The sequence below is a fragment of the Rothia nasimurium genome (assembly GCF_049068285.1).
GTDB classification, from domain to species: Bacteria; Actinomycetota; Actinomycetes; order Actinomycetales; family Micrococcaceae; genus Rothia; species Rothia nasimurium_I.
The window spans coordinates 56,681-112,467 of the sequence record NZ_JBLKPV010000002.1; the positions used below are offsets into that span (position 1 = coordinate 56,681).

The 55,787-nt window shown below is 57.1% G+C and carries 59 protein-coding genes (2 of these 59 running past the window's edge); 9 read left to right on the top strand and 50 right to left on the bottom strand.

What is annotated here, in order from left to right; all coding sequences use genetic code 11:
- The 3 genes from ACMXX3_RS02270 to glmS all read right to left on the bottom strand — a co-directional run.
- Positions 1–509: the 5' portion of an ADP-dependent NAD(P)H-hydrate dehydratase gene (locus ACMXX3_RS02270; protein WP_421083187.1), read on the bottom strand. The gene continues 415 nt to the left of window position 1, outside the view; the window shows 509 of its 924 coding nt (coding positions 1–509); the start codon lies at positions 507–509; the stop codon falls past the left edge of the window.
- A gap of 1 nt (position 510) precedes the next feature.
- Entirely contained in the window at positions 511–945 is a 435-nt protein-coding gene (locus ACMXX3_RS02275; RefSeq protein WP_421083188.1) for a holo-ACP synthase, read from the bottom strand.
- A 131-nt stretch (positions 946–1,076) separates the two neighbouring features.
- Entirely contained in the window at positions 1,077–2,960 is a 1,884-nt protein-coding gene (gene glmS / locus ACMXX3_RS02280; RefSeq protein ID WP_421083189.1) for a glutamine--fructose-6-phosphate transaminase (isomerizing), read from the bottom strand.
- 142 nt (positions 2,961–3,102) lie between these two features.
- Between glmS and coaA the strand changes: the two genes are divergently transcribed.
- The 3 genes from coaA to mscL all read left to right on the top strand — a co-directional run bounded on the left by coaA (position 3,103) and on the right by mscL (position 5,438).
- Positions 3,103–4,059, top strand: coding sequence for a type I pantothenate kinase (gene coaA / locus ACMXX3_RS02285; protein ID WP_421083190.1), 957 nt, complete (start codon positions 3,103–3,105; stop codon positions 4,057–4,059).
- Positions 4,060–4,071: 12 nt separating this feature from the next.
- The gene (locus tag ACMXX3_RS02290) at positions 4,072–4,893 is read left to right on the top strand and encodes a M15 family metallopeptidase (RefSeq protein ID WP_421083191.1); all 822 of its coding nucleotides are present in this window, start codon (positions 4,072–4,074) and stop codon (positions 4,891–4,893) included.
- 167 nt (positions 4,894–5,060) lie between these two features.
- Positions 5,061–5,438, top strand: a complete 378-nt coding sequence (gene mscL / locus ACMXX3_RS02295) for a large conductance mechanosensitive channel protein MscL (RefSeq protein WP_421083192.1) — start codon at positions 5,061–5,063, stop codon at positions 5,436–5,438.
- Between the two features lie 419 nt (positions 5,439–5,857).
- On the opposite strand, the gene ACMXX3_RS02300 is transcribed toward mscL, so the two are convergent.
- The 26 genes from ACMXX3_RS02300 to rplN form a co-directional block, all read right to left on the bottom strand.
- Positions 5,858–7,015, bottom strand: a complete 1,158-nt coding sequence (locus ACMXX3_RS02300; RefSeq protein ID WP_421083193.1) for a mannitol-1-phosphate 5-dehydrogenase — start codon at positions 7,013–7,015, stop codon at positions 5,858–5,860.
- A gap of 2 nt (positions 7,016–7,017) precedes the next feature.
- Positions 7,018–8,982 (bottom strand): PTS mannitol transporter subunit IICBA, encoded by a 1,965-nt coding sequence (locus tag ACMXX3_RS02305; protein WP_421083194.1) that lies wholly within the window; start codon positions 8,980–8,982, stop codon positions 7,018–7,020.
- A 247-nt stretch (positions 8,983–9,229) separates the two neighbouring features.
- On the bottom strand, positions 9,230–10,585 hold the full coding sequence (gene glmM, locus ACMXX3_RS02310; RefSeq protein WP_421083195.1) for a phosphoglucosamine mutase: 1,356 nt from the start codon (positions 10,583–10,585) through the stop codon (positions 9,230–9,232).
- 25 nt (positions 10,586–10,610) lie between these two features.
- Complete coding sequence (ppk2, locus tag ACMXX3_RS02315; RefSeq protein ID WP_421083196.1) at positions 10,611–11,711, bottom strand: polyphosphate kinase 2; 1,101 nt, start codon at positions 11,709–11,711, stop codon at positions 10,611–10,613.
- 258 nt (positions 11,712–11,969) lie between these two features.
- On the bottom strand, positions 11,970–12,458 hold the full coding sequence (gene rpsI / locus ACMXX3_RS02320) for a 30S ribosomal protein S9 (RefSeq protein WP_135013062.1): 489 nt from the start codon (positions 12,456–12,458) through the stop codon (positions 11,970–11,972).
- Positions 12,459–12,493: 35 nt separating this feature from the next.
- Positions 12,494–12,937 (bottom strand): 50S ribosomal protein L13, encoded by a 444-nt coding sequence (gene rplM / locus ACMXX3_RS02325; RefSeq protein ID WP_135013063.1) that lies wholly within the window; start codon positions 12,935–12,937, stop codon positions 12,494–12,496.
- A gap of 271 nt (positions 12,938–13,208) precedes the next feature.
- Positions 13,209–14,171 carry a tRNA pseudouridine(38-40) synthase TruA gene (gene truA, locus ACMXX3_RS02330; RefSeq protein ID WP_421083197.1) on the bottom strand — a complete coding sequence of 321 codons (963 nt, stop codon included), beginning with the start codon at positions 14,169–14,171 and terminating at the stop codon, positions 13,209–13,211.
- Between the two features lie 134 nt (positions 14,172–14,305).
- Positions 14,306–14,995, bottom strand: coding sequence for a 50S ribosomal protein L17 (gene rplQ / locus ACMXX3_RS02335; RefSeq protein WP_237188203.1), 690 nt, complete (start codon positions 14,993–14,995; stop codon positions 14,306–14,308).
- A gap of 98 nt (positions 14,996–15,093) precedes the next feature.
- Entirely contained in the window at positions 15,094–16,089 is a 996-nt protein-coding gene (locus ACMXX3_RS02340) for a DNA-directed RNA polymerase subunit alpha (RefSeq protein ID WP_237188202.1), read from the bottom strand.
- A gap of 146 nt (positions 16,090–16,235) precedes the next feature.
- On the bottom strand, positions 16,236–16,640 hold the full coding sequence (gene rpsK, locus ACMXX3_RS02345; protein ID WP_083090739.1) for a 30S ribosomal protein S11: 405 nt from the start codon (positions 16,638–16,640) through the stop codon (positions 16,236–16,238).
- 71 nt (positions 16,641–16,711) lie between these two features.
- Entirely contained in the window at positions 16,712–17,080 is a 369-nt protein-coding gene (gene rpsM / locus ACMXX3_RS02350; protein WP_237202258.1) for a 30S ribosomal protein S13, read from the bottom strand.
- A 163-nt stretch (positions 17,081–17,243) separates the two neighbouring features.
- On the bottom strand, positions 17,244–17,357 hold the full coding sequence (rpmJ, locus tag ACMXX3_RS02355) for a 50S ribosomal protein L36 (RefSeq protein ID WP_004005257.1): 114 nt from the start codon (positions 17,355–17,357) through the stop codon (positions 17,244–17,246).
- Between the two features lie 142 nt (positions 17,358–17,499).
- Entirely contained in the window at positions 17,500–17,721 is a 222-nt protein-coding gene (gene infA / locus ACMXX3_RS02360) for a translation initiation factor IF-1 (protein ID WP_083090737.1), read from the bottom strand.
- Between the two features lie 434 nt (positions 17,722–18,155).
- Complete coding sequence (gene rlmN, locus ACMXX3_RS02365; protein ID WP_421083198.1) at positions 18,156–19,337, bottom strand: 23S rRNA (adenine(2503)-C(2))-methyltransferase RlmN; 1,182 nt, start codon at positions 19,335–19,337, stop codon at positions 18,156–18,158.
- A gap of 54 nt (positions 19,338–19,391) precedes the next feature.
- Complete coding sequence (gene map, locus ACMXX3_RS02370) at positions 19,392–20,225, bottom strand: type I methionyl aminopeptidase (RefSeq protein ID WP_421083199.1); 834 nt, start codon at positions 20,223–20,225, stop codon at positions 19,392–19,394.
- Between the two features lie 103 nt (positions 20,226–20,328).
- A complete protein-coding gene (locus ACMXX3_RS02375; RefSeq protein ID WP_346875842.1) occupies positions 20,329–20,892 on the bottom strand; it encodes an adenylate kinase in 564 nt (187 codons plus the stop codon).
- Positions 20,889–22,199, bottom strand: a complete 1,311-nt coding sequence (gene secY / locus ACMXX3_RS02380; protein WP_421083200.1) for a preprotein translocase subunit SecY — start codon at positions 22,197–22,199, stop codon at positions 20,889–20,891. Before secY ends, ACMXX3_RS02375 begins: the two co-directional genes overlap by 4 nt.
- A 338-nt stretch (positions 22,200–22,537) precedes the next feature.
- Positions 22,538–22,990, bottom strand: coding sequence for a 50S ribosomal protein L15 (gene rplO / locus ACMXX3_RS02385; protein ID WP_237188196.1), 453 nt, complete (start codon positions 22,988–22,990; stop codon positions 22,538–22,540).
- 2 nt (positions 22,991–22,992) lie between these two features.
- Positions 22,993–23,202 (bottom strand): 50S ribosomal protein L30, encoded by a 210-nt coding sequence (gene rpmD / locus ACMXX3_RS02390; RefSeq protein ID WP_237208091.1) that lies wholly within the window; start codon positions 23,200–23,202, stop codon positions 22,993–22,995.
- Entirely contained in the window at positions 23,202–23,885 is a 684-nt protein-coding gene (rpsE, locus tag ACMXX3_RS02395) for a 30S ribosomal protein S5 (protein ID WP_237208092.1), read from the bottom strand. The genes rpmD and rpsE overlap by 1 nt, the downstream gene beginning before the upstream one ends.
- The gene (gene rplR, locus ACMXX3_RS02400; protein ID WP_237208093.1) at positions 23,885–24,244 is read right to left on the bottom strand and encodes a 50S ribosomal protein L18; all 360 of its coding nucleotides are present in this window, start codon (positions 24,242–24,244) and stop codon (positions 23,885–23,887) included. The genes rpsE and rplR overlap by 1 nt, the downstream gene beginning before the upstream one ends.
- Positions 24,245–24,246: 2 nt before the next feature.
- Positions 24,247–24,783: a 50S ribosomal protein L6 gene (rplF, locus tag ACMXX3_RS02405; protein ID WP_237208094.1), complete on the bottom strand. Its 537-nt coding sequence runs from the start codon at positions 24,781–24,783 to the stop codon at positions 24,247–24,249.
- A gap of 25 nt (positions 24,784–24,808) precedes the next feature.
- Positions 24,809–25,207, bottom strand: coding sequence for a 30S ribosomal protein S8 (rpsH, locus tag ACMXX3_RS02410; protein WP_135013745.1), 399 nt, complete (start codon positions 25,205–25,207; stop codon positions 24,809–24,811).
- Between the two features lie 66 nt (positions 25,208–25,273).
- Positions 25,274–25,834 carry a 50S ribosomal protein L5 gene (gene rplE, locus ACMXX3_RS02415; RefSeq protein ID WP_421083201.1) on the bottom strand — a complete coding sequence of 187 codons (561 nt, stop codon included), beginning with the start codon at positions 25,832–25,834 and terminating at the stop codon, positions 25,274–25,276.
- A complete protein-coding gene (rplX, locus tag ACMXX3_RS02420; RefSeq protein ID WP_237188190.1) occupies positions 25,834–26,169 on the bottom strand; it encodes a 50S ribosomal protein L24 in 336 nt (111 codons plus the stop codon). The genes rplE and rplX overlap by 1 nt, the downstream gene beginning before the upstream one ends.
- A 3-nt stretch (positions 26,170–26,172) precedes the next feature.
- Entirely contained in the window at positions 26,173–26,544 is a 372-nt protein-coding gene (rplN, locus tag ACMXX3_RS02425) for a 50S ribosomal protein L14 (protein ID WP_135013742.1), read from the bottom strand.
- Between the two features lie 814 nt (positions 26,545–27,358).
- On the opposite strand from rplN, the gene ACMXX3_RS02430 reads away from it, so the two are divergent.
- Positions 27,359–27,532, top strand: coding sequence for a hypothetical protein (locus tag ACMXX3_RS02430; RefSeq protein WP_421083380.1), 174 nt, complete (start codon positions 27,359–27,361; stop codon positions 27,530–27,532).
- Between the two features lie 1,967 nt (positions 27,533–29,499).
- On the opposite strand, the gene ACMXX3_RS02435 is transcribed toward ACMXX3_RS02430, so the two are convergent.
- Genes ACMXX3_RS02435 through ACMXX3_RS02480 form a run of 10 tightly spaced genes read right to left on the bottom strand, consistent with a single transcriptional unit; the run spans position 29,500 to position 43,844 of the window.
- Positions 29,500–33,495: an amino acid adenylation domain-containing protein gene (locus ACMXX3_RS02435; protein WP_421083202.1), complete on the bottom strand. Its 3,996-nt coding sequence runs from the start codon at positions 33,493–33,495 to the stop codon at positions 29,500–29,502.
- A gap of 1 nt (position 33,496) precedes the next feature.
- On the bottom strand, positions 33,497–33,709 hold the full coding sequence (locus tag ACMXX3_RS02440) for an acyl carrier protein (RefSeq protein ID WP_237185991.1): 213 nt from the start codon (positions 33,707–33,709) through the stop codon (positions 33,497–33,499).
- Positions 33,710–33,719: 10 nt separating this feature from the next.
- Positions 33,720–35,429 (bottom strand): (2,3-dihydroxybenzoyl)adenylate synthase, encoded by a 1,710-nt coding sequence (locus tag ACMXX3_RS02445; protein ID WP_421083203.1) that lies wholly within the window; start codon positions 35,427–35,429, stop codon positions 33,720–33,722.
- A gap of 6 nt (positions 35,430–35,435) precedes the next feature.
- Positions 35,436–36,719: an enterochelin esterase domain-containing protein gene (locus tag ACMXX3_RS02450; protein ID WP_421083204.1), complete on the bottom strand. Its 1,284-nt coding sequence runs from the start codon at positions 36,717–36,719 to the stop codon at positions 35,436–35,438.
- A 6-nt stretch (positions 36,720–36,725) separates the two neighbouring features.
- The gene (locus tag ACMXX3_RS02455) at positions 36,726–37,526 is read right to left on the bottom strand and encodes an ABC transporter ATP-binding protein (protein ID WP_421083205.1); all 801 of its coding nucleotides are present in this window, start codon (positions 37,524–37,526) and stop codon (positions 36,726–36,728) included.
- Positions 37,519–38,508 (bottom strand): FecCD family ABC transporter permease, encoded by a 990-nt coding sequence (locus ACMXX3_RS02460; RefSeq protein ID WP_421083206.1) that lies wholly within the window; start codon positions 38,506–38,508, stop codon positions 37,519–37,521. The genes ACMXX3_RS02455 and ACMXX3_RS02460 overlap by 8 nt, the downstream gene beginning before the upstream one ends.
- Complete coding sequence (locus tag ACMXX3_RS02465) at positions 38,505–39,536, bottom strand: FecCD family ABC transporter permease (RefSeq protein ID WP_421083207.1); 1,032 nt, start codon at positions 39,534–39,536, stop codon at positions 38,505–38,507. Before ACMXX3_RS02465 ends, ACMXX3_RS02460 begins: the two co-directional genes overlap by 4 nt.
- A 19-nt stretch (positions 39,537–39,555) precedes the next feature.
- Positions 39,556–40,551 carry a plasmid partitioning protein gene (locus ACMXX3_RS02470; protein ID WP_421083208.1) on the bottom strand — a complete coding sequence of 332 codons (996 nt, stop codon included), beginning with the start codon at positions 40,549–40,551 and terminating at the stop codon, positions 39,556–39,558.
- A 9-nt stretch (positions 40,552–40,560) separates the two neighbouring features.
- A complete protein-coding gene (locus tag ACMXX3_RS02475; RefSeq protein WP_421083209.1) occupies positions 40,561–42,819 on the bottom strand; it encodes a hypothetical protein in 2,259 nt (752 codons plus the stop codon).
- 20 nt (positions 42,820–42,839) lie between these two features.
- Positions 42,840–43,844: an ABC transporter substrate-binding protein gene (locus ACMXX3_RS02480; RefSeq protein WP_421083210.1), complete on the bottom strand. Its 1,005-nt coding sequence runs from the start codon at positions 43,842–43,844 to the stop codon at positions 42,840–42,842.
- Positions 43,845–44,016: 172 nt separating this feature from the next.
- Between ACMXX3_RS02480 and ACMXX3_RS02485 the strand changes: the two genes are divergently transcribed.
- The 4 genes from ACMXX3_RS02485 (at position 44,017) to ACMXX3_RS02500 (ending at position 47,286) form a co-directional block, all read left to right on the top strand.
- Positions 44,017–44,643, top strand: coding sequence for an isochorismatase family protein (locus ACMXX3_RS02485; RefSeq protein WP_421083211.1), 627 nt, complete (start codon positions 44,017–44,019; stop codon positions 44,641–44,643).
- Complete coding sequence (locus ACMXX3_RS02490; RefSeq protein ID WP_421083212.1) at positions 44,640–45,434, top strand: SDR family NAD(P)-dependent oxidoreductase; 795 nt, start codon at positions 44,640–44,642, stop codon at positions 45,432–45,434. Before ACMXX3_RS02485 ends, ACMXX3_RS02490 begins: the two co-directional genes overlap by 4 nt.
- Positions 45,431–46,612, top strand: coding sequence for an isochorismate synthase (locus tag ACMXX3_RS02495; protein WP_421083213.1), 1,182 nt, complete (start codon positions 45,431–45,433; stop codon positions 46,610–46,612). Before ACMXX3_RS02490 ends, ACMXX3_RS02495 begins: the two co-directional genes overlap by 4 nt.
- Positions 46,613–46,674: 62 nt before the next feature.
- Positions 46,675–47,286: a 4'-phosphopantetheinyl transferase family protein gene (locus ACMXX3_RS02500; RefSeq protein ID WP_421083381.1), complete on the top strand. Its 612-nt coding sequence runs from the start codon at positions 46,675–46,677 to the stop codon at positions 47,284–47,286.
- Between the two features lie 93 nt (positions 47,287–47,379).
- Here the strand turns inward: ACMXX3_RS02500 and rpsQ are convergent, their stop codons facing one another.
- From rpsQ to rpsJ, 11 genes are all read right to left on the bottom strand, one after another.
- Positions 47,380–47,652, bottom strand: coding sequence for a 30S ribosomal protein S17 (rpsQ, locus tag ACMXX3_RS02505; protein WP_237188171.1), 273 nt, complete (start codon positions 47,650–47,652; stop codon positions 47,380–47,382).
- Between the two features lie 5 nt (positions 47,653–47,657).
- Positions 47,658–47,891 (bottom strand): 50S ribosomal protein L29, encoded by a 234-nt coding sequence (gene rpmC / locus ACMXX3_RS02510; RefSeq protein ID WP_083090723.1) that lies wholly within the window; start codon positions 47,889–47,891, stop codon positions 47,658–47,660.
- 2 nt (positions 47,892–47,893) lie between these two features.
- Complete coding sequence (gene rplP / locus ACMXX3_RS02515) at positions 47,894–48,310, bottom strand: 50S ribosomal protein L16 (RefSeq protein ID WP_237188170.1); 417 nt, start codon at positions 48,308–48,310, stop codon at positions 47,894–47,896.
- Positions 48,311–49,108, bottom strand: a complete 798-nt coding sequence (rpsC, locus tag ACMXX3_RS02520) for a 30S ribosomal protein S3 (RefSeq protein WP_237188169.1) — start codon at positions 49,106–49,108, stop codon at positions 48,311–48,313. It lies immediately after the preceding gene.
- The gene (gene rplV / locus ACMXX3_RS02525) at positions 49,109–49,474 is read right to left on the bottom strand and encodes a 50S ribosomal protein L22 (protein ID WP_237188168.1); all 366 of its coding nucleotides are present in this window, start codon (positions 49,472–49,474) and stop codon (positions 49,109–49,111) included.
- 64 nt (positions 49,475–49,538) lie between these two features.
- Entirely contained in the window at positions 49,539–49,820 is a 282-nt protein-coding gene (gene rpsS / locus ACMXX3_RS02530) for a 30S ribosomal protein S19 (protein ID WP_083090719.1), read from the bottom strand.
- A gap of 12 nt (positions 49,821–49,832) precedes the next feature.
- A complete protein-coding gene (gene rplB / locus ACMXX3_RS02535; protein ID WP_237188167.1) occupies positions 49,833–50,669 on the bottom strand; it encodes a 50S ribosomal protein L2 in 837 nt (278 codons plus the stop codon).
- Positions 50,670–50,708: 39 nt separating this feature from the next.
- Positions 50,709–51,020 carry a 50S ribosomal protein L23 gene (gene rplW / locus ACMXX3_RS02540; RefSeq protein WP_237188165.1) on the bottom strand — a complete coding sequence of 104 codons (312 nt, stop codon included), beginning with the start codon at positions 51,018–51,020 and terminating at the stop codon, positions 50,709–50,711.
- Positions 51,020–51,643, bottom strand: a complete 624-nt coding sequence (rplD, locus tag ACMXX3_RS02545; protein ID WP_237188163.1) for a 50S ribosomal protein L4 — start codon at positions 51,641–51,643, stop codon at positions 51,020–51,022. Before rplD ends, rplW begins: the two co-directional genes overlap by 1 nt.
- 6 nt (positions 51,644–51,649) lie before the next feature.
- Entirely contained in the window at positions 51,650–52,306 is a 657-nt protein-coding gene (rplC, locus tag ACMXX3_RS02550) for a 50S ribosomal protein L3 (protein ID WP_237188161.1), read from the bottom strand.
- A 14-nt stretch (positions 52,307–52,320) separates the two neighbouring features.
- Positions 52,321–52,629, bottom strand: a complete 309-nt coding sequence (gene rpsJ / locus ACMXX3_RS02555) for a 30S ribosomal protein S10 (RefSeq protein WP_068169589.1) — start codon at positions 52,627–52,629, stop codon at positions 52,321–52,323.
- 481 nt (positions 52,630–53,110) lie between these two features.
- On the opposite strand from rpsJ, the gene ACMXX3_RS02560 reads away from it, so the two are divergent.
- Positions 53,111–55,787, top strand: partial view of a hypothetical protein gene (locus tag ACMXX3_RS02560; protein ID WP_421083214.1) — the 5' portion only. The gene runs 536 nt beyond the window's last position; the window shows 2,677 of its 3,213 coding nt (coding positions 1–2,677); its start codon is at positions 53,111–53,113; its stop codon lies beyond the right edge, outside the window.

Consider the following 55,787-nt stretch of genomic DNA (forward strand, 5'->3'; position numbering starts at 1 on the left):
GGGCCTTCAGCCACTAAGGACGGGGCCAGCGCAGCTAGCCAGGTCAGGGCATCGACCGTTTCCCCAGCATGCGGGGTCAGGATATGGTGGGCCTGGAGCCTGAACCCATCGGCAACCAGGCGGGCCGTCAGGGTCACGGCTGTAGCATCCAGCACTGCCGGCAGGCCCGTGCCGATGACAGTGATAGCCTCGGCCTCCCGGGCCTCGCCCACCAGCCCTGACCCAAGAGCCCAGGCGTCCACGCGCAGGTTCTCCGGCTCCCCCACCGTGCAGACTGCCTCAGGCACGCTCAGCTGGACCTGAAAATTGAGGGAGGGGGCTCCGGCAAACCGCACCATGCCGACTCCGGTATTGACAGCTGCCCGGGCAGACATCAGGGCCGCTCCGGGGTAGGTATCGCTACCGGTGAGCAGGCCCAGCACCCCGCGGGTGTACTTATGGGAGGCAGCGGTGGGGGCGGTGACATAGCGCTGAAAATCCCAGTAGATTAGTTCTTTCGGAGTGTCCATCTTATTTTTCCTCCTCCTCACAGGGTTCCAGCAGTCCCCGGCCCAGGGGATCGATCTGCATAAGCCTGATGACTTCGTCTTTACTGAGGTGTTCAGCCAGCACGGTTGCGGTGGCAAGAGGCTCATCGTGGCTCATGGTCAGGTGAAGACGGTTGATTCCTAGTTCTGTTGCCCGGGCAGCAACGGTCCCCCGCACGACCAGGTAGGGGGCCCCGTCCTGATCTTTTTCAACCCAGCAATCGTGCCAGGACATACCTGCCGGAGCCCGCAGGGCCTTAGCCAGAGCCTCTTTCGCAGCAAAACGGGCAGCTAGGGAGCGGACGGGCAGCCCCCGCTCCCCCGGCACAAAAAGCCGCTCCAGCAGGGCCGGGGTGCGCTCAAGCAGGGCTGCGAATCGCTCTATATTGACGACGTCCGTGCCGGTACCAATAATCACGGCGGCTTCTCCTTTATCCCGGTGCCTGTTGGAAGAGGTCTTCGGCTCATTCTACGCCCCTGTTGAGGGAGACAAAAAGGACCCCGTACCTTGATAGGGCACGGGGTCCTCCTGTCTTTACGACAAGCGCTTTACTCGACGGTTACTGACTTAGCCAGGTTACGGGGCTGGTCAACGTCGTAGCCCTTGGCATGAGCCACTGAGCAGGCAAAAATCTGCAGGGGCACAGTGGAGAGCAGGGGCTGGAGCAGGCTGGGTGAGGAAGGAATGCGGATGATGTGATCTGCGTGTTCCTCAACAGCGGTGTCGCCCTCTTCAGCAATCACGATGGTCACTGCACCGCGAGCGCGGACTTCCTGGATGTTAGATACAACCTTGGAGTGCAGGGAATCGCGGCCGTTGGGTGAGGGGACGATGACGAAGATGGGCTGGCCTTCTTCCACCAGGGCGATGGGGCCGTGCTTGAGCTCGCCAGCTGCGAAACCTTCGGCGTGCAGGTAGGCGATTTCCTTGAGCTTGAGGGCGCCTTCCATGGCTACGGGGAAGCCAACGTGGCGGCCCAGGAAGAGCACGGACTTGGCGTCCTTCATGGAGGTGCCGAGGTCCTTGACCTGCTGCTCGTTGTCAATGACGGCCTGGATCTTCTCGGGCATCTTCTGCAGTTCTTCAAGGATGGAACGGATTTCGTCCTTGAACATGTTGCCGCGCAGCTGGGCCAGGTAGAGGCCGAGCAGGTAGGCGGCAGCGATCTGGGAGAGGAAGGCCTTGGTGGAGGCAACAGCGATTTCGGGGCCCGCGTGGGTGTAGAGCGCTGCGTCTGCTTCGCGGGGCAGGGTAGAGCCGTTGGTGTTACAGATAGAAACAACCTTGGCGCCCTGTTCCTGGGCGTGGCGGACGGCCATGAGGGTATCCATGGTTTCGCCGGACTGGGAGAGGGCTACTACCAGGGTCTTCTCATCGACGATGGGATCGCGGTAGCGGAACTCGTGGGCCAGTTCGACCTCGGTGGGAATACGGCACCAGTGTTCGATGGCGTAGCGGGCGACCTGGCCTGCGTAGGCTGCAGTACCACAGGCTACGACGATGATCTTGTTGACAGAACGCAGGATAGAGTCGTCAATCTTGAGCTCGTCCAGGGTCAGGTTGCCCTTTTCGTCCAGGCGGCCGAGCAGGGTGTCACGGACGGCGGCGGGCTGTTCGTGGATTTCCTTTTCCATGAAGGAATCAAAGCCACCCTTTTCGACGGCTGCGGCGTCCCATTCGATGGTGAATTCCTTGCCGTGGGCGGGGAAGCCCTCGAAGTCGATGATGGAGTAGTCGCTGCCGGTGATGGTTACGATCTGATCCTGGCCCATTTCGACTGCCTTCTTGGTGTAGTCGATGAAGCCGGAGACGTCTGAACCCAGGAAGTTTTCGTTCTCGCCCAGGCCGATGACCAGGGGTGAGTTGCGGCGGGTTGCTACGACGCGGTCGGGGCAGTCTACGTGGGTGGCCAGGATGGTGAAGGCACCTTCGAGGCGGTTTGAAGCCTGACGGACGGCCTCGGTGAGGTCCTTCTTCTCCAGCTTGTTGTAGATGGAGGCGATCAGGTTGGCTGCGATTTCAGTGTCGGTTTGGGACTTGAATTCGACGCCTTCTTCAACCAGTTCTGCACGCAGTTCTGCGAAGTTTTCGATAATGCCGTTGTGGACGACGGCCAGGCGGCCGTTGTCGACGACGTGGGGGTGAGCGTTGTTGTCGGTGGGGCCACCGTGGGTAGCCCAGCGAGTGTGACCAATGCCGATAGTGGTTTCAGGAAGGGGGTTAGCTGCTACTTCTGCTTCGAGGTTGGCTAGCTTGCCTGACTTCTTTCGGAATTCGATGCCATTGTCACCGATGAGGGCGACGCCAGCTGAGTCATAGCCGCGGTATTCCTGGCGGCGCAAACCTTCGAGAACCACATCATATGCGGTATGGTCAAATTTCTTACCGTCTGCGGCAGTGCCGAGACTTACGTATCCTACGATTCCACACATAAATGTCATATTACAGGCATAGACAGGTAGAGGGCTGAGGTGAACTTGACGCGTTGGCCACAGTGTCGCGATTGAGGGTTTTTTTCTAGACAGCACTTTGTCACAATAGACCCGCTACTTGGTGCCCCGTAGACTGGGGTGAATGAGTACCACCCCGCCTCAACCGAAGCTTTCCCCCTTTCGGGAGCTTGATCGAGAAACCTGGTCCCGCCTGGCCCAGGAGATTTCTGTACCCTTGACCGAGGATGAGGTCGCCCAGCTGCGCGGTTTGGGTGACACAATTGACCTGGATGAGGTCAGCCAGGTCTACCTCCCGATTTCTCGCCTCTTGAATCTGTATGTTGATGCAGCAACCCATACCAACCGGGTCACGGACGATTTTTTGGGTATGAGCGGCCAGCGGGTTCCTTTCATCATTGGGGTGGCTGGCTCGGTGGCAGTGGGCAAGTCGACAACAGCCCGTGTCCTGCAGGAGCTGCTTCGCCGCTGGCCCTCGACCCCCAACGTCCAGCTGGTGACAACCGATGGCTTCCTCTACCCCAACCGCGTCTTGGAAGAGAGGGGGCTTATGGGCCGGAAGGGCTTTCCTGAGTCATACGACCGCCGGGCCCTGCTCCGCTTTGTTTCTGAGGTAAAGTCTGGTGCCCCGCTTGTTACCGCCCCTAAGTATTCCCATCTGTACTACGACATCATTGAGGGTGAGCGTATCGAGGTGACCAGCCCTGATGTCTTGATTGTTGAGGGTTTGAATGTTCTTGCTCCGGCCAAGTTAGGGGCTGATGACAATTCAGCGTTGAGCCTGGCTGATTTTTTTGATTTCTCTATCTATGTCGATGCCTCTACCCGGGATATTGAGTCCTGGTATGTGCAGCGGTTTTTGAAGTTGCAACAATCGGCTTTCACCAATCCCCATTCCTACTTCCGCCGGTACGCCGACCTTTCCCAGGAGGCTGCGGTGGAACTGGCCTTGAGCATTTGGCGGTCCATTAACGAACCTAACCTGCGGGAGAACGTCCGCCCCACCCGGAGCCGGGCCCAGCTGATTCTGCAAAAATCCCATGACCATAAGATCCGTAAAGTCTTGCTCCGCAAGCATTAGGTAAAGACTCCCATGACTTTTTCTACCCGTACCCGCCTTCTAGCTCCGCTCTGCGCCCTCACCGTGGGCCTGGTAGCCTGTGGCCAGGCTGAGGACGGCACCTCCCCCGCCCCATCGCCCCCGCCAGCTTCTGCGGGGGCGGCCTCCCCATCAGACCAGGCCACCCCGATCGATGAGGCCGCCGGTTCCAGCCAGGCCCCTACCAGCCAGGCGCCCACGGCAAGCCCTCTACCTTCTGCTGGAAGCGGGGCTACCCGGCGTCCTGCAGATATCAGCTCACCTGACTCACTGACGGTTTTGGTCAATAAACAAAACCCCCTCAATCCGATTACTTATGCCCCAGCCGACCTGGTGCCGGTGGGGTCCGTACAGTTACGGGCTGAGGCTGCAGAAGCAGCTGAGCGCATGATGGCAGCAGCTGCTGCTGACGGTGCCCCCATGTTTACGGTCAGCGGTTTCCGCTCCTATGAAACCCAGCAGGGCACCTATTCCACCTGGGTAGCCCAGCAGGGGCAAGAGTATGCTGATACCGCCTCTGCCCGCCCCGGCTATTCGGAGCACCAAACCGGCCTTGCCATTGACATTGGAACTGGCACAGGGTGCGACCTTCAACCCTGTTTCAAGGACACGGCAGCAGCCATGTGGGTAGCAGACCATGCTCACGAGTACGGGTTTGTAGTGCGCTATCCCTGGTGGCACCATGAAACAACGGGCTACTGGTACGAATCCTGGCACCTGCGTTTCATTGGGGTTGAAGAAGCGATGGCCTTCAAACAATCTGGGTTTGCCACCCTGGAGGAGTTTTGGGGCACAGGGCCCGCCCCCACCTACTAGGCCAAGGCTTAGCACCGATAAACAAGGCGTTCCAGGCGCCTCTGACAGGCTAAATGTGTGATACACCTTAAGTCGCTTATACCGTGTGAGCAAGCCCACCGCTTTTTGCCCTTCTTTCTTTGTGTGGGGGTCTTTTCTCTGGGCTGAAAACCGGTATTCTTGAACTCATGCTTAGTGGATTTAAAGATTTCATCACTCGCGGCAATGTCATCGACCTCGCAGTAGGTATGATCATTGGCACCGCTTTCACCGCCGTTGTTAACGCTCTGGTTAATTCCGTCCTGATGCCCGCCATCTCCATGATGGTTGGCTCCCCCTCCTTCGACGAATTCCTCGTCTTCGGTGATATCAAGATTGGCGTCTTCCTGACCGCAGTTGTTAACTTCCTGCTGATTGCTGCTGCAGTTTACTTCTGCATCGTTATGCCCATCAACAAGTTCAACGAAGCTCGCGCTGCCAAGCTCGGCCTCGAAGACGAAGTTGAAGAAGAAGATCCCCAGGTTGCCCTCCTCAAGGAGATCCGCGACGCCCTGGCCAGCAAGTAATCTTCCTGCTTTAGACTCAAAGCACAAGCCCCGGCGGAAACACCGGGGCTTTCCTTATACCTAGGCAGGTTTTTACTTTTGCTGCAGCTACCCACTAAGGCACCGGCTAGCCCCCTGCCAATCCTTACTCGGTGCTCTCTCACCCCGGCAAGACATTCGCCCCTGACAAGCCTTGTTAGCCCCTGCCTAGAGCCGCAGGTAGCCCCTGACAAGCCATGTTAGCCCCCTGCCTGGCCGCAGGTAGCCCCCCCCCTAATCTGGCTGCCTCTCTCAAGCTCCGCCTGTCTGAGCCAGCCCTGGTGATAAAAGCAACCGGCCCGGCTCCCCTACCTGAGAGGTAGGTGAGCCGGGCCGAGTACGTCCTGCCTTCTTCCTGCCCTGCCAGTGGGCAGACAGGGAACTACAGGAAGAGCTAGGGCTTAGGCTGCCAGTCGAGCCTCAACCTGGGCCAGGAGGCCAGCGAAGAGGGGGTGGTCGGCAGTGAGGCCGGTGAGCTCCTGGGTAAGCTCAGCTGCAGACTTCTGCCCGGAGCGGGCAGAAGCCAGAAGGGCCTGAAGTTCAACGGACTCAGGATCCTCAGCAACGTCAAATTCCAAGAGGGCCCCGACGGTGGCCAACAGGGCGTCGGTCGGACGACCCATCTCTGCCAGTTCAGCAGCCGGGCCAATAAACCGCTCGTTGCGGGAAATCTTCCGCAGCGGGGAGCGGCCAACGCGCTCAGTGGTATCGGGCAGATCCGGGTTAGCGAAGCGGGCCAGGATCTTCTCGACATAGGCCTGCTGGACCTCGGGCTCAAAACCAAACTTGCGAACGATCAGGTCCTTGGTTTCAGCCAGGGTTGCCTCCACCTTGGCGCGGATCTCCGGCACCTCCAGGGCATCGGAGAGCTTAGAGATCCCAGCCTGCTGGCCAAAGTAGGCGGTGGTGGCGTGGCCGGTATTGACCGTAAAGAGCTTACGGGTGATGTAGGGGGCAAGGTCCTCTACCCAGGTTGCCCCGGGAATCTCAGGAATGTCCTGGCCGAAGGGGCCGGTCTCTACTGCCCACTCGTAGTAGTTCTCAACGGTTACATCGAGGCCCTGGCCGGGGGCCTGGTTGGGCACGATACGGTCTACAGCGGTGTTGGCGAAGATAGCGACAGAGTCAGCTTCAGGGAAGTGCTTGCGGACTTCCTCAGCCAGGCCGTCGGTGGCGTTGATAGCGTTTTCGCAGGCCATGATGGCCACCTTACCGGCAACTCCCCGTTCGGCCCGGAGCTTGAGGCCGTCAGCAATATTGACGGCAACGAATTTGAGTACGGTGGGGCCAACGGCGGTGGTCACGACGTCAGCGGTTGCGATTTCTTCAGCCAGGGCCTGGGGATTCTCAGCTGAGTTGATACCGCGAAAGTGAGTGATGGTCAGGTCCTTGGGATCGTGACCGACTTCGTGGACGGTGTAGGTGTCCTGCTCATTGAGGGCGTCAATGAGGGGGGCGGCGACGTCCGAGAAGACCAGCTCGTAGCCGGCCTCATTTAGGATGACGCCAACGAAGCCACGGCCAATGTTGCCGGCCCCGAAGTGTACTGCCTTCTTCATGGTTAGTTGACCTTTCCAAAGATCTCGAGGATTTCCTCTGCGGTGGTAGCCGCTTCAAGCTGGGCTACAGATTCCTTCTTGGAGAAAATCTTAGCAACCTTCTGGAGCAGTTCCAGGTGGGTTCCACCTGCCCCGGCGATACCGATAACGAAGTTGACGGGCTTGCCGCTCCAGTCGATGGGTTCGGCCAGGCGGATGAAGCTCATGGCTGAGCTATGGATGGCGTCCTTCGCTTCGTTGGTGCCGTGGGGAATGGCCAGGCCGTTCCCCATGTAGGTGGAGACGGAGGCTTCACGTTCGTGCATAGCAGCCCGGTAGCTGTCGTCAACCTTGCCGGTGGCGACGAGCAGGTCACCTGCCTGGTTGATAGCGTCGGCCCGGTCTGCGGCAGTTGCGTTCAGGACGATGGTGCCCAGGGTCAGCACCTGCTCTTCGGTAGCAACGGCGGCAGGGGTAGCGGGTGCCTCGCTGGCGGGGGCCGGGGTAGCTTCACCTGCGTGCTGGGAGCGGATCATTTCAACGATCTCGTCGTAGCGCGGGGAGTTCATGAAGTTATCGACGGCAACGTGGATGGCGCTGGGGGTGGGGGTAGCGGCCCGGTCTGCCAGGTCCTGGTGGGAGACCAGTAGGTCGTACTCGTCCTTCAGGTTGCTGATTGCGCTGTTGGTGACGGTAACGCGGTCGCCGAAGCCGGCGTCCTTAATCTTGTTGCGCAGAACTGAGGCGCCCATGGCTGATGAGCCCATACCGGCGTCGCAGGCAAAGACGATGGTGCGGATTTCCTGGTTCTTGTTGGCGGTTGCAAAAGCAGCGGCAACGGAGGACTTCTTGCCCTTCATCTCTTCCATCTTGGCAGCGGCTGCAGACAGGTCATCTTCACCCTGCTTGGAGAACTTGAGGATTGCTGAGGCGATCAGGAAGGACACCAGGGTGGCAGCGAATACGCCCAGGTAGATCTTGAAGTGGTCGCCCTCAGCAGCAACAGCAGTGATGGCAAGGATAGAGCCAGGGGCTGAAGCTGAGGTCAGGCCGACGTTCAGGGTCATGAAGGTGAAGGTGCCGGTCATACCGCCTGCGATAGCGGCGATGATCAGCTGGGGCTTCATGAGGACGTAGGGGAAGTAGATTTCGTGGATACCGCCGAAGAAGTGGATGAGGGCTGCACCGGGGGCGGTTGCCTTAGCTGAGCCACGGCCGAAGAAGCAGTAGGCCAGCAGGATACCCAGGCCGGGGCCGGGGTTGGCTTCCAGCAGGTAGAGAATCGACTTGCCCTGTTCCAAGGCCTGGGCGGTGCCCAGGGGGGTGATAATGCCGTGGTTGATAGCGTTGTTGAGGAAGAGGACCTTGGCCGGCTCAATGAGCAGGGCGGTCAGGGGCAGCAGGCCGGTGGAGACCAGCCAGTTAACAGCGGCTTCCGCCCCTGCTGAGAAGGCCCGCATGACGGGGGTCAGCAGGAACATGGATCCCAGGGCTGCAATGACAGCAAAGATACCGGCAGAGAAGTTATTGACCAGCATTTCAAAGCCGGGCTTGATCTTGCCGTCCCAGAGGCCGTCCAGCTTCTTCATGCACCAGGCAGCCAGGGGGCCAACGACCATAGCGCCCAGGAACATGGGGGAACCGCCGGCTTCGCCGACGAAGAGGGCATCGCTGGAGCCCATGATGACGCCCATGGTTGCGGTAGCGCCGACGACACCGCCGCGGTGGTCGTAGATGATTTTACCGCCGGTGTAGGCGATCAGGATGGGCAAAAGGTAGAAGACCATGGGGCCGACCATGGTTGCGACCAGGGCGCTAAAGTCGGTCAGGCCCGGGAAGTACTTGGGCACAAGGCCCTTGGGGATAAAAAGGGCAGTGATGATACCCCAGGCGATCAGAGCGCCGATGTTGGGCATAATCATGCTCGATAGGAAGGTGCCAAACTTCTGCACGCGCACGCGCAGGCTTGGAGTCTGAGTCTCAGCCATTGAGTCCTTCTTCGTGTAGTTGCGTTTGTGTATTAAAAAATGCCCCCAGAATTGTGCCGACGATGGCGCTCTGGGAGCAATTCATGTTCAGTTTACCCCGTCTCTAACCTGTCGGACAGGTTTTCTCCCCGTCCGAGGTTTGCCTAATTTCTCACATCTTTTGGATAGGTTCAGGGCGTTTGTTCTTCCGACAGGTAAGGGGCCCTGATACTTCTTATCAGGGCCCCTTGGGGAAAGTTTTTAACCGTTAGATGGCTAGTTCACGGGCTACAACATCGGCCAGGGCCTGGGCTGTAGCATCTGCTACCTCCTGGGTCGCAGCCTCTACCATGACGCGAACCAGGGGCTCAGTGCCCGAGGGACGCAAAAGGACTCGACCGGTGTCACCCAGCTGGGCCTCGGCGTCCTTAATCGCTTCCTGGAGCGGCACGCAAGTTGCTACGCCAGCACGATCTACGCCCTTGACGTTAATCAGCTTCTGGGGGGTTGCCTGCATACGGTTGGCCAGCTCAGATAGGGGCAGGCCGGTTCGGGCTACCTCAGCGGCCAGGTGCAGACCGGTCAGCACGCCGTCACCGGTGGTTGCGTGGTCTGACATAATCACATGGCCAGACTGCTCACCACCTAGGTTAAAGCCGTTCTTGTTCATGGATTCCAGCACATAGCGGTCACCCACTGAGGTACGCTCCAGCTTAATGCCGTGCTCTTTGAGGAAGAGTTCTAGGCCCAGGGAGGACATGACGGTAGCTACCAGGGTATCGTCCTTGAGGGTTCCTGCTTCCTTCATCTGCAGGGCCAGAATGGACATAATCTGGTCGCCGTCTACCAGGTTGCCCTGCTCGTCCACCGCCATGCAGCGGTCAGCGTCACCATCGTGGGCAATACCCAAATCAGCGCTGTGCTTCAGGACGGCTTCCTGCAGCTTCTCAGGGTGGGTTGAGCCGACGCCGTCGTTGATATTTACGCCATCGGGGTCAGCACCAATAACAAAGACCTTGGCGCCCAGGGCGTGGAAAGCATCGGGCGACACTCCGGAGGCAGCACCGTTGGCACAGTCCAGAACAACCTTCAGACCGTTAAGACGGCGGTGCTCAGGCATGGTTGACATCAGGTGGGTGACGTAGCGGTCTTCACCATCAGTCAGGGGCCGGACGCGGCCGACCTCGCCATGGGTGGGGAAACGGAAGTCCTTCGAGCGGTAGAGCTCTTCAATAGCATCTTCCAGGGCGTCGTCAAGCTTCTTACCGCCTCGGGCCAGGAACTTGATGCCGTTATCTTCTGCCGCATTGTGGGAGGCAGAAATCATCACACCGAAATCAGCGCCGGTGCTGGCAACCAGGTAGGCAGCTGCCGGAGTTGGAACCATACCGGCGTCGAGCACGTCAACGCCTGAGGCCGCGAATCCGGCGGTCATAGCTGCACCGATGAACTCACCGGAAATCCGGGAGTCATGGGCGATGACAGCCTTGGGGCGGGTACCTTCATTTACCGTATTGAACCCAAGGACGATGGACGCGGCCTGCGCTAGCTCCATAGCCAGGGCAGGAGTAATTACATCGTTAGCGAGGCCGCGAACACCGTCGGTTCCGAATAATCTAGTCATTACAGATTATTCTAACTGCTGGGTACTACTTTTCTTCGCGCAGAACAGGGAAACCTTCAGGGTTTTCCGGCACATCATCTTCCAGTACATCTGATCCCTTGCCAACAATCAGGGGATCGGTGGAACCAACGAGGGCATGATCCTTGTTGGGGTAGTCGAACTGGCCCAAAACGTGCCGCATAGCTTCCAGGCGGGCCCGCTTCTTGTCATTGGACTTCACAACAGTCCAGGGGGCATCGCCGGTGTCAGTGTAGAAGAACATAGCTTCCTTGGCGGCGGTGTAGTCATCCCACTTATCCAGGGAGGCAAGGTCGGTCGGTGAGAGCTTCCACTGGCGGACGGGGTCGGTGCGGCGGGCGTTGAAACGGGCCAGCTGCTCGGCGCGGGTGACAGAGAACCAGAACTTGATGAGCTTGACACCGGAGTTCACGAGCATACGTTCCAGATCGGGTACTTCGCGCATGAATTCGTAGTACTGCTGGGAGGTGCAGTAGCCCATGACGCGCTCAACACCGGCCCGGTTGTACCAGGAGCGGTCCATGAGTACGATTTCGCCGCCGGAGGGCAGGTGCTGGATGTAGCGCTGGAAGTACCACTGGGTCTGTTCAATATCGGTGGGCTTCTCCAGGGCCACCACTCGGGCACCACGGGGGTTCAGGTGCTCCATGAAGCGCTTAATGGCGCCGCCCTTACCTGCTGCATCTCGGCCCTCAAAAATGATAAGGACCTTCTGGCCGGTCTCCTTAATCCACAGCTGCAGCTTCAACAGCTCAATCTGCAGGGCCCGCTTTTCCTTCTCGTATTCCTTGCGGGAAAGCTTCTTGTCGTAAGGGTAGCCAGCCTTCCAGGCGTCTGACTTTTCACCGCCATCGCCTGCGAGCTTCTTGGTCAGGGATGAGATTTCATCAAGCTCAGCTGAGTAGTCTTCAACGACGGAGACGCGACGGGCTTCCTTAGTCAGGGCCGCTTTGACGGCTTCCTTCTTGGGATCAACAGGCTTGGCCTCGACCTCTACACCGGCCTGGGTTTCAGTAGCTTCCTTGCTCTGAGCCTCAGCTTCGGCAGCTGCTGCCTTGGTGGCCGAAGCGGTTGACCGGGTTGCACGAGTGGTGTTCGAAGATGCCATGGGCACCCTTTCTCTTGTGTAATGTTGCCACCACTATTCTAGAACCACTTTGTGGTTTATCCCACTGTTACACCGGTTTTGACCCTAACCAGCGCCCCCTCTCCCCCGGCCCAGGCAGTTGGGCTGGGGCGTCCTTGTGATCCCCACCCTTGCCGCCCCAGGGCCGATTTTTGGCCAGCAGGACGAAAGCGCCCCACTCCCGAAATAACGGGAGTGGGGCGCTTGCAAAGAGGTCCAGGCAAAGCCCAGTTCGAAAGCTTAGCGCTTGGAGAACTGTGAGGCCTTGCGTGCCTTCTTAAGACCAGCCTTCTTACGCTCGATAACACGGGCGTCGCGGGTCAGGAAGCCTGCCTTCTTCAGGGCGGGGCGGTTGTTCTCAGCGTCGATCTCGTTCAGGGCACGAGCAACGCCAAGACGCAGAGCGCCAGCCTGGCCGGAGGGGCCGCCGCCTGAGATACGGGCGAAGACGTCGTAGGCGCCTTCGAGTTCAAGCAGCTTGAAGGGGTCGTTTACTTCCTGCTGGTGCAGCTTGTTGGGGAAGTAGTTGTCGAGCTCGCGACCGTTGACGGTCCACTTGCCGGTACCGGGTACCAGACGGACGCGGGCAACGGCTTCCTTGCGACGACCAACAGCCTGGCCACCAACGGTCAGGGCGGGGCGGGCAGCCTTTTCAGCAACGGGTGCTGAAGACTCGGAAGTGTAGCTGGTGAGCTCTTCTTCGGTGGTGTACTCTTCGTTCTGAGCCACGATGTCTCCTTTAATAGTTCTTTCGTAGGCCCGAATTACTGGGCAACCTGGGTGAATTCGTAGGTCTTGGGCTGCTGAGCTGCATGGGGGTGCTCAGAACCTGCGTAAACCTTGAGGTTCTTGAGCTGCTGGGCAGCCAGCTTGTTCTTGGGGAGCATGCCCTTGACAGCCTTTTCTACGGCACGAACGGGGTTGGTTTCCAACAGTTCGGCGTAGTTAACTGACTTCAGACCACCGGGGTAACCGGAGTGGCGGTAGGCACGCTTCTGCTCAAGCTTGGCACCGGTCAGTGCAACCTTTTCAGCGTTGATGATGATGACGGAGTCACCCATGTCAACGTGGGGTGCGAAGGTGGGCTTGTGCTTGCCGCGCAGCAGGATTGCGGTCTGGCTTGCGAGACGGCCGAGAACAACGTCAGAGGCATCGATGATGTGCCACTGGCGGTTGTTGTCGCCTGACTTCGGAGTGTAAGTGCGCAAAATTTCGCCTTTTCTCGTTTCTTGTAGCGCTAGTTGGGTATCGCGCTGGTTTACCTAGGTGCGTTATCGCAGGGTTTGGGTGAGGGCCAAACACATCTGCGCTACTGAACCCCTCAGACCTCTTGTTCCCCGTTATTGTCCTGCAACTAGACCGAAGAACAGGGTACGAAATGAGGGCAGTAAACGCACAACGTATGAAACTATACCCAACTCTGGGGCTTTAAGCCAGGTATAAAGTCCTTAAACTTAGCTGGTTTGACCGACCTCACCTTTAAATCACAGGCTTGTGATTTATGGGGCTCTCAGGGAGGCTTCTGAGGTTGCGGGCTTTTTCGCTTTGGGCCGCATAGCCGGACGCCTCGGGGTAGGTGATAGAGGCCAGGGCCAGACCGCGCGGAGCAGCGAGACGTACCTGGGAATCGCGCACCGGGGCGGTAATACGGGAGATGAGCCAGGCTTCGTCCTTACTCCCCTCCCCCACCAGCACAAGTGAAGCGATGAGAGTACGCACCATGTTATGGCAGAAGGCATCTGCCCGGATCCTTGCCTCAACAAGTCCATCTTCTCGCCGTTCAAAACTCAGTTCCCGCAATTCACGGATGGTAGTTGAGCCCTCCCGGGGCTTGCAGAAGGAAAGGAAGTCATGAAGCCCCAGCAAATTGCCAGCGGCTGCGTTCATGAGGGTTAGGTCAAGTTCTTTATTAACCTGCCAGGCTATCAATCTGTTGAGGGGGTTAGAACCTACCTCGTCCTGGCCATCCTCAATGAGGTAGCGATATGAACGCTCCAGGGCCGAAAAGCGGGCATCGAAGCTCACCGGAACCTCGGCTACCTCCGCGATAGTTATTGCCTTTTGCAGATAGCCCTGGAGTTTAGCCGGGATGCCGAGTTCACTCTCTGCATCTGCCAAAGCCCGGCTGAGGGCCCCCCGAAGTTTGCGCCGCAAAGACCTTGCCGGGGTGTCAGGGCTTCTGCCAGGTAGTTTCTCCCAGGTGTCCCGGGGAACATCACAGTGCACTACCTGGTGCAGGGCATGAACTCCGGCGTCGGTACGTCCTGCCACCGTCGTGTAGACGGGGTGGCGGAAAATGAGGGCCAGAGCTCCTTCCAGGACCCCCTGCACCGTCACCAAACCCGGCTGTTTTGCCCAACCAGAGAAGGGGCCACCGTCGTAGGCGAAGTCGATGCGTACCCGTATTTGTGGTTGGTAGAGTTTCTGCTCGGTTTCGGTCATGGGTCTCCTGGCTTCTTGCCTATGCTGGTAGGTTGAGCTTATTGCTTGTCATACTTTACCGCTATTTGGCAGAAAAGCGGCCCTTCCCACAATAGGGGAAGAGCCGCTCTTCTATTACTCAGTAGCTACTGTGATTAGTCTTCTGAGATGGTCTGTGCTGCTGCACCACCGGCAGGTGCGTAACCTGCTGCTTCAGCTGATTCCTTGGTGTCGAACCAGATTTCAGCCTGGGTGTTTGCGTACCAGCGTGAACCGGGGACGTGGTACTTCATGGAGTCAGCGTTACCCTTGATTTCGAAGCCCTCAGGAGCTTCGCCGTTCTCGGTTGCTGCGTGTGCGCCTGCGGGCAGTTCAGAGGTTGCGGCTGCTGCCTTGGTCTCTTCTGCTGCGGGTGCGGTTGCTTCTTCCTTGACTGCTGCGGTTTCAGCTACCTTGGTAGCTTCGGTTACAGCAGCTGCGGTTGCAACGGGTTCCATGACCAGTTCGATAACTGCCATGGGGGCGTTGTCGCCCTTGCGGTTACCGATCTTGGTGATGCGGGTGTAGCCACCGGGACGCTCGGCCATTGCAGGAGCAATGACGGTGAAGAGCTCGTGGACTACGGACTTGTTACCGATGGAGCGCAGGACGCGGCGGCGAGCGTTGAGGTCACCCTTCTTTGCGAAGGTGATCAGGCGCTCAGCGACGGGGCGCAGACGCTTTGCCTTGGTAACGGTGGTGGTGATGCGCTTGTGCTCGAAGAGCTGCTGAGACAGGTTGTTCAGCATGATGCGCTCATGGGTCGGTGATCCGCCGAGGCGGGGACCCTTAGTGGGAGTAGGCATAATTTATTCTCCTGGTAAGCCGTTCCTTACTGCCTCACGGCAGGGGAACCAAAGATATTTGACTGGTGTAACGCTGTACTGCGTTGACTGCCGGTGTCTTAGTAGTCGCTACCGTAGCTGTCGTCGTCCTGCAGGCGGGCTGAAAGGTCCATACCGGCGGGTGAGTCCTTGAGGGACAGGCCCAGCTCGGTGAGCTTTGCCTTGACTTCGTCGATGGACTTGGCACCGAAGTTGCGGATGTCCATGAGGTCTGCTTCGCTACGGGTCACGAGTTCACCCACGGTGTGGATGCCTTCGCGCTTGAGGCAGTTGTAGGAGCGGACGGTCATGTCCAGGTCTTCGATGGGCAGAGCCAGGTCTGCGGCCATTGACTCGTCAGCGGGTGACGGGCCAACTTCGATACCTTCAGCGGCGGTGTTGAGTTCGCGGGCCAGGCCGAAGAGCTCAACGAGGGTGTTGCCTGCTGATGCGACTGCGTCGCGGGGAGCAATTGCTTCCTTGGTTTCGACGTCCAGGGTAAGGGAGTCGAAGTCGGTGCGCTGCTCAACACGGGTTGCGCTGACGCGGAAGGTGACCTTCAGAACGGGTGAGTAGATGGAGTCAACCGGGATACGGCCGATCTCTGCATCGCCTGACTTGTTCTGAGCTGCTGATACGTAGCCGCGGCCACGTTCGATGGTCAGTTCTGCGTTGAAGTTCGCGCGGTTGTTGAGGGTTGCGATGTGGAGGTCCGGGTTGTGGATCTCGACGCCTGCAGGCACCTCGATGTCGGCGGCGGTCAGTTCACCTTCGCCCTGCTTACGCAGGTAGGCGACAACGGGTTCGTCGTTCTCTGATGAGATGGAGAGCTTCTTGATGTTCAAGATGATCTCGGTGACGTCCTCGGTCACGCCTTCTACAGTGCTGAATTCGTGCAGCACACCGTCGATGCGGATGCTGGTAACAGCGGCACCGGGGATGGATGAGAGAAGGGTGCGACGGAGGGAGTTACCCAGGGTGTAGCCGAAGCCGGGTTCGAGGGGCTCGATGGTGAAGCGTGAACGGTTTTCCGATACGTGTTCTTCACGCAGGATGGGGCGCTGTGCAATGAGCACTATGTTTCCTTTCGGTGAGCATCCGCTATATGAGCTCACAGGTTGGGAAAAACGAGTGAGGAAGCAGACGAAGCAGTCTGTTCATTGACCGGCTACCGGCAGGTAGCTGGTCGCCCGAGGTTCGGGACGCGTCTAGACGGTGTGGTTTAGACGTGGCGGCGCTTCGGAGGACGGCAGCCGTTGTGGGCAACGGGGGTGACGTCCTGGATGGAGCCAACTTCAAGGCCGGTAGCCTGGAGTGAGCGGATAGCGGTTTCGCGGCCGGGGCCGGGGCCCTTGACGAAAACGTCTACCTTGCGGACACCGTGTTCCTGAGCGCGCTTTGCAGCGGTTTCAGCAGCCATCTGAGCTGCGTAGGGGGTTGACTTACGTGAACCCTTGAAGCCCATTTCACCTGCGGATGACCAGGAAATAACAGCACCAGAGGGATCAGTGATTGAAACGATGGTGTTGTTGAAGGTTGACTTGATGTGTGCCTGACCGGCAACAATGTTCTTGGAAACCTTGCGGCGGCCGGTACGCTTGGCCGCTGCGCGAGTCTTGGGAGGCATTTTTGATTCTCCTACAAAGTTTTGGTTGAAGTGTTGGTCTTAGCTAAGGCGCAAGACTGGAACAACACTGGTTACTTCTTCTTACCTGCGACGGTACGCTTCGGGCCCTTGCGGGTACGGGCGTTGGTCTTGGTGCGCTGGCCGTGTACGGGAAGGCCACGGCGGTGACGCAGACCCTGGTAGCTACCGATTTCGACCTTGCGGCGGATGTCGGCAGCAACCTCGCGGCGAAGGTCACCTTCAACCTTGTAGTTGCCTTCGATGAAGTCACGAAGAGCTACGAGCTGGCTGTCGTCAAGGTCCTTGACGCGGGTGTTGGGGTCAACACCGGTTGCAGCAAGTGCTTCTTTTGCACGGGTCTTGCCCACGCCGTAGATGTAAGTAAGAGCAATTTCCACGCGCTTTTCGCGGGGAATATCGACTCCAGCGAGACGTGCCATGGGGCGTTCTCCTTGTTTTCGCAGAGGTCTGTGACATCACTGCCCGAAGTTGTCTTCGGTCCCCGGCCTCTGTGCCCGGAGGTATCCTGCTTGTGGCAGGAGCGGTGCCATTTTCTGTTGTGCCACCTCGCATGTGGGTGGTCTTTTCAGCGTTGGCTAGTGATTAGCCCTGACGCTGCTTGTGGCGCGGGTTTTCGCAGATCACCATGACCACACCGTGACGGCGGATCACTTTGCACTTGTCGCAGATCGGCTTAACGCTCGGCTTGACCTTCATCGCATTCCTTTGCGTTGATGTTTCAGCTAATGCTTTGGACGGGCGGGGTAAGAGGTTCTGTGTCCGGCTAGCCGGTGGGAGAACTGTTTACCCCTTTTACACGGCGTAAACGCCGCTGCTTAGCGACGTTTGTTGCTCGTGTTTACTTGTAGCGGTAGACGATACGACCGCGGGAGAGGTCGTAGGGGCTGAGCTCGACTACTACTCGGTCCTCAGGCAGGATTCGAATGTAGTGCTGACGCATCTTGCCTGAGATGTGGGCAAGTACCTTGTGTCCGTTGTCTAGCTCAACGCGGAATGATGCGTTGGGCAGTGCTTCGACCACGGTACCTTCAATCTCGATGACGCCGTCTTTCTTGGCCATATCCTCCGCTTTACGTTCGTGCATCCAAGTTTGTCTTGGTTGCTCTTGGTAGTTTGTTTCTGTTTCGGCCGTTATCCCGGTTTCCCGGGTGCCGTCCGCTTGCCTTTTAAGGGCATGGCACAGACAACCAACAATCTAATATACGGCAAAAGCCCCGGAATGTTAATGGTTTTCGCAAAACATAGCGAGCTTCACATTAATATCCGGGGCTTAAGCGCAGGGGCAGGACGCTTCGGCAGCCGACTGGCTGGGGCTGGCATGAATTGGCCGAGCGCCCCGGCGCGAGGCCAAGAAGGTTAGTCGGCTAAGGAGCGTCCTGTCCTGCGTATTTCGTTTAGTCTTCCTTAGCTGCAAGCTGGCCGCAGGACGAAGGCAAAAATTCCGAGCGAGCGAGGAAATAAATTTTTGCTGGAGTCGGTGCCGGAGGCCAGACCTTAGTCTTCCTTTGCCGCCAGCTGGCCACAGGCACCGTCAATGTCACTTCCGCGGGTATCGCGCACGGTGGTGGGGATGCCGTGGGCGCGGAGGCGTTCAACGAAGTTTTGTTCTACGCCCTTGCGGGAGGCTGTCCATTTGGAGCCGGGGGTTGGGTTGAGCGGAATGGGGTTGACGTGTACCCAGCCGCGTCCGCGGGAGGCAAGTTTTTTACCGAGGAGGTCGGCGCGCCAGCCCTGGTCGTTGATGTCGCGGATGAGGGCGTATTCGATGGAGATGCGGCGGCCGGTGGTGCGGTAGTAGTCGTAGGCGGCGTCGAGGGTTTCGTCGACCTTCCAGCGCTGGTTGATGGGGATGAGTTCGTCGCGGAGCTCGTCGTCGGGGGCGTGGAGGGAGAGGGCTAGGGTGATGGGGAGTTTTTCTAGCTCGAATTTGCGGATGCCGGGGACGAGGCCGACGGTGGACATGGTGATACCGCGGGCGGAGATGCCTAGGCCTTCGGGGGCGGGGTCAATCAGGCGGTGGACGGCGCCCATGGTGGCCTTGTAGTTGGCGAGGGCTTCGCCCATTCCCATGAAGACGATGTTGGAGACGCGTAGGGGGCGGGTGTCTTCGGAGCCACCGTCTGCCTGTTCGAGGCCCTTCATGTTTTTGAGGTAGCGGGCACCTGCGATGACCTGTTCGACGATTTCGGCGGTGGAGAGGTTGCGGGTGAGGCCCTGCTGGCCGGTGGCGCAGAAGGGGCAGTTCATACCGCAGCCTGCCTGGGAAGAGATACACATGGTGACGCGGTTCTCGTAACGCATGATGACGGATTCAACCAGGGCACCGTCGAAGAGGCGGTGGACGACTTTGAGGGTGTCTCCCCCATCGGCTTCGAGGGTGCGGACGGTGGTGAGCAGCTGGGGCATGGCGTCGGCAACCATTTGTTCGCGTTCTGCTGCGGGCAGGTCGGTCATCTGGGCGGGGTCGGTGACCAGGCGTTCGAAGTAGTGCTTGGAGAGCTGGGCTGCCCGGAAGGGCTTGTAGCCGAGTTCTTCGAGGAAGGCGCGGCGGCCGGCCATATCGAAGTCTGCGATGTGGCGCGGGGGCTTGCCGCGGCGGGGGGCTTTGAGGATGATCTGGCCGGGTTCGGGTCGGGCGCTGGAGATTTCCAGAGGGACGCTGGTGGTTTCGGTCATGGGGGGTGCTTTCGGTGTGGTGAGGGGCGAACGGGGTGGGTCGGGGTCCGCAGGTTAGGCAGGGATGGGTTTGACGGTAACGCCGAGTTTGGAGAGTTCGGAGGCACCACCGTCTTCTGCGGTAAGTACCCAGATACCTTCAGAGTGGACGGCAACGGAGTGTTCCCACTGGCAGGCGTCTCCCCCATCGACGGTTTTGATGGTCCAGTCATCGTCGAGGGTGACGGTTTCGATTCCACCGGTTACGAGCATGGGTTCAATGGCAAATGCCATGCCTTTTTTGATGCGGGGGCCAAGATCCCGGGCGGCGTAGTTGAGGACGTCCGGAGCCATGTGCATGGAGGTGCCGATGCCGTGACCCACGAAGTCTTCGATAATCCCGTACTTATCGCCGGTTTCTTGGCGGACGAAGTTTTCGATAGCAAAACCGACTTCACCGATTTTCTTGGCGGTAGCAAGAGCAGCGATGCCCTGCCAGAGGGCGGCGCGGGTGACCTCAGAGAGTTCCCGGCGGGCGTCCGATACTTTGCCGATCAGGGCGGTGCGGGCTGAGTCCCCGTGCCAGGTGGTGCCGCGTTCGTCCTGGACGGTGGCACCACCGTCAATGGAGATCATGTCGCCTTCAGCGAGCACCCGGTTCCCGGGGATACCGTGGACAACTTCATCATTGACGGAGGTGCAAATGGTGGCTGGGTAATCGTAGTAGCCCAGGAAATTGGATCCTGCCCCGTATTCAGCCAGGACGCCGCGGAATACCTGATCGAGTTCGGCAGTGGTAACGCCGGGTGTGGCAGCTGCTACGGCTGCGTCGAGGGCACGGGAGGTAATCACTCCAGCCCGGGCCATGTGGGCTAGTTGCCGGTCGGTCTTGTATTCAATGCGGCGCATGGTGTTCCTTTGTGGGCCTGTCGGTTTTCTGTGCAAACTACACTAGTCTGCTTTAAAAACCTGTGCCCCCGCAATGACCGGGGGCACAGGAGAGGGTGGATGCTTACTTGAGAGCGTCCATGATACGGGCGGTAACTTCGTCAATCTCGCCCAGACCATCAATCTGGGTGACGAGGCCACGCTCAGTGTAGATAGCTACGAGAGGGGCGGTTTCCTCTTCGTAGACCTTGAGGCGGTGGCGGATGACCTCTTCGTTGTCGTCTGAGCGGCCTTCCTTAGCGGCGCGGCCCAGCAGACGTTCGACCAGTTCGTCGTTGTCAGCAACCAGCAGGAGGACCTGGCCAATTTCCTGGCCCATGTCTGCCAGGATGGTATCAAGCTCGCCGACCTGGGCGGTGTTGCGGGGGTAGCCGTCCAGCAGGAAGCCGTTAGCGGTGTCGTCCTCTGCCAGGCGGGCCCGGACCATACGGTTGGTGACTGAGTCGGGAACCAGGTTGCCAGAGTCAATGTAGGACTTGGCTTCCTTGCCGAGCTCGGTTTCTTCCTTGATGTTCTTACGGAAGATGTCACCGGTGGAGATGGCGGGGATGTTCAGCTTTTCAGCAATCTTGACAGCCTGGGTACCTTTGCCAGCGCCGGGGGGGCCGATGATGAGAAGACGGTTCATCGCAGTAGTCCTTCGTAGTTGCGTTGTTGGAGCTGAGCGTCGATCTGCTTGACGGTGTCAAGGCCAACGCCAATCACGATCAGCAGTGAAGCACCGCCGAGCGGGAAGTTCTGGTTTACGTTGAAGAGGACCAGGGCGATCAGGGGTAGCAGGGCCAGGACCGCAACGTAAATAGCGCCGGGTAGGGTAATACGGTTCAGGACGTAGCTGAGGTATTCCTGGGTAGGACGTCCAGCGCGGATGCCGGGAATGAAGCCACCGTACTTCTTCATGTTGCCTGCAACTTCTTCAGTGTTGAAGGTGATGGAGACGTAGAAGTAGGCAAAGCCCAGAATCAACAGGAAGTAGAGAACCATGTAGATGGGGTGGTCACCGAGGAGGAGGTAGGTGTTGATCCAGTTAACCCAGGCGGCGGGAGGAGTTCCGTCTGCAGGGGTATTGAACTGGGCAATCAGACCGGGAACCATCAGCATGGATGAGGCGAAGATGATGGGAATAACGCCGGCCATGTTGACCTTCAAGGGGATGTAGGTGGAAGTTCCACCAATGGTTCGACGGCCAATCATTCGCTTGGCGTACTGAACCGGAATACGGCGCTGGGACTGCTCAACGAAGACTACAGCCACAATCAGAAGCAGGCCAACGACCATCACTGCAGCGAAGATTCCCCAACCCTGGGTCTGCAGGATGGAACCGAACGCACCGGGGAAGGAGGCCGCAATTGAGGTGAAGATCAGTAGGGACATGCCATTGCCGACACCCTTTTCGGTGATCTGCTCACCCAGCCACATCACGACACCAGTACCGGCGGTCAGGGCAATGATAATCAGTAGAATATTCCAGACGCCGTCGTTGGGGATGATCGGGAGGGTACATCCCTGAAGCAACATACCAGAACGGGCCAGTGACACGATGGTGGTTGCATTCAGCAGGGCCAGCACAATCGTGAGGTAACGGGTGTACTGGGTGAGCTTGGTCTGGCCCTGGGCACCTTCCTCATGGAGCTGCTGGAAGCGGGGAATAACCACGCGCAACAGCTGAACAATAATGCTCGCAGTAATGTAGGGCATTACACCGAGTGCAAAAATCGAAAGCTGGAGTAGGGCGCCACCGCTAAACAGGTTGATCATGTCGTAGACGCCGCCGGTTGCGGTAATCGTAGACAGACACTGTTGAACGTTGCCGTATGAAACACCAGGTGCAGGGATAAATACGCCCACACGATAAATCACGATAATTGCAAGGGTGAACAGCAGCTTATTACGCAAATCAGGCGTTTTGAAAGCCCGGCCTAAAGCGCTCAGCACTTGTCCTCCTAGCAGAGAAAATCTCTGGTCTTGCCGGGGCCTACCGTAGGTACAACCCGGTCATTTTTACACAATCTCTTTAAGTTTATCCCTAAATGGGAGTGATTGGGATCTTCTCATGCGTGACGTAGCTTTATAACCGTCATGTAATACCCATTTGTGTCTATATTTTTACCCAAACCCCTCCCCTACCTCTTTAGGGGCATCCATATCTTCCCCAAAACCCTCCCCTAACCTCTTTAGGGGCCTGAGGACGTCGTCCTGAAGTTAAGAAAGAGCCCCTCCCACACATGTGGGAGGGGCTCTTCATCTTAGCCACGGTTTTGTGGCTGAGAGACTTACTTGACGGTTACAGAACCGCCAGCAGCCTCAATCTTGGCCTTAGCTGACTCAGAAACCTTGTCAACAGTTACGTTGTAGGCTGCTGAGATTTCGCCGGTACCCAGAACCTTGACGAGTTCGTTCTTGCGAACTGCGCCAGCTGCAACCAGGGCGTCAACGGTGATGTCGCCGCCGCCGGGGAAGAGCTCCGCGATACGGTCCAGGTTAACAACCTGGTACTCGGTGCGGAAGGGGTTCTTGAAGCCGCGCAGCTTGGGAAGGCGCATGTGCAGCGGAAGCTGGCCACCTTCGAAACCGGCGCGAACCTGGTAACGAGCCTTGGTACCCTTGGTACCGCGACCTGCGGTCTTACCCTTTGAGCCTTCACCGCGGCCTACGCGGGTCTTAGCCTTGTGGGCACCCGGAGCCGGGCGCAGATCGTGAATCTTGATAGCGTCGTTGTTTGCCATCTTTACTTGACCTCCTCAACCTGAACCAGGTGAGCTACGGTGTTGACCATGCCACAGGTGACGGCGTCAGCGGTGCGAACAACCTTGTTACCGGGGCGCTTGAGGCCCAAGGAACGGAGGGTGTCACGCATGTTCTGCTTTTCACCGACGTAGGACTTGATCTGGGTGATTTCCAGCTTAGCGTCGCTGGGCTTAATACGCTTACCGGTCATTACGCACCTGCCTTTTCAGACTTAGCGCCACGCAGGAAGCCGGGGATAACCTCGTCCTGGGGCAGACCACGGCGGGCAGCAACTGCTACAGGCTCTTCGAGCTGACGCAGGGCCTCGATGGTCGCGTGGACAATGTTGATCTGGTTGGATGAACCGAGTGACTTGGACAGAACATCGTGGATGCCTGCTGCTTCAAGTACGGCGCGGACGGGACCACCAGCAATAACACCGGTACCAGCGGTTGCGGGACGCAGCATAACTACGCCTGCAGCAGCTTCACCCTGAACGCGGTGAGGAATGGTGCGGCCTTCAATGCGGGGTACGCGGAAGAAGTTCTTCTTAGCTTCTTCAACACCCTTGGAGATGGCGGCAGGAACTTCCTTAGCCTTACCGTAGCCGACGCCAACCATACCGTTACCGTCACCAACAACGACGAGTGCGGTGAAGCTGAAGCGACGACCACCCTTGACGACCTTGGAGACGCGGTTGATGGTGACAACGCGCTCGATGAACTTGTCCTTCTCTTCTTCGCGGCCGCGGTTGTTGCGACGCTCGCCGCGGTTACCGCGACGTTCGCCACGCTCGTTGCGGCGGGCTTCGCGCTTCTCGGAAGTTTCAGCGGTAGCTTCTGCGGTTGCTTCAGTCACCTGAGTTTCCTTTTCGTTTACAGTCTGCTCGCTCATTAGAGTGCCAGACCTCCTTCGCGTGCGCCTTCAGCTACTGCTGCGACACGGCCGTGGTACTTGTTACCACCGCGGTCGAAGACAACAGCTTCGATGCCTGCAGCCTTGGCACGTTCGGCAACGAGTTCGCCGACGCGCTTTGCCTTTGCAGTCTTGTCCAGTTCTGCACCGCGCAGTTCAGCTTCCATGGTGGAAGCGTATGCGAGGGTCAGGCCCTTGGTGTCGTCAATGACCTGAACGAACATGTGACGAGCTGAGCGGGTGACAGACAGGCGGGGGCGTGCTGCGGTGCCTGAAACGTACTTGCGGACGCGTGCGTGACGACGTGCGCGCTGTGCTGACTTAGTCTTTACAGCCATTGTTACTTACCAGCCTTTCCGACCTTGCGACGGATCTGCTCGCCTTCGTAGCGAACGCCCTTGCCCTTGTAGGGATCAGGCTTACGCAGACCGCGGATGTTAGCTGCAACCTGGCCCACCTGCTGCTTGCTGATACCGGAAACGGTCAGCTTGTTAGCGCCCTCAACAGCGAAGGTGATACCCGCAGGTGCTTCGATGGTGATGGGGTGTGAGTAGCCAAGTGCGAACTCGAGGTCGGAACCCTTAGCGGTTACGCGGTAACCGGTACCAACGATTTCGAGCTTCTTGGAGTAGCCCTCGGTAACACCGATGATCATGTTCTGGATCAGGGTGCGGGTCAGACCGTGCAGTGAACGTGATGCACGCTCATCGTTCGGGCGGGTTACGGTGATAACACCGTCTTCGAGTGCAACAGCGATGGGAGCTGCAACTTCGTGGGTCAGCTCGCCCTTTGCACCCTTTACGGCAACCAGGTTGCCATCAATCTTTACCTCAACGCCGGCAGGAACCGAGATGGGGAGACGTCCAATACGTGACATTCTTCTTCCTTTCTCTTCTTACCGACTACCAGATGTAAGCGACGACTTCGCCGCCAACACCCTTCTTCGCAGCCTGCTTGTCAGTGAGCAGACCTGAAGAGGTTGACAGGATTGCGATGCCGAGGCCACCGTGAACCTGGGGCAGGTTGGTGGACTTTGCGTAAACACGCAGACCCGGCTTGGAAATGCGGCGAACGCCTACGATGGAGCGCTCACGGGAGGGGCCGAACTTGAGTTCGAGGGTCAGGGTCTTACCGACCTTTGCTTCCTCTTCCTTGAAGTCGGCGATGTAGCCTTCTGCCTTGAGGATCTCGGCAATACGAGCCTTAAGCTTTGAGTAAGGCATTGACACGGTGTCGTGATGTGCTGAGTTTGCGTTACGCAAACGGGTCAGCATATCTGCGACAGGATCTGTCATAGTCATGGTGGGCTGAGCCCTTCCTCGTTATGGTTTCCTCACCTTTCAAGGTGCGGACCTATAACGTAGTCGTTACTGGGTCTTGAAGGGGAAGCCGAGTGCCTTCAGAAGCGCACGGCCTTCATCGTCGGTCTTTGCGGTGGTAACCACGGTGATGTCCATACCGCGAACGCGATCGATGGTGTCCTGATCGATTTCGTGGAACATGGACTGTTCGGTCAGACCGAAGGTGTAGTTACCGTTACCGTCGAACTGGCGATCCGAGAGGCCGCGGAAGTCGCGGATACGGGGAAGGGCCAGGGTGACGAGGCGGTCGAGGAATTCCCACATGCGATCGCCACGGAGGGTGACGTGTGCGCCAATGGGCTGACCTTCACGCAGCTTGAACTGTGCGATGGACTTCTTCGCGCGGGTAACGAGCGGCTTCTGACCGGTGATAGCGGTGAGGTCGCGGATAGCACCATCCATGAGCTTCGCGTCCTTAGCAGCTTCACCAACACCCATGTTCACGACGACCTTAACGATCTTCGGTGACTGCATGACGTTCTCGTACTTGAACTCTTCCTGCAGGGCGGGGGTGACTACTTCGTTGAACTTAGTCTTGAAACGAGGGGTAATCTTTGCTTCGGTCATTAGATGTCCTTACCCGAGCTCTTGGCAACGCGCACGCGGATGGTGCGTTCCTTGCCATTGCGCTCTACGGTCTCGAGGCGGTAACCAACGCGGGTCGGCTTCTTGGTCTCGGGATCAACAATTGCAACGTTTGAAACGTGAATCGGTGCCTCAACCTTTTCGATGCCGCCGGCTTCGCCGGTCATGGGGTTTGCCTTGTTGTGCTTGGTGACGATCTTGACGCCTTCTACCAGCACGCGCTGGGTCTTAGGGAATACCTTAAGAACCTTGCCCTGCTTACCCTTATCTGCACCTGAAATGACCTGTACCAGGTCGCCAGACTTGATCTTAGCCATGAGTTAGAGCACCTCCGGAGCAAGTGAAATGATCTTCATGAACTTCTTGTCGCGCAGTTCGCGGCCAACAGGTCCGAAGATACGGGTGCCACGGGGGTCACCATCGGTGTTCTTGAGAATAACTGCTGAGTTCTCGTCGAACTTGATGTAGGAGCCGTCGGGACGACGAACTTCCTTCTTGGTGCGGACGACAACCGCCTTAACGACGTCGCCCTTCTTGACGGTACCGCCGGGGATTGCATCCTTGACGGTTGCGACAATGATGTCGCCAATGCCTGCGTAACGACGCTTTGAGCCACCGAGAACACGGATGGTCAGGATTTCCTTCGCACCGGTGTTGTCAGCAACCTTGAGTCGTGACTCCTGCTGAATCATATTTCTCCTGTCGTCTCGCCGGTTCCGACACGCGTATAGTGCGAGCCAGCCTTGCGGAACATTTCTACGGGATGTTGACGCGCCGGTCTCTCATAGCCTGTGTAGGGTGGAGAGTTGGCGGACACGCCTGGGCCCTAACCATGCCAACGAACATCTAGACCCGCGTGAGCGGGCGAACCCCGCCAGGTAGCGGCATTATGTTGTGGCACGGTAAGAACCGTGGTTGTGTGGGCATAGAGAACCACACAGAATCAAAACTCTACCAGTTGATCAGCACTTAGAAAAGAGACCTTCCCTACAAAGAGTCCTAGCAGCACGTTGTTTTCAACACATCTTGCAACCTCGTAAATGCCTCAGGGTGGGGAGCCTCCCGTTGGAGACTCCCCACCCTGAGCCAATGTGTGGAGTTACTACTGAGTGATGTTGTACCGCCTACCGTGCTACAGCTTAGGAAGCGCGACGGCGAGCGACGAATACCGCCCAGCCTGCAACCAGTACAAAGGCACCGATTCCTGCTAGTGCAGCAACCGAAGCGCCGGTCTGAGCCAGGCTACCACCGCTGGCCTGCTTACCTGTCTGCTGGGTGGATGCTCCCACCTGAGAGCTAGTTGCACCACTGGCACTCTGGTTAGCTCCTGCCACCTGCTGCTGTGAGCCTGCTGAACCATTGCCAGCCTGCCCTGTTGCTTCTGCGCTGGGTGCAGAGCTGGGGTCAGGGTTGGGGGCACCGGTCGGTTCTGTGCTGGGTGAAGCCGTAGATCCTTCGGTGGGCTGAACAGACGGCTCAGCGCTGGGAGCAACTGTTGGCTCAACGCTGGGAGCAACTGTTGGCTCAACGCTGGGAGCAGCAGTTGGCTCAACGCTAGGTGCCTGGGTGGGCTCAGCACTAGGAACCGGGGTGGGCTCAGCACTAGGAACCGGGGTGGGCTCAACGCTAGGTGCCGGGGTAGGCTCAATGCCTACAGCTGAGTCTACGAAGGTTCCGTAGCCGGCAAAAGCTGCCAGTGTTGAAGCAACTGTGGTGGCTTGGGGAGCTCCACAAGTGGTCTGAGGAGCCGGAGCTACAGTAACCTCCACGGGGATGCTTCGTGGCTGGTCCCCGTCCTTTAGGCTACCGGTGAGCACTCGCACCCTATGGGTTGATCCAGCCAACCAGGCGTTGTTGGAGTTCTCCGCGGTGGGCACAGGCAGGGTGACAGAGAATTTGCCTTGCGCTTCAGCTTCAATAGTCCGAACGACGTTGCCCTCACCATCGTTCATCTGGGTTGCCCTGTCGTCATACAGAAGACCCAATACTGAGCCACCACCGGAGGGGTGGGTGAATCCGGTTCCAGTGAGGGTCATCTGGCCATTTTCAGAAACGTTTGTAACAACCAGCTTTGCCCCATCAGCGCTGGAGCCTTCAAAACTATTGATTGCTTCAGCCGGTGTAACCGCCTGACCTGCCACTGTGCCATTGTCGGTAACTACGAACTTTGTCATGGCATGAGCGTTGATGGGTGTAGCTTCAACCTCCTGCCAGTCGGCAGGTTGTCCCTCTGCAGCAACATTCCGCAGGCCCTTGATTTCAGTTGAGGCAGTAACGTATTTGCCGGTCTTGTAGTCAAGGGTAAAAGGTACTTCCACACCGGTAAAGGCGGTTCCGCGCTCAAGACCGATAACACCGTGGGGGGTTACAACAACGTCGTTTGCCCCCATGCCTTCGCCGACGGTACGTGTTACGGTGCTGGCAATTCGGTCAGTTTGCCCGTCGATGACGTAGTAGGAGCCGGTGGCTAGGTCGGTTGCATAGACCAGGTCTCGGGCTTCGTCAGCGTCAATGGAAAGCCCCTGGGTCCCAAAATTGATCCAGTTCTTGAAGGCACCGGTGGTCTTATCATAGACCCCAACGCCTGCGTTGACGCCCTTGGATCCCTGGCTTGATACATAGAGTTCGTTGAGTGAGCGATCAAAGGTGACATCTGATGCGACGAGGTTTGCACTGGCGTCGTTACCCTGCAGGGCAAATTCATTGACGACAGTAAGCGTATTGAGGTCGACAACAACCAGCTTAGGGGTGCCAAAGACAGGGAAATAGCCTAGGCCTGCTTCATCATCCAGGGCGAAATTCATGACGCTTGCGGCCCGGCCAGAAGTGTCACTGACGGGAATGGTTGCAAGATGCTGGTAGGTGGCGCCATCTAGAACGACGATAGCCCCCTGGGTTCCGATGAAGACTTTGCCCTGCGAGGCCCGCACTTCGCGCGGATGGGCGGTTGTGATGGCCTGGCCCTCAGGAAGACCCAAGGTCGTAAAGACCTGCTTCATGGTGGTCTGGTCAAAGGCCGTCACACTGTTAGTGCGGGTATTGGTGACCCACACGGTGCCGTTGACGTCATCTACTCCAACGCCGTAGGCACCCGCGACCTGGAATCCAGCAGGGTTTTCCCCTTCCCAACCACGAGGTGAGTAGCTGGCAGTGTTTAGACCGACAGTGTGGGTAATTTGCATGGTTGCCGGGTCAACCTTTGCAAGGGTTGAGGTCATGATAGGTGGACGCCCGCTAGAACCTGTAACCCACAGGGTATCGTTTGCCGCTGAGTACCCCAGCTGGTACTGCCCGGGCAGGCCCTGGTACTGGGTTGAGGCAACGTTAAACGCTCGGAAGGTGCAGTTCTGGGCAGGATCATTTGCAAATGCGCTCTCTGCTGAGGTGACAGGAGCAACCAGAAGAGCACCGAGCATCATTGCTGTTGCACTACCGGTAAGAAGGAAGCGGGAGCGGGTACGGCGGGGTGTCTGATGAGTGAGTTTCATCTGTCCTCTTAATACATGTGTGGTGGGGCAGGGCAACGAGGCCCAATTAGGATACATTCAGCGTTATATAAGGATAGCCTTACCGAATACATAGTTAAGTTTTACCTAATTAATGACTGGAGGCAAGCATTTTTCCACATTAGGTCATATTTTTCTTTCTTAATTGGCAGGACCTTGCAGAATTAGCTCAATCAGAGCCGCTTTCAGCACGTCCGTATGACCCCCCTCAGCCACGACAAGCTCGTAATCTGAGCAATACGCCTTCCAGGCCTGGCCGGGGGCACCTGCATCCAATGTCTGCTGAGCCGCTAGTAGAACGAGGGGAGCTTCAAGAGGGGAAGGAGTTCCCTGACGAACCCACTCCATCGCTTTTTGAACCAGCTTCAAACAGACCTGTAATCGCTCAGGCGGCAAAGAGCCAAGGGCACTACCACTTAGCCTCAGGGCCTCTATGACACCAGCTTCTGTCAGGTCTTCCTGCTGTAGCTCTAGGCCACCCAATCTCGCAATAGCCCGCCAGCGGTCTTCCTCTTGGGCAGGAGGGAAGGTCCTCCAGTAGGACTGGGGGTAGGCGTCCAGAACAAGAACTTTCTGGGGAGGAAGCCCCCTTGCCTCCAACCTGCAAGCCAATTCTTGTGCCATCATGCCGCCTAAAGACCAACCCACGAGAGTAGCTCCCCGCAGGTTAGAGTTCTGCATCTCAAGCAGTCTTTCAAGGGCCCTACCAGCTGCCTCCGTGAGAGAAGATGACTCCCCTCTGCTGGCCCCAGAATATTCTTCAGCCTGAATCAGAAAAACCGGGCTGCTCTCAGGAACTGCTGAAAGCAAAGGAGCATAGCACCAGCCCAACCCTCCTGCTGGAGGCAGAAAGATGACGGGGGCACCGCCGTCTCCAGAACGCAGCATCAAGCAGGGATCAAAATCGTCCAATTCCTCCTGAAACATGCTGGCAGCAAATCCCTCGGGCGTAGGGTTGGCAAAAATACTCACCACAGAAACCTCACACCCGAATTCTTGACCCAGCTCCTCTGCCAGAACCATGGCCAGTAAGGAGTGACCACCAGCCGAGAAAAAGTCAGTAGCAGCCCCCACCTCCTGCCCTAGGACACGACTAAAGACCCGGCAACACCGTTCAACCGTAAAACTTGGTGGGGGTACTTCCCCAACTTCTTCCTCCGGCAGGGGATAGCCCATCAGCTGGGAGCGGTCAATCTTCCCATTAACAGTCAGCGGAAGATTCTCAAGAACCTGCCAGTGGGTAGGAATCATGTAGTCACTCAGGTGCCGGGCAGCATGGTTCCGGGCAAGATCTACCGCTTCCTCAGAGCCCATTCCGGGAGCCGCCTCGACAAAGGCGAGGAGGTACTCCTTAGCCCCTTCCTGACGGTAGATAAGGCAGCTGCTGGCAAGAGAAGGGGCTTCAGAAAGAACAGTCTCAATTTCTGTAAGTTCAACCCTTTGGCCCCGGATTTTTATTTGGTGGTCTAGCCGCCCCCGGTAATACAGCAGGTTATCTTTGCCCCACACCACAACATCGCCTGTGGCGTATACCGGTTGACCGAAATCGTCAGACGAAAAAGCTGCAGCTGTCATATCTGGCCGGTTAAGGTAGCCGTCACTCACCTGCACTCCGTGCAGGTAGAGCTCACCGCGCATCAGCGGTGGGCACAGCTGGCCCGCTGCATCCCGAATCGATACTGCAGTATTCCATACAGGTTTCCCCATGGGCACAAGATCAGGCACCTGCCCGAGATCCAGGCAGTAAGCCGTGACGTCAATTGCAGCTTCAGTCGGCCCATAAAAGTTATAGATTTTTGCGCCCATCACCTGGTGGGCCTGCCGAACCAAGGATGCTTCAAGAGCCTCCCCGGAACACACTAGGGCCCGCGGCCCATCCCATCCTTGCATGAGCTCTTGCGCCTGCTTCGACCTCACAAAGGCTGCCAGCATACTTGGCACAAAGTGAAGCACATCAATTGCAGAACTCCTGATAATCCTCGCTAAATAGGCGGGGTCGCGGTGCCCCCACGGGGCGCAAAGCACAGTTTTCGTCCCTTGGGTCACTCCCCAATAGAGCTCCCAGATATGAACGTCAAAGGAAATAAGAGTCTTATGCAAGACCCGGTCTTCCTGCCCTAGGCTAATGAGCTGACTCTGCCAGGCGAGGCGGTTGTGGAGGGCTAGGGCTTTAACACCCACGCCTTTGGGGCGGCCGGTAGAACCGGATGTAAACAAGATATAGGCCAGCTCATCAGCACCAAGAGTCAGCCCCTTCATCGCAGCGAGATCACCCTCAGCTTCCCTATCTTCAAGATGTTCCGGGAAGCTCATGACCTTCACCCCGTACTCTTGGGCTAGGTCTTCAAGCTGCAGCTGACTCAAGTAATCGCTGCTCACAACTAACTCAAGTTCGGCATCCTGACACATGCTACGAACCCTGCTACCCGGAAGCGAAGGCTCAAGGGGAACATAGACCGCTCCAAGATAGGTTAGAGCAAAAACCACAACCATGAACTCGAGGCTGCGGTGGCCCCGGACCCCGACCCTGCTCCCCCGGTCTACTCCCCAGCTAGCCAGTTCAAGAGCCAAACTCATGCTGCTATTTCGAAGCTGGGCATAAGTCAGTTCCCGTTCCCCCTGAAAATTCCAGGAACCCTGCTGGTAGGCAGGAGCCTCAACAAAAGCTACCTGATGAGGGATTTCCTGTGCCTTCTGCTCCAAGATAGCTGCAAGGGGCTTAAAATCTAGGTCAACGTGCTCCCCCTCCAAAGACTCCAGCAGAACTTCATCGCCTGGACTCAGCAAAGACAGAGAGTCCATAGAACCATCGTCGAGGGCAATCTGAGCCCACTTGCCTAGCCAATGAACAAGTCGCTGCGCTAAAGCATCAGCATCTTGGGCCAGGAGCAGATCAGCATTGATGTCGATTTCTACCGAAAGCTCATGCCCCCGATAGGGCATCCCGCGGACGGTCACGGTCATATGGGGAACCGGCCCGGCTGCCACGTTGATAACGCGCCCTCTCCCTGCGCTGCCGGCACTAAAGTGGGCATCGAAGGGTACGATATTAATCTGGGCTCCCCCCAGCAGTACCCCTTCCTGGGAGGCGCGTGCCTGCAGATCTTCATAGGGCGCAAGGGCATGTTCGGCGTTATATTTCATCCCAGCTTGCACCGCTTCTAGCGCTTTCCGGGCCTTACCACGGGCAGGGCAGACAAGCGGAAGCAGGTTCACAGCACTCAAAGCTGTTTGAGCACTCAGCCGAGGAGGGAGCCCCGGTATCAGCCGGTTCATTTGCGGAACCAGAGCCCGGAAGGAGTCAACCCCCTGATGCCTGCCCAGAAAAGCACCTACTGCCGCAACCATCATGTGCGGCCAAGAAGCCCTCGTGAGGTCACCAATTTTCCGGTAGGTGCTCTGCAACTCAGAAGAGAGTGGGACTCGAACACGCACAACGTCATTTGCTCCCCCTGGGCCACCAGCACCAGGAGCAACATCCAGGCTCGGGTCCTCACCCCAGGCAAGCTCCGGTAGTTTCTGCAGGTAGGCGGCACGCTGAATCTCCAGCTCCTGCTGAAGGTGAGCGTCTTCTTCAGCAAGCTCAGCCAGAGAAGGACGCTTGTGGAAAGTCAGTACTGCGCCAGCCTCTAGCTGGCTGTAGGCAGAAAAAATCTGCCGCAGGATCTCATAGGCAGCAAAACCGTCAGCAAGGAGGTGGTGAACGGAATGATAAAACCAGTGCTGGCCGTTGACCTGCACCAGGGCAGAATCGAGTCCCTGCCCCTGGCACACGGGCATGGGTTTTTGGCGCCGTTGCTGGGCCCAGGCTAATACGGTTGCTTCTTCATCTCCCGGTGTTGCCTCAAGGGATAGCTCTTCTAAAATCTGTAGACGCTGACTATGCTCCTCCGCTGGAAGCGCAGCCCACACCACCTCCCGCTGGCCCTGGCCCCTATCCCCTAGCTCAATGACAGTTCTTAGGGTTTCGTGTTCCGCATAAACTGCTCGGATAGCTCGTCGCAGGAGCCCTGCGTCCAAGAGGGTTTCAAACATTATCAGCTCAGCTGTGATGTAGCTAGAACCTTCAGGCTCAAGCTCAGTAGCAAAAAAGATTCCCTGAGCAGAACGAGGAAGAGGGTACCAGGTCAGTGACATCTTAGGCAGTCGCCTCCCTCAAAAAGTGAAGGGTGGGATGGGCAACTAAGTCTGTAAATTCAATCTGATACCCGGCAGATGCCAGGTCATCGAGTAAGAGGAAAGCCCCCATTGAATCTAGACCTGCATCAAAAATATTGCTAGACGGCTCAAGATCCTGTGAGCCCTGGGGAAGATAGGCGGCGAGAAGTTCTTTTAGCTGGTCAAGTGACATAGGAGCGTCCTTACTGTGAGTGCTTGGGGCCGAGCAGCTCTTGTGCGAGCTGGGACCTGAGATCTTTTCGTGAAATTTTTCCAACATTGGTCAGGGGTAGGTCATTGAGGACGAAAACCTGGTCTGGGAGTTTGTACTCACTCAGCCCTAACGCCCGAAGCTGCTTCCTCACCGACTGCACGGTGGGGCGCTGGGCTGCTTCCTGAAGGGTGAGAGCCAGACCCACCTTTTCCCCTAGCCGTTCATCTGGGATGCCGATAGCAATAGCGTCCTTGATATCTGCCAACTGCAGGGCAGCGTCCTCAAGCTCATCAATCGATATCTTTTCTCCTGCGCGATTAATCTGGTCTTTGATACGGCCTACCATTTCAAGGTTTCCCAGCCCGTCAATCTTCACCAAATCCCCAGTGCGGTAGAAGCCATCTTCAGTAAAGTTGGCCCCTGACTGGGTGCCAGCACCGTAGTACTGACGGATGGTATAGGGGCCGCGGGTCAGCAATTCCCCTACCTGGCCGGTGCCGACCTCCCTACCCCGTTCATCTACGACCTTGATTTCATCGTGGGGGCTAATGGGTCGGCCCTGGGTGGAACACACTGTTTCGGGATCATCGCCCAACCGGGTGTAATTCACCAGCCCCTCTGCCATACCAGCGACCTGTTGCAGGGTTGCCCCTAGCTGAGGCGTAATTTTTCGGGCCAGGGTAGGAGATAACTTGGCCCCACCTACCTGAATAACTTTTAAACTGGGCAAGCTCAGCGAACGACGCTCAGCCAAGAGCAACCAGCTCTGTAGGAGCGGGGGCACTAAGGAAACCTGGGTTACCTGGTGGCGTTGAATCAGGGCAAAAGAGGTTTGGGGGCTAGGGTCGTGGGCAAAGACCAGGGTCGCTCCGCGGTATAGAGAGCCTAGAATACCTGGCGAGCTCATGGTGAAGTTATGGGCAGCAGGGAGCACCACGAGGTTAGTTGTCTCTTCTGTTACCCCACAAATTTCTGCTGAGGCACGAACGGAGTAGAGATAATCTGCGTGGGTTCGGGGAATGAGTTTGGATAGCCCGGTGGTTCCGCCAGAGAGTTGGAAGAGGGCCGTATTTTCGCTGAGGATTCTTGCCCCGCGGTCGGCTATTGGCTGATCATACTTCAGGTCTTGTTCCTGATGGACAGCAGGTGCCTGGGTCAGGTCTAGGGCCTGGGGAGGTTCTACCCCTTCTTTTTGGAGTTGCTTACTGTAGTCGGCGTAAAGAGCCCAGTAATCTGTGTTTTCTGCGCCTTGGGCAAAGAGGTGCAGGGCTGCATCTGTGGTTCGCGCATAGTGGGCCAAATCTTGAGCACGGTGTTTCGGGAGGGCAAAGATGGGCAGGGTACCGGCAATAAAAGCCCCAAGCATATAGGCGAGAAATTCAAGGGTGTTAGGAAGCTGTAAGATGACGCGATCGCCCGGGCTAATGCCGAAGCTCCGGATATGGTGGGCAGCTGTATGGGCTTCCTGCTCTAGCTGCCGGTAGGTCCAGCTCTGAGTTTCGGTGCTGGATACCGGGTAGTTTCCCCGGGTACTAATTCCATGGGCGGCAATGTTATCGGGGTATTTTTTGAAGATATTTTCTATAAATTCGGGGAAAGTCTCTGGCTGGTAGTAGCCAGCCTCCCGATAGGTACGGGCAAACTCTTCGGGCATGGGGGCGATGGGCTGTAGGGGGCTGCGGGCCGACGTCTTTGTCATGGGGTGTTAGCTTTCGTTTTGAGGGGCAGGAAAGATTTGGATTAAGTAGCCCACGAGGCTGTTTCTCCAACAGGCGTAGTCATGGCCACCGTTATATGTCGTGAGTTGGGCGTCAATCCCTGCTGTGTGGGCAGCTTGTACAAAATCCTGGTGGGGTTCGAGGAGTACCCATTCTTGGGTTCCGCATTCTAGGTAGAGTCGGATTTTTTGCCTTTGGGAGGGAGGCAGGGTGGAGCTGGCTTTCTCCAGGGCTTGTTCTGCGGAGGGGTTCCACAGGGAGGCTGACTGGCTTAGGGCAATTCCAAAGATTTGGGGGTAGGTAAGGACGCCGGTGAGGGCAGCGAGCGCACCGAGGCTTTGGCCCACAAGGACGGTCCGTTCTGGGCGGAGTCTGAGGGCGTATGTGTGAGCCAGGTGGGGCAGCAGGCCGGTGGCGATCTCTGCCAGCAGGGGGCTGTCTTGTCCGAGTTGTTTCCAGCGTTGTTCGCGGCCGCCGGAGTGGATCAGCAGCAGGTAGTGGTCTTGTAGTTTTTCGTCCTTGACTGCTTGAGCACTTGCTGCGGGCAGGCCTTGGTGGGACCATATTTCTCCGTCAAAGATGATGAAGAGTGGCGAGGTATCGGTGGGGACGCCAATGGGAAGGAGTTCGTAGTCTAGGGCGCCTTGATCGGGGTGGAGTTTTTGGGGGGTGTATGTGTTCCAGTGAGGCTGATAAGGTACACGATAGTCAGCTGGATAGGGGGCATTTGGGGCCTGCTGCAGCTCAACGACGGAGAGCAGGTTACCTCCCCTGTTCGGGCAGTGGCGGGGGTTGGCGGGGTCTGCCTGGCCGGCGTCGAGTGCTGCCCTCAGCTGGGGGTGGTGGGTGCTACTGAGCCAGGCGGGTTGCTGGCCTTGAGGGGTGGGTAAGAAGCAGTACGAGGCTCGCCAGTTATTTTCTAGCTCAAAGGAGGCATACCAGTAGGGGGTTGCAGGGATTTTTTCGAGAAGTGTTGCTTCAAGATTAGTCTCATCTGTCAGCCGATTTGCGAACAGGAGCACTGATTCTAGGGGCTCTGTTTGAGTGTAGATAAAGGTGACGATGCTGTGGTTAGGCTTGCTCGTTTCAAGGAGCGGTAGCTGATGCATCAGGTGGCTGATCTGGGTGCTGAGGTCTTGGTCCGTCAAGTACCCGGAGTTTCGTGCCTCCAGGAGGGCTGAGATACGGGGTGAGGTGGTTCTAGGGACGGGGCTAGGACGGGGACGTTTGGGAGGTTGGGGGGTCTGGTTCATGGCTACTGGATGTTTCATGAAGGTCTAGGGGTTGCGGGTATCGTGGGGAATCATGAGCGGGGTATGGCTATGGGGGTCGGTGATGATACTGGCCTTGATGTCAAAGACCTGTTCAATGATTTGCGGGGTGACAATCTCTTGGGGTGGACCTTCTGCCATGATTGTTCCGGCTTTCATCAGGATGAGGTGAGTGGCGTAGCGGAAAGCCAGGTTGAGGTCGTGTAGCACCAGCAGAAGCGTTTTCCCCTGCCGGTGAAGTTCAGCTGCCAGATCAAGCACCTGGAGCTGGTGAGTGATATCCAGGTAGGTGGTGGGCTCATCGAGTAAAAGCAGGGGTGTGTCTTGGGCTAGGGTCATTGCTATCCACACTCTTTGTCGCTGGCCGCCGGATAGCTCTTGTAGGGTTCTGTCTTTGAGGTCTGCTATGCCGCAGGCATCCATGGCTTCTTGGCAGATACGGTGGTCTTCTCTCCGCATTCTTCCCAGGAAGCCTTGGTAGGGGTAACGTCCTAGAGCCACGACGTCCGCGACGGCGACGGAGTCTGGCGCGTGGGGGCTCTGGGGTAGTAGGGCTAGAGTCTGGGCTATTGACCGGTTTGATAGGTCTGTAATTTTCTGCCCTTGAAGATATATTTCTCCTGCTGTTGGCTGGTGGATTCTCGCAAAGGTCTTGAGAAGAGTTGATTTGCCGCAGGCATTAGGACCTAGAATCACGGTTAGCTCTTCGCGAGGGATTGAGCAGTTGATACCGTGAAGTACGGGGTGCTTCTCGTAGGCGACATGGAGGTCTTTGGCTTCTAGCGCACTCTCGTTTAACTTACTCACTGCTGTCCTTACGTCGTGCTCTGTAGATGAGGAAAATGAGGTACAGGCCGCCGAGGGCTCCGGTGACGACTCCGACTTGGAGGGAGGTAGGGAAGGCAAACTGGCCTAGGGCGTCTGCCGCTAGGGTGATGAAGGCACCCGTGCAGGCTGCTGTGCCTAGGTTCCCAGCTGCTTGGTGGCTCAGATGACGGGCGATATGAGGAGCTGCAAGAGCAACAAAGGCAATGGGGCCAGTCAGTGCTGTTGCTAGGGCGACCAGGAGCACTCCCAGAATGAGGCTTATTAGCCTGACGCTGGCTACTGGCACCCCGATGCCCTGGGCCAGGGTATCCCCGTAGTTGAGGGTCCGCAGGGGCCTGGCAAGCCAGAGAAGTAGCGGGGCTACCAGGGCAAGCGGGAGAGCTAGAAGGGCTACTTTGCCCCAGGTCATACTGTTCAGGGAGCCTGCCAGCCAGGCTGCTGCTGTTTGAGCTTGTGTCACAGAGGCCTGCACTACTAGCAGGGAGTTTACTGCCGCTAGGGTTGCGCCTAGCCCCAGGCCAACCAGGATCAGTTGAAACCCTTCAAGGCCTCTTGATCGAGTAAGCAGATAGACCGCGCAGGAGGTGGTAGCTCCTCCTACGATTGCGCCTAGGGCAGTACCCCAGGGACTGGTTCCCCACACAATCATGGCGCAGAGGGCCCCGGTAGCTGCCCCGTGCGTGAACCCTATGACGTCAGGGGATCCCAGAGGGTTGCGGGTGATGGTTTGGAAAATTGCCCCCGATAGTCCCAGGGCAGCTCCTACGAGGAGGGCAGCTAGTATTCGGGGAGCTCGAATTTCCCGGACGAAATAGCTTCCCAGCCCTGTTTCGGAGCCGCTGAGGGCAGCTACAACGTCTGTAACTGTGAGGTTGTAATCCCCCTGCATCAAAACCCACAGTCCGAGGAGTAAAGAGCTAAGTAGGGCGGAGAGGGTGACGGCTCGGATGCGGTAGGTCATAGCTCGCGTACCTTTCGTCGAGACATCAGGGCCAGGAAGAGAGGGCCTCCAAGCAGGGTGGTGATGATTCCTACCTGAATTTCTGCAGGCGCCATGATAGTGCGAGCACAAACGTCACTTGCAATGAGCCAGGCGGGACCTGCCAGCACAGCCCCTGCAGTCACCCAGCCCACCTTGTTGCCCAGAAGGGTTCGGAGGATAAAAGGTACCGCTAGCCCAACGAAGGCAAGAGGGCCAATCGCGGCGGTTGATATTGCCGCTAGGAGAGACACCGTCAGTAATGTAAGGCAGGTAATTTTTTTCACTGAGGTTCCCAGCGCCAGTGCAGCTTCTGCCCCGAGCGCTAGCGTACGCAGGGAGGGAATGAGCCAAAATCCTAGGATCAGAGCTAAGCCAACGAGAACGGAGGTGGGAAGCAGCACCTCATACCCGCGTCCTTCAAGGGACCCAGCTGCCCAAAAACGAAATTCGTTATAGGCCGTCTGATTAGCAAGCAGGAGTGCCTGAGTGATGGCGGTCAGGGACGCTGCCAAAGCAACACCGGCCAAAATAAAACGCGACATCGACTGCCCTTTTGAGCTACCCAGGGCAAAGACTGCCCCCACGCTCACCAAAGCTCCCATGAAAGCAGCGCCCATGAGAGTCAGGATGGGGAGGGGCCCCAAAATCACCACGGCAAGAACCACGGCTAAAGAGGCTCCCGCGTTGACCCCCAGAAGACCGGGATCAGCAAGCGGATTGCGCGTCAGGGTTTGCATCAGGGATCCAGCGACAGCCAAAGCTGCCCCGCACACCAGGGCAAGGAGGGTACGCGGGATTCGCTGGTCCCAAACAATGGTGTAGGCAGGGCTAGTGCTATCCCCTGCAAGAGCAGCCCATATGTCTTGGCCTTCTAAGGCGTTAGAACCGAACCTCAGGGATAGCAAAAGAGTCAGACCCAGCACAGCCGCACAGACCGTCAGCACCAGGTATCTCCGAGGGGCTAGGGCTTTGTCTCGCAGGCGCGAGCGCACAGGTGAGGTAGTCATACGGTGGTTTCAGGAGAGCTTATTTCTCAGAAGTCTTGTGACGACGCAGCAGGACGAAGGCAGCCACGATGATTGATGCCCCAAAGACAAGCGCACCCACCCATGGGAAGGTTCCCAGCTGAGCGATACTTGCTGCAGACTCTTCTTCGGGTTCCTGGCTTGCGCTGGCTTGGGCCTGAGCTGACGCTGTTGAGCTTTCACCGGCGGTTGGGCTCATCGTGGCTGATGGGCTGGCCTGCTGACTTTCGGGGGCTGAAGCTGTGCTTGTTTCTTGTGCTAGCAGGGCTTCATATTCTTCTTGGCTAATAGGATTACCCTCAGCATCGAGGTAGATGGTGGTTCCGTCTGCTGCGGTGTCGGTGCTGACGGTAGCCACGCTAGATTCAGCTGATGAGGAAGTAGTCTCCTGGTTCTGGCTATCTGTTGTGGCCGGGTTAGTAGCCATCTGGTTCTGGTTAGAAGTTTCAGCCTGGGCTACGTTTTCTTCGATGCTATTGATGACGCTCGGATCAACGTTGACGGTCGTACCACCGCTTGATGATTCGTTCACACCCGAGATGGTAAATTCGGGCGATCGGTTGGTGTAGCCCTTTGACCCCTGATAGTTGCCGTCCGCATCGTACATAATTTCTGTGGCCAGGAAGCGGAGGGTATGGGGCCCTTCGCTCAGTTCCTTCGAGAGGATGAAAGAACCGGAAGCGGTACCGTTACTCGATATTTTTTGCTGGTGGACGACGCAGGCGCCTTGGGCAGCGTCTGAGGGGCAGGCTGCACCGTCATCAACCTTGATGTAGAGCTGTTCGCCTGCGGGGAAACCGGAGACTGAGAAGGTGAGAGTATCGCCTGCCTGAAGGCTTGCAGGTGAAACGCTAGAACTGGTGCCGGGGGTATTGGAGGTTGCGGCTCCGCCCGGAGGTAGGGCATGGGCAGGTGCCAAACCTACTGGACCGCATAAGGCGGCTACTCCTAGACCAAGCGCAACGCAGAAGACTCTCATCTTGGGGAAAACAGACATACTTCTTCCTTATGACTTTTTCTTTTGGCGGGTGAGGGCGAGGGTGGCGAGCAAAACTGCTGCAGCTGCGCACAGCAAGAGGTTATTGGGGTCAAGGAGCGAGGAGCTTCTGGTTGTTGCCGGGTTTTCGGCTTGAACAACAGAGCTATTGCTTGTTTCGGGCTGCTCGGTGACCTTTCCTGGGGCTGGTGGTGTGCTGGCAGGTTTTACGGTGGGGCTCGTGACGGGGCTGGCCACATTCTGACGAGGGGCGGGGGCCCGCAGCACCTGAGAAGGCAGCGAGGCCAGCTGGCTGACTGGGACGTTCATTCCACCAGCTGTGGTGGCAGATGAACCTAATGGGCTGTGGGCGACAGATTCAGCTAGGCTGTAGCCAGCTGCAGCTGAAACAGGGAAGGCTGAGAGGTTGCCGGTTGCCCCGCTCACCTGGGATTGGCTGGGTCGAGTAGCCGGGGTGGACGCAGTCTCCTGATGAGCTTCTGCGACAGTGAGGGACGCCCAACCCAGCAGGGCACCAAAATTTTCTAGCTCCCCGCTTTGGGCGACAACCTGGTAGTCACCTGCTGCTAGATCTTCCGGTAGCAGGTAGCTCACAGACTTATTGGCATCTAGTTGGACCCAGCCTGAGCCCCAGTTGCTCCGCACAGACCCACCGATATAGGGATTAATCATCACCCACTGGCCGGCCTCTGCCCCGGGTACGGTTACGCTCATATTTCTACCCGTGAGTTGGGCCGTCATATGACCTTGAGAAGCAGCTGATAGGTCTTCGTTTGAGAGCGTATCTGGAATGGCATGAGGAGAATACCGCCCAATCACGAAGTCCAGTTTTCCGACGCCGCCTAAGGTAACGGCCCGGTCCCCTGGAGCAAGAGAGCCAGAGAGCACTCGCAGCGAGTGGCTACCCTCTGCCAGAGCAGGGGAAGAACTTGCTGTAGTTCCGTCAGGCAAGTCGATGGTGGCGTCGATGCGGCCGGTGGCGGGATCCGGGTGCAAAATAGCCCAGATTGTACGATTCGAGTGAAGGGACGTATCAAGTCGACTGATTCCACCGTCATCAATTTTCACCGCAACTGTGGTTGCCCGCTGGTTTTCGGTATTGCACCAGCCCTCACCCACGACACGAAGTTTCCCACCCAGTTCAACGGTGGGGTTGACGATTTCAAAGGTGGGATTATCCAGGTCTGTGGTGCAGACGGTCTGATGGTCATCATCGCTAGGAAGAGAACCAGCTACCCCGTTGACCGGTATTGGTTCAGAGCGGACAGAACGAGTCACATCGGCTTCAGCGTTTCGCCCGGACTGGATGAAGACTGCCAGGTAGTCCCCTGCTGAGCCTTTCTGTACTTCTTCAGGCAGTTCAAGTTCAATATCGAAGCTACCGTCAGCGTCAATAGCTAGTAGCCCCTGGTCAGGTTGGGCACTCTCTGCATCTGGGATGAGCAGGCCCCAGCTCGTAGGATCTGCTGCCCGCCCGACAGACTGCAAATAGGATGAAATCGCCCTATCGGTTCGTTCATACTGGCGAACCTTGCCTTCTGCATCCAGATATTCCAGTTTGATCGATACTGTTGAAGCGCTGGTGCCATCCTCTCTAGTCCAGCCCTGCCCAATCAGTCGAATGGTGGCTTGCTCCCCTGTTGTTACAGGTGAGATACGCACCTGTGCAGAACCGGCTGTTACAGAAGGCCAGGTTGATGTGTCCTCAAGGCTTGTCGAGGGAACAGTAAATGAGGCAGCTACAGAACCAGGGGAATCACCGTCAGCCAGCGAACCTGCCAGGGCCTGAAGTGTGTGAGAGCTGCCTGCCTGCCAGTCTGCGTCCTGCACCTTGGCTGTTGTAGAGTCTGGCAGCTTGATATTGACGTTAAAGGTACCGTCGGGTGCTGCCACCGTATAGAAGTTGACGTTTGCAAAACGGGCTTCGGTCAGGGGTTGTCCGGTCAGGGGGTGAGCCGGAAGCTCATGATTGAAGACCGCTCCCCCATCCCACTTAAAGGCAACCACGGCACCGCGGTCTGGGGCTGTTGAGGTCCAGCCACTACCGGTCACCGTCACCGTTCCATCATCGTTCAGCACCTGGCTTACAGTTACCTGCTTGGTAGCGTTGGTTTCTTGGGCAATAGCCAGGCTACTTCCTTCCAAAAAAGCAGCAGGCGCCAGGATTGGCTGCAGGACGAGACCTGAGGCGGCAACACTTGCGGCCAGGGCAAGCCCGGTGAGGGTCGGCAGGTACTGAACGGAAGACAAACTTTGTGGTGTTTTCATGGTATGTTTTCTCAAATTGTTTAGAGCAAATGTGTTTTCACGTCTTCGATGATTCCTCGCATCAGCAAGGGGCCACCGGTAGAGGTCCACAGCGAACCGTCAACCAGCAGGATCCGTCCGGCCTGGTAGGCTTTCAGATCTGTGAAGCCGGAGGTTTTTTCGGCTTGCTCTAGCGCCTGTTGCGCCCCCTGGACATTAGCTAAGCCTTCAGCTGTAGGGTCAGATTGGCTGGCTCCCCCCAGGGTTCCCAAGAACATGTAGTCCGCATCTATGCTGGCCAGGTTCTCCAGAGAAACAGGTTCTGAATGACCCCGTCCCATCCTGTCTTGGCTTCCAGGACGTTGCAGCCCAAGACTTTCAAGGGCTTGACCGGCAGGGAGCTCTTTCAGAATCAAAGATGGCCCGCTCCCCTGCCATCGAACGATAGAGAAAGTTGAAGAACTATATTTCTGGCTCAGTTCTTGGGCTGTGGCCGCTACAAACGCCTTGTAATCCTGCAGATAAGATTCTGCTTCGCTTGTCTTACCTAAGGCCTGGGCGACGTAGGTGAAGTTTGTTTCCCAGAGCCCGCCAGCATAGCCGCAGAAGACGACCGGGGCAATGTTTCGCAGGATCTCGAGGACGTCGGGTCTGTTATTGATACTGGTTCCGTCAGCCAAAATTAAATCTGGGGAGAGAGCACCGATCGCTTCATACTGTAGTTCTGAGACGGTGCCAACGATTTCTATACCTGCTGCCTTATCCCCCAGATAATGGGGGGCGCCGCTTTGCCCCCGTCCGGCAACTGCTCCGACCGGGGTAATGCCCAAGGCTAATACCGCGTCAAGGGTTGGTTCGGAGAGGGTCACAATTCTTTGGGGGTTTTCAGGCAGGGCAACCGTGTTGCCCTCGATATCTGTTACCGTACGTCCTGCCCCAAAATCTGATGGGGCCTCAGACTCGGTGGATTTTTCAGCACAGGCAGTAAACAGTGCTAGGGCAGAGAAGCTAGCTGTAAGGAAAAGATGTCGACGGGTGAGAGGCACAGAACTATCCTTCGGACTCAGGGAGTCATTACTTGTTTTTAAGGATAGGCTAACCTTATCTTTAATAATGGTAATTACGCAAAATTTTTCTGCCCTTATTGAGGGTCTAGCTCTGGGTAGAAGATGAGCGTCACCTATTCCCCTGTAGACCCCACCTCACTGAAGGACGATCATGCTCCCTACCATCGATCGCTACGCCCTTAGCTCCCAGGACCTTCCTCCCAACACCGTCGACTGGATTCCAGATAGGGAACGCGCAGCCTTGCTAGTACACGATATGCAAAACTACTTTGTGCAGGCCTTCGACCGGGCACCTGGGTCCGCTATCCAGACCGCAATTTCCAATACAGCCCGCCTGATCCGCACAGCTCATCAGCACCAACAGCCAGTAATCTACACGGCACAACCGCCCCGGCAAACTGCTGGCGACAGGGCCCTACTCACCGACTTCTGGGGGCCAGGACTCACCCAAACAGAAGACGCCCTCATCATTTCTGAGCTTGCCCCCACTGACGCAGATACCGTTCTCACGAAATGGCGCTACTGTGCCTTTTACCGCACAGACCTCGAAGAACGCCTTCGGGCAGCTGGGAAAAATCAACTCTGGATCAGCGGTATTTACTCGCATATCGGGTGCCAAACAACCGCGCTCACTGCCTTCATGAAGGGCTTCCAAGTCTTCTTTATTGCAGATGCCCAGGCAGATTTCGACGCTACCTACCATCGCTCAGCTCTCAGCTACGTCGCCAGCCGGTGTGGCTACGTCACGACCACCAACCAGCTCCTAGAACTTTCATGACCAAACCACAAGCAATCATCATCACCGGCGCAACAGGAGGAATCGGCACCGCCCTGGTCGATCTGTTACTCCAGCTGCCCGACTTCTCACACTGCTACCTCATTGCCAGCGATACAGCCCAAAGCCTCGAAAAAGCCCAGGTACATACCAAGAACTGGCCATCACGAGTAATCCCTGCAGCTCTCGACCTAACCGACCACGAGGCGGTGAGGTCCTTCGTTCCTGCTATAGCGCAAGATTACGACCTTATTGGTCTGGCCCATGTAGCCGGTGTTCTTGTCCATGGACCGGTCTTAGAACTTGATTTGCGAGAATTCGATTCTCTGTTAGCTCTCAATGTCACCGCCATGGTCCACCTCTACCAAGCAGTTGCACACGCTATGGTGAATCAGGCCCAGGAAACAGAAGGGGTAGACCGCTCCATTGTCACTGTTGCCTCCAACGCTGCTAACGGGCCACGGGCGCACATGGCAGCCTACGGGGCGTCCAAGGCCTTTGCTGCTCATTTCACCACATCACTCGGCTTAGAACTTGCACCGTGGCGGATACGTACCAACGTCGTCAACCCTGGCACTACCCTAACCCCTATGGTCCACACCATGTGGGGCGGCGAAGACCGAACTGCTGAAAGTGTCGCCGGCAATCCTCAGCTCTACAGAACAGGAATTCCACTTGGACGGGTCGCAGATCCTGCAGATATCGCCCACCCTGTTGCTTTTCTCCTGTCTCCTGCGGCTAGGCATATCAATCTGGCAGAGCTAACCGTCGATGGAGGGGCAACCCAGCGATGAACCATACAGCGACTTTTGATTTCATCACCCAGCAAAAACTCTATCGAGTAAGAAGCTCAACTATCTGCCAAGATCCGGTACGATCCGCTCAGGCTAGAAAATTTATCCGGGAGGCCCTTACCTCCAGCGAGGGAAATCCTGTCAAAGACAAAGTGGTCTGTGGAATCATCCCCTTCAACCCCCAAGAACCCGCCTACCTGCTTGCAGCCCCCAAGCCTCAAGCTCAAGATCCCGCGGGCTTGGTAGGTAAGGGCACACTTTTTAGCCCAGTGGAAGAACCTCAAGCGTCTGGGGCTTCCAGGTTAAGAGCAGATATTTCCTTCAACCAGGCAGAAGAGCGCCACTACCTGTCAGCTGTTGAAAGAGCCCTCACTATCCTGAAGCAGGGTGAACTGCACAAAATTGTTCTGGGAAGGTATAAACGGTATACGGTAGCCGAAAACCAACCCCTACAGAGGTTAGATTTAGCCGGTGCCCTTCACCGGGCTAACCCCCGAGCTGATACATTCTGCCTAAGAACCGCAGATCAGCAGCAGTGGGTAGGCGCTAGCCCCGAAGTCGTTGCAGATGTTCGTGACCACCATTTTTACACTCACCCGCTGGCTGGATCCCGGCACAAACAAACCTGCTCAACTCTCAAAGAAGCCCAGCAGGTTCTCCTCAATTCCTCCAAAGATCTCTACGAGCATTCTTTCGTGGTTGAGCATATCCGCCAGCAGCTCCAGAACATGCCGGGGGTTCGTCTTGGAGCTATCTGCCCACCAGAAATCACTGAAACAGATTCTATGTATCATCTGGGAACGCCGATGAGTGCCCAGGTACCTGCTGCCTACAATCCTTTGCAGCTGGCTTTACAGATACACCCCACCCCAGCTGTGGGTGGTACTCCCGCTGCCATTGCCCTCCCCCACATAACCCGTCTTGAACGAACACCCCGTCAGTACTTTGCAGGGCTCGTGGGCTGGATGGACGGAGCAGGTCAGGGGCGCTGGTCCTTGATCCTACGGTCAGCTCATATCTACGGATCGACGATTGATCTGTGGGCTGGAGCTGGAATCGTGCAGGGTTCTGAACCAGACCTAGAACTGGCAGAAACTGAGGCAAAGATGCAAACAATCCTTTCAGCCTGCCAGAACCTTCTCAGTCCGAACATGGTCTTTGCTTCATCGTGCCCATAAAACCCCTATTCGCCCACAGGAGTCACCAGCTAGAAATGGCGGTTTATGACTCGCAGAGGATTATGGGCTTGATTCCGCCTTCACTCTATCGAGAAGAGCTAGAGCCAGGAGAACACAAACGGGCTCAGGAGTTTAGCCACCGGCACCTAGGCCGGCAGTGGCTCTTGCACCGGTGGCTGGCTAAAAGGGCGATTGCTTCATACACAGGGCAGAGAATAGAAAATATCTGCTGGGAGACAACTCCTACAGGTAAGCCAATTCAGCCCACCTGTTCAGTCTCAGTCAGTCATTCAGCTAATTACCTGGCTGTTCTTCTTGGCCCTGGCGAATATAACCTAGGGATTGATTGCGAATCTCTTAGAGTAGCTCCCCTCCTTGAGCAGAAGGCGATCAGGATCATCCGCTATTTTCACCCGGCAGACCAGGCTCGTTTAAAACAAGCCCTAGAGGCAGGACACTTTGTTCCCACCTTCTTGACCCTGTGGACCCGTGGCGAAGCCCTGTATAAGCTGACGGGAAGCGGATCCTTGGTCGAAACTTTAGGTGAAAGGCCATTGTTAGATTCCACTTTGAGCGGCAGGGGTAAGGAAGAGTACAGCCTCAAAACCATAGGCTCAGATTCTCGCCTTCCCTGTCTGCTCAGCTATGCCTGTTCCCCTGGGCTTGACGAATAAGGTAGAAAGTCCTTGATACGGCAAAAGGCTCCTGGTTTCCCCTAAGGGGAAAACAGGAGCCTTTTATCTTGTCCTTCTAAGAAAACCTAGGGTTTACTTAGCCTTTTCGAGGATCTCGACGATGCGCCAGCGCTTGGAGGCTGACAGGGGACGAGTCTCGGCCAGGAGAACGAGGTCACCGATACCAGCAGAGTTCTGCTCATCGTGGGCCTTGATCTTGGAGCTACGGCGCATAACCTTGCCGTACAGGGCGTGCTTTACGCGGTCCTCGACCTCAACGACTACAGTCTTGTCCATCTTGTCGGAGACAACGTAGCCGCGGCGAGTCTTGCGGTAGCCGCGCTCTTCAGTCTTTACTTCACTCATGTGATTTAACCTTCGGTTGCGGGACGAATACCGAGCTCGCGTTCACGCAGCACGGTGTAAATACGTGCGATGTCGCGCTTCACTGAGCGGATACGACCGGGATTTTCAAGCTGACCGGTGGCTGCCTGGAAACGGAGGTTGAACAGTTCCTCCTTCGACTCACGCAGCTTCTCTACCAGATTCTCATTGGAGAGCTCTGCGAGCTTGTCGATGCTCAGATCCTTTGATCCAACTGCCATTTCTATTCACCACCTTCGCGACGCACAACGCGTGCCTTCATCGGGAGCTTGTGGATTGCGAGGCGCATAGCTTCGCGAGCCACTTCTTCGGATACGCCGGAGAGTTCAAACATGACTCGACCGGGCTTGACGTTAGCGACCCACCATTCGGGTGAACCCTTACCGGAACCCATACGGGTTTCAGCAGGCTTCTTGGTCAGGGGGCGGTCGGGATAAATGTTGATCCAAACCTTACCGCCACGCTTGATGTGACGGGTCATCGCGATACGTGCAGCTTCAATCTGACGGTTGGTGACGTAAGCGGGAGTCAGGGCCTGGATGCCCCACTCGCCGAACGCTACCTCGGTGCCACCCTTTGACATGCCGTTACGCTTGGGGTGGTGCTGCTTGCGGTACTTTACTCGACGGGGAATTAGCATTTATGCCTCACCGTTTTCTGCAGTCTTTGCCTCAGCGGGTGCTGAAGCGTTGTCGGAACGACGTTCACGGCGGGGACCACGGCCACCTGCACGACGACGGTCGCCACCGCGGCCGTTGCCACGACGGTTACCAGCAGCCTGCTGGGCAGCAAGCTCGTTGTCGGTGAGGTCACCCTTGTAGATCCAAACCTTAACGCCGATGCGGCCGAAGGTGGTCTTTGCTTCGAAGAAGCCGTAGTCGATGTTCGCACGCAGGGTGTGCAGGGGCACACGGCCTTCGCGGTAGAACTCGGAACGTGACATTTCAGCGCCACCCAGACGGCCGGAGCACTGGATACGGATACCCTTGGCGCCTGCACGCTGTGCGGACTGGATTGCCTTCTTCATGGCGCGGCGGAAAGCTACGCGTGAAGCAAGCTGCTCTGCGATGCCCTGGGCAACGAGCTGAGCTGACAGGTCGGGGTTTGCAACCTCGAGGATGTTCAGCTGAATCTGCTTGTTGGTGAGCTTCTCGAGCTCGCCGCGGATGCGGTCTGCTTCGGCGCCGCGGCGGCCGATAACGATACCGGGACGTGCGGTGTGGATGTCCACACGGACGCGGTCACGGGTACGCTCGATTTCGACCTTGGCGATGCCTGCGCGCTCCATGCCCTTGGACAGGAGTTCGCGGATCTTTACATCTTCACGAACGAAGTCTGCGTAGCGTTCGCCTTCCTTAGTGGAGTCAGCGAACCACTTTGAGACGTGGTTGGTGGTGATGCCAAGTCGGAAACCGTTGGGGTTAATTTTCTGACCCATTTAGCGGCCCTCCTCCTTCTCCGGGGTAGCGACTACCACGGTGATGTGGCTGGTGCGCTTGTTGATGCGGAACGCACGGCCCTGGGCACGAGGCTGGAATCGCTTCATGGTGGGACCTTCGTTCGCGTATGCTTCGCTGATGAACAGCTCTTCTTCCTTGAAGGGCAGGCCCTGCTGGGCTGCCTTCTGGCGAGCGTTTGCAACAGCTGATGCAACGATCTTGTATACCGGTTCTGAAGCGCCCTGAGGAGCGAACTTCAGAATCGCCAGAGCCTCTTCCGCCTGCTTGCCACGGATAAGGTTGATGACGCGGCGTGCCTTCATAGGCGTAACGCGTACGTAAGACGCAGTTGCCTTGGCTTCCATTGCCTATCTCTCTTTCGTCTATTGCCGAAAGGGAAACGTTTCTAGTTACGGGGTGAACCGTAGACTAGCGACGCTTGCCCTTGCGGTCGTCCTTAACGTGGCCACGGAAAGTACGGGTGGGCGCAAACTCGCCGAGCTTGTGACCAACCATGGACTCAGTGATGAACACGGGTACGTGCTTGCGTCCGTCGTGCACTGCGATGGTGTGACCGAGCATGTCGGGGATAATCATCGAGCGGCGGGACCAAGTCTTGATTACGTTCTTGGTGCCCTTCTCGTTCTGAGCTGCAACCTTTACGAAAAGGTGCTGATCAACGAAAGGGCCCTTCTTCAAACTACGAGGCATGTTTCAGGCTCCTTAGCGCTTCTTGCCAGTACGACGGCGACGAACAATGAGCTTGTCGCTTTCCTTGTTGGGGCGACGGGTACGACCCTCGGGCTTACCGTTGGGGTTAACCGGGTGACGGCCACCTGAGGTCTTACCTTCACCACCACCGTGGGGGTGGTCAACGGGGTTCATGACGACACCGCGGACGGTCGGGCGGATGCCCTTCCAGCGGTTACGGCCGGCCTTACCCCAGTTGATGTTGGACTGCTCGGCGTTACCGACAGAACCGACGGTTGCGCGGCAGCGGACGTCCACGTTGCGGATTTCGCCGGAGGGCAGACGCAGCTGGGCGTACTTGCCTTCCTTTGCTACCAGCTGGATGGAAGCGCCAGCGGAGCGGCCCATCTTAGCGCCGCCACCGGGGCGGAGCTCAACAGCGTGAATCACGGTACCAACGGGGATGTTGCGCAGGGGCAGGTTGTTACCGGGCTTGATGTCAGCTGAGGGACCTGATTCTACGATGTCGCCCTGAGCAAGCTTGTTGGGGGCGATGATGTAGCGCTTGGTGCCATCGAAGTAGTGCAGCAGAGCAATACGAGCGGTACGGTTGGGATCGTACTCGATGTGTGCAACGCGTGCGTTGACGCCGTCCTTGTCGTGACGACGGAAGTCGATCAGACGGTACTGGCGCTTGTGGCCACCACCCTTGTGGCGGGTGGTGATGCGACCGGTGTTGTTACGGCCGCCCTTCTTGGGGAGCGGACGAACCAGGGACTTTTCCGGGGTTGAGCGGGTGATTTCTGCGAAATCTGAAACGCTCGAGCCGCGGCGACCCGGGGTCGTCGGCTTGTGCTTACGAATACCCATAGTAGATATTTATTCCTTCGCTAAAGTGGTCTCCGGTGCTTATGCAGCCGGACCGCCGAAGAGGTCGATTGAACCTTCCTTGAGGGTTACAATCGCACGCTTGGTGTTCTTACGAGCACCCCAACCGAAACGGGTGCGCTTGCGCTTGCCCTGACGGTTAGCGGTGTTGATGGAAGCAACCTTGACATCGAAGATGGTCTCGATGGCCTGCTTGATTTCCAGCTTGTTGGAGCGAGGGTCAACCTCGAAGGTGTACTTACCTTCGTCGAGCTGGCCGTAGCTCTTTTCCGACACGACGGGAGCGATGATCACGTCGCGGGGATCCTTGAAAGTTGAGGTGGTAACAGACATTACTTAGCAGCCTCTTTCTTTGCCTTGGAAGCAACTGCGACGAAGAAGTCGTAGGCGTCCTTGGTGAAGATGACGTCGTCTGAGATCAGAACATCGTAGGTGTTCAGCTGATCTGCGTAGAGGACGTGTACGTTCTCCAGGTTGCGTGCTGACAGTGCTACCAGGTCATCTTTACGGTCGATGACAATCAGAGCGTTCTTGCGAGTGGTGATCTCTGCGATTGCTGCCTTTGCTGCCTTGGTGGAGGGCTTGGTGCCTTCAACCAGGGTTTCGACAACGTGAACGCGGTCGTGACGAGCGCGATCTGAGAGAGCGCCGCGCAGTGCAGCTGCAATCATCTTCTTGGGGGTACGCTGGGCGTAGCTACGCGGTACGGGGCCGTGTACGATGCCGCCACCGGTCATGTGGGGTGCACGGATTGAGCCCTGACGTGCGCGGCCGGTGCCCTTCTGCTTGAAAGGCTTACGGCCTGCGCCGGAAACTTCACCGCGGGTCTTGGTCTTGTGGGTACCCTGACGAGCTGCTGCGAGCTGGGCTACTACTACCTGGTGAAGCAGGGGAATAGATGCCTGAGCGTCGAAGATGTCAGCGGGCAGGTCTACCTTTACGGTCTTGACAGCCATGGTTTATTAGGCTCCCTTCACAGCGGTGCGAACCAGAACAACGCCGCCCTTAGGACCGGGGATTGCACCCTTGATCAGAAGAACGTTGTTTTCGGCGTCAACACCCTGAATAGTGAGGTTCATGGTGGTGTGGCGTGCAGCGCCCATACGGCCTGCCATACGCATACCCTTGAAAACGCGTGCGGGGTATGATGCGCCACCGATTGAGCCGGGCTTACGGTGGTTCTTGTGGGCACCGTGTGATGCACCTACACCTGCGAAGCCGTGACGCTTCATAACACCGGCGAAGCCCTTACCCTTGGTCTTACCAACGACGTCAACCTTCTGGCCAGCTTCGAAGAGCTCAACAGTCAGTTCCTGACCGAGTGAGTATTCAGCGGCGTCTGAGGTGCGCAGTTCAACGAGGTGACGGCGAGGAGTTACGCCTGCCTTCTCGAAGTGACCGGCGAGGGGCTTGGTTACCTTGCGAGCTTCGATAGCGCCGAAACCAATCTGGATAGCTTCGTAACCATCGGTTTCTGCATTGCGCAGCTGGGTAACAACGTTTGAATCGGCCTTGACGACAGTAACGGGCACGAACTTGCCGTTTTCGTCCCAGACCTGGGTCATGCCAAGCTTGGTGCCCAGCAGGCCCTTAACCTGGCGCTCGAACTTGTTAGTCATTTAGATGCGATCCTCTACAGCTTGATTTCGATGTTTACGTCTGCCGGAAGGTCAAGACGCATGAGGGCATCAACAGCCTTGGGGGTCGGATCAACGACGTCGATCAGACGCTTGTGCGTGCGCATTTCGAAGTGCTCGCGGCTGTCCTTGTACTTGTGAGGCGAACGGATAACACAGTAAACGTTCTTTTCGGTCGGCAGCGGCACGGGGCCTACTACCGTCGCGCCTGCACGCGTAACTGTCTCAACGATTTTCCGAGCTGAAGAATCAATGACCTCGTGGTCGTATGACTTCAGACGGATGCGGATTTTCTGTCCCGCCATCTGTCGGACTCTCTTTCTTGTCTACTTCCCTGTAACGGAGCGGTTGCTCCTTTATCTGGCGCTTGAGGTAAAGGTTTGAATCCTCAAATCTTTCGCGCCACCTCTGCATAGGCTGAATCCGATAAGAAACCGGGTTCCTCAACCTACCGAGGCACCGACCCCCGAACTCGGGCGTGTCGCTTATTTGCTTCATGCAAATGGCACACACGTATCCCTCGAACTGATCGATTGGGTCATATTTGGGCCTACCTTCACCCCACCAAGATAGGTGATTGGGCTACTGTGCAAGGGTAAGCACTTGAACAACGTATTCAATCATGCCAGAGAATCCAGGGCTAAGCAACACTTTTTTACCCATAGTGCCCAGCCCCACACTCACCTTTATCCACAGGCTATACACAAACTCGTTCTCGGAGCGTCATCTACGGTTAAATTCGCTTTTTCCAGCCTTCTTCTGGCCGCCCCCTCCTACTATGGGGTTATGAATTCCCACCATTCCCACAGGTCAGGAGTTCCCCAGAACTCCCCTGAACCCCATACCCAGACTACCGGGTGGCACCCGCCTCACCCGCACCCGTCCTACCGGCCCCTGCCTCAGCCCCCGCAGACTGCTGTGGGCACCCATCCCCCGGCGGCAGGTTCCCACCGGGAGCTTGAAAACTTCTTCCTCAACATAGCCCTCTATTTAGGAAGTTTGTTCATCGTGGCGGCCTCAAGCCTCATGATCTACACCCTCGCTCCCCGTCCTTTCCAGGTAACCCTACTCGGAGTTCTTGTTCTGCTCTTCTGTGCCACTGGCGCTAGCACCTACCAGTGGGTCCCCCAGCTGCGTCTTGCCTCATATACCTTCGCTGGCACCGGGCTTGCCCTCATCCCCCTCTTTGGTCTTGCTCTCTACCACAGTTATTGGCCCTATTCTGGGGCAAGCCTGTGGCTTCTCATATCGGCGGTCGGCACTCTCGCGGTGATAGGTGCTCTTGCACTGATGCAAGCAAGAGTCATGTCTTACCTTGCTATTGCCTTCATTGTCTCGGACGTCCTAGCGTTCAACCGAACCCTACAGACCGGGCTGCTCTGGTATTTCGTAGGCCTCATCCTGCTAGCTACCCTCATCTCCATCTTTTCTCGCGCCCTCGGTAGCTCACTTCCTCTAGCCGTTACACAGGGGTTCAATGACAGCTCCCGGATCTTCGTCCCTATCACCGTCCTTGTATCCCTACTGATGCCATCCCTGGCTCAGTGGGAAGTTGCCCTGATTGCTGTTCTTGCAAGTTCCTATGCCCTGGCCCATCTCAAACTTCAGCCCCTCTGGCTGTACTACCTCCAAGCTAGGATCTACCCCCTTCTTGCCCTTCTCTATCTCAGTTTCTGGGTCACAAGCCACACAGGCACTAGCACCTATGCCTTCTTACCGGCCACCTTGTTCCTGTTGGCATCGGCCGTCTTCCTCCAGCAGTCAACCGTCTTCCTGCTCCCCTGGCCCCGGCACTTAGACGCTCTTGCTACATGGGCTTTCGCCCAGGTGGGCCTGGTAGCGTCATCAATTACCCTGATGCAGCAGACTTCTGCGCTGCCTAGCCTGTTTGGAGGTATCTGGCGTTTCACCCAGGCAGAAACCCTGCTAGCTGCCCTTATCCTCTTGAGCTTAGCTACTCTCGGAATCATCCTGCGGGAAGCTCCTACCAGCCCCTACTTGCCATATCTAGCCTTAACACTTGGCGGCCTGAGCTACCTCCTATACCCACCGATGGCCCAGCTATCTGCCCTTCTGGGTCTATCTGGGCTTATCCTGTGGGTAAAGCCAGCATCTAACCGGCAGAACCAGTTTCTAGCTGCCCTCTTTGTGGGGGCTGCACCACTGACTGTCGTCCTAGGGCTCGTGGCTGACGAGAATAATATTCTTGCCTTAGTGCTCTACGGAGCCCTCTCTTCCCTCTACTTACTCCATTGCTTATGGGGGAAAAGCCCAACTCAAACTGTCCCCTGGCCCGTACCCCATGCCCTAGCCCCACTCGCTTATCTTTTTGCCTCGGTCAGTGTCATCACCGTCCTGAGCTTTCTAGTGCCAGTTGGCCTCTACGAGACTGCTACGCCAGACTTCTTTGACTCACTTGTTCTTGCCCTGTTTACCCTATATGCGGCCTCTACCACCGCTGCCTTCCTTGCCCTAGTGAACCAGCACCACCACGAGAGCCGCACCCTACTGCTAGTTTTTGCATATCTTGGTGTGCTCGGTTCAGCCGGTCTCCTGGCCCTCAAATTTAGCGCTGTCCATCTTTTGTGGGTGGTAGCAGGCTATCTCCTTGGAGCCCTTCTCCCTCTTTCCTGGGCTACATCAGCCACCATGGCCCACAGCTTTCTGTGGATAAGGTGCCTCGTTGTTCTGGTAGCCCTCAAAACCTTGTTGAGCAGCCAGCTGCAGGGTTCCACAACGACACTGGTCCTGGTTGTTCTCTCAGCTTTACTTGCTGGGACGAGCATCTACTTAGCAACTTTCCGTCAGGAGATATCCTCCCCTCGTAGTGAACGCAGGGTTGCCCTCACCTTTTCCTGGCTCTGTGCTCTAATCACGCTCACTCTCATCGAACCCTCCTGGAGTTGGCGGCCCCTGGTTGCCACAGGGGTTCTACTGGCCCTGGTTCTAGCCTGGTTTATGCAGGCTGGCCACCCAGGTGTGCAAGCTGCCCAGGGGGTGCTCCTAGCAGCCGGCCTGATAGCTTCCGGTCAGATGCTCCTGACCTTTGGTTTGCAGCTTGATACAAGTCCCATGCTGTTCTTCCTAGGTTGCGCCCTGGTATGTATTCCCAAGTTGCTTGCTGTACTTTTGGCAAGATCCAATCATCAACCCCAAGTACCCGTAGGCAAAACAGTAATAGACCCCCTCGGACGCTGGGGAAGTCAGCATAACAAAGCTCTGACCCTGCCCGGCCTGGTGTTAGGTACGCTCACACTACTAGTTCCTGTTTTCGATACAGGACGTCTGGGTTTGGGAATCCTGGCGATCTTTACGATGACCTGTGGCTGGCTGCTAACCAGCAAGCCCCGCAGCAGGCCAACTGTGACAATTGTGGGTCTGGGCCTCTTGCTCTTACGGGCTTGTATCGAATTAGGAATCAGGCAGGCCTTCTTCTATATGGTTCAGTACCTGGTCATAGCGC

Excerpts from the sequence above, each read along its gene's own strand:
- glmS (WP_421083189.1), bottom strand. The coding sequence starts at position 2,960 with ATGTGTGGAATCGTAGGATACGTAAGTCTCGGCACTGCCGCAGACGGT.
- coaA (WP_421083190.1), top strand. The coding sequence starts at position 3,103 with ATGAGTACCACCCCGCCTCAACCGAAGCTTTCCCCCTTTCGGGAGCTT.
- ACMXX3_RS02290 (WP_421083191.1), top strand. The coding sequence starts at position 4,072 with ATGACTTTTTCTACCCGTACCCGCCTTCTAGCTCCGCTCTGCGCCCTC.
- mscL (WP_421083192.1), top strand. The coding sequence starts at position 5,061 with ATGCTTAGTGGATTTAAAGATTTCATCACTCGCGGCAATGTCATCGAC.
- ACMXX3_RS02300 (WP_421083193.1), bottom strand. The coding sequence starts at position 7,015 with ATGAAGAAGGCAGTACACTTCGGGGCCGGCAACATTGGCCGTGGCTTC.
- ACMXX3_RS02305 (WP_421083194.1), bottom strand. The coding sequence starts at position 8,982 with ATGGCTGAGACTCAGACTCCAAGCCTGCGCGTGCGCGTGCAGAAGTTT.
- glmM (WP_421083195.1), bottom strand. The coding sequence starts at position 10,585 with ATGACTAGATTATTCGGAACCGACGGTGTTCGCGGCCTCGCTAACGAT.
- ppk2 (WP_421083196.1), bottom strand. The coding sequence starts at position 11,711 with ATGGCATCTTCGAACACCACTCGTGCAACCCGGTCAACCGCTTCGGCC.
- truA (WP_421083197.1), bottom strand. The coding sequence starts at position 14,171 with ATGACCGAAACCGAGCAGAAACTCTACCAACCACAAATACGGGTACGC.
- rplQ (WP_237188203.1), bottom strand. The coding sequence starts at position 14,995 with ATGCCTACTCCCACTAAGGGTCCCCGCCTCGGCGGATCACCGACCCAT.
- rpsK (WP_083090739.1), bottom strand. The coding sequence starts at position 16,640 with ATGCCTCCCAAGACTCGCGCAGCGGCCAAGCGTACCGGCCGCCGCAAG.
- rpsM (WP_237202258.1), bottom strand. The coding sequence starts at position 17,080 with ATGGCACGTCTCGCTGGAGTCGATATTCCCCGCGAAAAGCGCGTGGAA.
- rpmJ (WP_004005257.1), bottom strand. The coding sequence starts at position 17,357 with ATGAAGGTCAAGCCGAGCGTTAAGCCGATCTGCGACAAGTGCAAAGTG.
- infA (WP_083090737.1), bottom strand. The coding sequence starts at position 17,721 with ATGGCCAAGAAAGACGGCGTCATCGAGATTGAAGGTACCGTGGTCGAA.
- rlmN (WP_421083198.1), bottom strand. The coding sequence starts at position 19,337 with ATGACCGAAACCACCAGCGTCCCTCTGGAAATCTCCAGCGCCCGACCC.
- map (WP_421083199.1), bottom strand. The coding sequence starts at position 20,225 with ATGCGCCGCATTGAATACAAGACCGACCGGCAACTAGCCCACATGGCC.
- ACMXX3_RS02375 (WP_346875842.1), bottom strand. The coding sequence starts at position 20,892 with ATGAACCGTCTTCTCATCATCGGCCCCCCCGGCGCTGGCAAAGGTACC.
- rplO (WP_237188196.1), bottom strand. The coding sequence starts at position 22,990 with ATGGCAAACAACGACGCTATCAAGATTCACGATCTGCGCCCGGCTCCG.
- rpmD (WP_237208091.1), bottom strand. The coding sequence starts at position 23,202 with ATGACCGGTAAGCGTATTAAGCCCAGCGACGCTAAGCTGGAAATCACC.
- rpsE (WP_237208092.1), bottom strand. The coding sequence starts at position 23,885 with ATGAGCGAGCAGACTGTAAACGAAAAGGAAACTCAGGTGACTGAAGCA.
- rplR (WP_237208093.1), bottom strand. The coding sequence starts at position 24,244 with ATGGCTGTAAAGACTAAGTCAGCACAGCGCGCACGTCGTCACGCACGC.
- rplF (WP_237208094.1), bottom strand. The coding sequence starts at position 24,783 with ATGTCACGTATTGGACGTCTCCCCATCTCGGTTCCTGCCGGCGTTGAG.
- rpsH (WP_135013745.1), bottom strand. The coding sequence starts at position 25,207 with ATGACTATGACAGATCCTGTCGCAGATATGCTGACCCGTTTGCGTAAC.
- rplE (WP_421083201.1), bottom strand. The coding sequence starts at position 25,834 with ATGACCGAAGCAAAGATTACCCCTCGTTTCAAGACTAAGTTCAACGAA.
- rplX (WP_237188190.1), bottom strand. The coding sequence starts at position 26,169 with ATGGCTAAGATCAAGTCTGGCGACCTGGTACAGGTCATTTCAGGTGCA.
- rplN (WP_135013742.1), bottom strand. The coding sequence starts at position 26,544 with ATGATTCAGCAGGAGTCACGACTCAAGGTTGCTGACAACACCGGTGCG.
- ACMXX3_RS02435 (WP_421083202.1), bottom strand. The coding sequence starts at position 33,495 with ATGTCACTGACCTGGTACCCTCTTCCTCGTTCTGCTCAGGGAATCTTT.
- ACMXX3_RS02440 (WP_237185991.1), bottom strand. The coding sequence starts at position 33,709 with ATGTCACTTGACCAGCTAAAAGAACTTCTCGCCGCCTATCTTCCCCAG.
- ACMXX3_RS02445 (WP_421083203.1), bottom strand. The coding sequence starts at position 35,429 with ATGACAAAGACGTCGGCCCGCAGCCCCCTACAGCCCATCGCCCCCATG.
- ACMXX3_RS02450 (WP_421083204.1), bottom strand. The coding sequence starts at position 36,719 with ATGAAACATCCAGTAGCCATGAACCAGACCCCCCAACCTCCCAAACGT.
- ACMXX3_RS02460 (WP_421083206.1), bottom strand. The coding sequence starts at position 38,508 with ATGACCTACCGCATCCGAGCCGTCACCCTCTCCGCCCTACTTAGCTCT.
- ACMXX3_RS02465 (WP_421083207.1), bottom strand. The coding sequence starts at position 39,536 with ATGACTACCTCACCTGTGCGCTCGCGCCTGCGAGACAAAGCCCTAGCC.
- ACMXX3_RS02470 (WP_421083208.1), bottom strand. The coding sequence starts at position 40,551 with ATGTCTGTTTTCCCCAAGATGAGAGTCTTCTGCGTTGCGCTTGGTCTA.
- ACMXX3_RS02475 (WP_421083209.1), bottom strand. The coding sequence starts at position 42,819 with ATGAAAACACCACAAAGTTTGTCTTCCGTTCAGTACCTGCCGACCCTC.
- ACMXX3_RS02485 (WP_421083211.1), top strand. The coding sequence starts at position 44,017 with ATGCTCCCTACCATCGATCGCTACGCCCTTAGCTCCCAGGACCTTCCT.
- ACMXX3_RS02490 (WP_421083212.1), top strand. The coding sequence starts at position 44,640 with ATGACCAAACCACAAGCAATCATCATCACCGGCGCAACAGGAGGAATC.
- ACMXX3_RS02495 (WP_421083213.1), top strand. The coding sequence starts at position 45,431 with ATGAACCATACAGCGACTTTTGATTTCATCACCCAGCAAAAACTCTAT.
- ACMXX3_RS02500 (WP_421083381.1), top strand. The coding sequence starts at position 46,675 with ATGGGCTTGATTCCGCCTTCACTCTATCGAGAAGAGCTAGAGCCAGGA.
- rpsQ (WP_237188171.1), bottom strand. The coding sequence starts at position 47,652 with ATGAGTGAAGTAAAGACTGAAGAGCGCGGCTACCGCAAGACTCGCCGC.
- rpmC (WP_083090723.1), bottom strand. The coding sequence starts at position 47,891 with ATGGCAGTTGGATCAAAGGATCTGAGCATCGACAAGCTCGCAGAGCTC.
- rplP (WP_237188170.1), bottom strand. The coding sequence starts at position 48,310 with ATGCTAATTCCCCGTCGAGTAAAGTACCGCAAGCAGCACCACCCCAAG.
- rpsC (WP_237188169.1), bottom strand. The coding sequence starts at position 49,108 with ATGGGTCAGAAAATTAACCCCAACGGTTTCCGACTTGGCATCACCACC.
- rplV (WP_237188168.1), bottom strand. The coding sequence starts at position 49,474 with ATGGAAGCCAAGGCAACTGCGTCTTACGTACGCGTTACGCCTATGAAG.
- rpsS (WP_083090719.1), bottom strand. The coding sequence starts at position 49,820 with ATGCCTCGTAGTTTGAAGAAGGGCCCTTTCGTTGATCAGCACCTTTTC.
- rplB (WP_237188167.1), bottom strand. The coding sequence starts at position 50,669 with ATGGGTATTCGTAAGCACAAGCCGACGACCCCGGGTCGCCGCGGCTCG.
- rplW (WP_237188165.1), bottom strand. The coding sequence starts at position 51,020 with ATGTCTGTTACCACCTCAACTTTCAAGGATCCCCGCGACGTGATCATC.
- rplD (WP_237188163.1), bottom strand. The coding sequence starts at position 51,643 with ATGGCTGTCAAGACCGTAAAGGTAGACCTGCCCGCTGACATCTTCGAC.
- rplC (WP_237188161.1), bottom strand. The coding sequence starts at position 52,306 with ATGACTAACAAGTTCGAGCGCCAGGTTAAGGGCCTGCTGGGCACCAAG.
- rpsJ (WP_068169589.1), bottom strand. The coding sequence starts at position 52,629 with ATGGCGGGACAGAAAATCCGCATCCGTCTGAAGTCATACGACCACGAG.